At 68.0% G+C, this 52,173-nt stretch carries 50 protein-coding genes and 1 riboswitch (1 of these 51 only partly in view); of the genes, 32 read left to right on the top strand and 18 right to left on the bottom strand.

Annotated elements, in window-relative coordinates; genetic code table 11:
- Positions 1 to 313 precede the first annotated feature (313 nt).
- The gene (locus ACR9ZH_RS05100; protein ID WP_481289670.1) at positions 314 to 1,162 is read right to left on the bottom strand and encodes an alpha/beta hydrolase; all 849 of its coding nucleotides are present in this window, start codon (positions 1,160 to 1,162) and stop codon (positions 314 to 316) included.
- A 38-nt stretch (positions 1,163 to 1,200) separates the two neighbouring features.
- Here ACR9ZH_RS05100 and prmC point away from each other — a divergent pair, with 38 nt between their 5' ends.
- Complete coding sequence (gene prmC, locus ACR9ZH_RS05095; protein WP_481289669.1) at positions 1,201 to 2,019, top strand: peptide chain release factor N(5)-glutamine methyltransferase; 819 nt, start codon at positions 1,201 to 1,203, stop codon at positions 2,017 to 2,019.
- Positions 2,020 to 2,023: 4 nt separating this feature from the next.
- On the opposite strand, the gene dxs is transcribed toward prmC, so the two are convergent.
- Both dxs and ACR9ZH_RS05085 read right to left on the bottom strand, forming a co-directional pair.
- A complete protein-coding gene (gene dxs / locus ACR9ZH_RS05090) occupies positions 2,024 to 3,919 on the bottom strand; it encodes a 1-deoxy-D-xylulose-5-phosphate synthase (protein ID WP_481289668.1) in 1,896 nt (631 codons plus the stop codon).
- A 63-nt stretch (positions 3,920 to 3,982) separates the two neighbouring features.
- On the bottom strand, positions 3,983 to 4,585 hold the full coding sequence (locus ACR9ZH_RS05085) for an HNH endonuclease (RefSeq protein ID WP_481289667.1): 603 nt from the start codon (positions 4,583 to 4,585) through the stop codon (positions 3,983 to 3,985).
- Between the two features lie 273 nt (positions 4,586 to 4,858).
- Here ACR9ZH_RS05085 and ACR9ZH_RS05080 point away from each other — a divergent pair, with 273 nt between their 5' ends.
- Complete coding sequence (locus ACR9ZH_RS05080; protein ID WP_481289666.1) at positions 4,859 to 5,617, top strand: SapC family protein; 759 nt, start codon at positions 4,859 to 4,861, stop codon at positions 5,615 to 5,617.
- Positions 5,618 to 5,755: 138 nt separating this feature from the next.
- Here the strand turns inward: ACR9ZH_RS05080 and ACR9ZH_RS05075 are convergent, their stop codons facing one another.
- The 3 genes from ACR9ZH_RS05075 to ACR9ZH_RS05065 all read right to left on the bottom strand — a co-directional run bounded on the left by ACR9ZH_RS05075 (position 5,756) and on the right by ACR9ZH_RS05065 (position 8,730).
- Positions 5,756 to 6,232, bottom strand: coding sequence for an N-acetyltransferase family protein (locus tag ACR9ZH_RS05075; protein ID WP_481289665.1), 477 nt, complete (start codon positions 6,230 to 6,232; stop codon positions 5,756 to 5,758).
- A 206-nt stretch (positions 6,233 to 6,438) separates the two neighbouring features.
- Entirely contained in the window at positions 6,439 to 8,214 is a 1,776-nt protein-coding gene (locus ACR9ZH_RS05070; protein WP_481289664.1) for an acyl-CoA dehydrogenase C-terminal domain-containing protein, read from the bottom strand.
- A gap of 15 nt (positions 8,215 to 8,229) precedes the next feature.
- Positions 8,230 to 8,730, bottom strand: coding sequence for a hypothetical protein (locus ACR9ZH_RS05065; protein WP_481289663.1), 501 nt, complete (start codon positions 8,728 to 8,730; stop codon positions 8,230 to 8,232).
- A 145-nt stretch (positions 8,731 to 8,875) separates the two neighbouring features.
- Here ACR9ZH_RS05065 and ACR9ZH_RS05060 point away from each other — a divergent pair, with 145 nt between their 5' ends.
- Both ACR9ZH_RS05060 and ACR9ZH_RS05055 read left to right on the top strand, forming a co-directional pair.
- Positions 8,876 to 9,358, top strand: a complete 483-nt coding sequence (locus ACR9ZH_RS05060; RefSeq protein WP_481289662.1) for an SET domain-containing protein — start codon at positions 8,876 to 8,878, stop codon at positions 9,356 to 9,358.
- Between the two features lie 102 nt (positions 9,359 to 9,460).
- Positions 9,461 to 10,006: a type 1 glutamine amidotransferase domain-containing protein gene (locus ACR9ZH_RS05055; protein WP_481289661.1), complete on the top strand. Its 546-nt coding sequence runs from the start codon at positions 9,461 to 9,463 to the stop codon at positions 10,004 to 10,006.
- 169 nt (positions 10,007 to 10,175) lie between these two features.
- Here the strand turns inward: ACR9ZH_RS05055 and fusA are convergent, their stop codons facing one another.
- A complete protein-coding gene (gene fusA / locus ACR9ZH_RS05050) occupies positions 10,176 to 12,215 on the bottom strand; it encodes an elongation factor G (protein WP_481289660.1) in 2,040 nt (679 codons plus the stop codon).
- A 190-nt stretch (positions 12,216 to 12,405) separates the two neighbouring features.
- Between fusA and ACR9ZH_RS05045 the strand changes: the two genes are divergently transcribed.
- Positions 12,406 to 13,413, top strand: coding sequence for a hypothetical protein (locus ACR9ZH_RS05045; RefSeq protein WP_481289659.1), 1,008 nt, complete (start codon positions 12,406 to 12,408; stop codon positions 13,411 to 13,413).
- Between the two features lie 37 nt (positions 13,414 to 13,450).
- Positions 13,451 to 15,454 (top strand): hypothetical protein, encoded by a 2,004-nt coding sequence (locus ACR9ZH_RS05040; protein ID WP_481289658.1) that lies wholly within the window; start codon positions 13,451 to 13,453, stop codon positions 15,452 to 15,454.
- Positions 15,455 to 15,496: 42 nt separating this feature from the next.
- Here the strand turns inward: ACR9ZH_RS05040 and ACR9ZH_RS05035 are convergent, their stop codons facing one another.
- Entirely contained in the window at positions 15,497 to 15,985 is a 489-nt protein-coding gene (locus tag ACR9ZH_RS05035) for an RDD family protein (RefSeq protein WP_481289657.1), read from the bottom strand.
- A 97-nt stretch (positions 15,986 to 16,082) separates the two neighbouring features.
- Here ACR9ZH_RS05035 and ACR9ZH_RS05030 point away from each other — a divergent pair, with 97 nt between their 5' ends.
- From ACR9ZH_RS05030 to ACR9ZH_RS05005, 6 genes are all read left to right on the top strand, one after another.
- Positions 16,083 to 16,400, top strand: a complete 318-nt coding sequence (locus tag ACR9ZH_RS05030) for a hypothetical protein (protein WP_481289656.1) — start codon at positions 16,083 to 16,085, stop codon at positions 16,398 to 16,400.
- A 32-nt stretch (positions 16,401 to 16,432) separates the two neighbouring features.
- Positions 16,433 to 17,341: a site-specific tyrosine recombinase XerD gene (xerD, locus tag ACR9ZH_RS05025; RefSeq protein ID WP_481289655.1), complete on the top strand. Its 909-nt coding sequence runs from the start codon at positions 16,433 to 16,435 to the stop codon at positions 17,339 to 17,341.
- Positions 17,342 to 17,428: 87 nt separating this feature from the next.
- Positions 17,429 to 18,181, top strand: coding sequence for a DsbC family protein (locus ACR9ZH_RS05020; RefSeq protein ID WP_481289654.1), 753 nt, complete (start codon positions 17,429 to 17,431; stop codon positions 18,179 to 18,181).
- Positions 18,182 to 18,443: 262 nt separating this feature from the next.
- Positions 18,444 to 22,307: a phosphoribosylformylglycinamidine synthase gene (gene purL, locus ACR9ZH_RS05015; protein ID WP_481289653.1), complete on the top strand. Its 3,864-nt coding sequence runs from the start codon at positions 18,444 to 18,446 to the stop codon at positions 22,305 to 22,307.
- 26 nt (positions 22,308 to 22,333) lie between these two features.
- On the top strand, positions 22,334 to 23,188 hold the full coding sequence (locus tag ACR9ZH_RS05010; RefSeq protein ID WP_481289652.1) for a glycosyltransferase family 2 protein: 855 nt from the start codon (positions 22,334 to 22,336) through the stop codon (positions 23,186 to 23,188).
- Entirely contained in the window at positions 23,185 to 24,087 is a 903-nt protein-coding gene (locus tag ACR9ZH_RS05005) for a DMT family transporter (RefSeq protein WP_481289651.1), read from the top strand. Before ACR9ZH_RS05010 ends, ACR9ZH_RS05005 begins: the two co-directional genes overlap by 4 nt.
- Positions 24,088 to 24,239: 152 nt before the next feature.
- On the opposite strand, the gene ACR9ZH_RS05000 is transcribed toward ACR9ZH_RS05005, so the two are convergent.
- A complete protein-coding gene (locus ACR9ZH_RS05000) occupies positions 24,240 to 25,367 on the bottom strand; it encodes an aldose epimerase family protein (protein WP_481289650.1) in 1,128 nt (375 codons plus the stop codon).
- 131 nt (positions 25,368 to 25,498) lie between these two features.
- Here ACR9ZH_RS05000 and ACR9ZH_RS04995 point away from each other — a divergent pair, with 131 nt between their 5' ends.
- Positions 25,499 to 26,206 (top strand): FadR/GntR family transcriptional regulator, encoded by a 708-nt coding sequence (locus tag ACR9ZH_RS04995; protein WP_481289649.1) that lies wholly within the window; start codon positions 25,499 to 25,501, stop codon positions 26,204 to 26,206.
- 1,158 nt (positions 26,207 to 27,364) lie between these two features.
- On the opposite strand, the gene ACR9ZH_RS04990 is transcribed toward ACR9ZH_RS04995, so the two are convergent.
- Both ACR9ZH_RS04990 and ACR9ZH_RS04985 read right to left on the bottom strand, forming a co-directional pair.
- Positions 27,365 to 27,571, bottom strand: a complete 207-nt coding sequence (locus tag ACR9ZH_RS04990) for a YbdD/YjiX family protein (protein WP_481289648.1) — start codon at positions 27,569 to 27,571, stop codon at positions 27,365 to 27,367.
- A gap of 9 nt (positions 27,572 to 27,580) precedes the next feature.
- Positions 27,581 to 29,656 carry a carbon starvation CstA family protein gene (locus ACR9ZH_RS04985; RefSeq protein ID WP_481289647.1) on the bottom strand — a complete coding sequence of 692 codons (2,076 nt, stop codon included), beginning with the start codon at positions 29,654 to 29,656 and terminating at the stop codon, positions 27,581 to 27,583.
- A 158-nt stretch (positions 29,657 to 29,814) separates the two neighbouring features.
- Between ACR9ZH_RS04985 and def the strand changes: the two genes are divergently transcribed.
- A complete protein-coding gene (gene def / locus ACR9ZH_RS04980; RefSeq protein WP_481289646.1) occupies positions 29,815 to 30,351 on the top strand; it encodes a peptide deformylase in 537 nt (178 codons plus the stop codon).
- Positions 30,352 to 30,468: 117 nt separating this feature from the next.
- Here the strand turns inward: def and ACR9ZH_RS04975 are convergent, their stop codons facing one another.
- From ACR9ZH_RS04975 to ACR9ZH_RS04960, 4 genes are all read right to left on the bottom strand, one after another.
- Positions 30,469 to 30,852 (bottom strand): helix-turn-helix domain-containing protein, encoded by a 384-nt coding sequence (locus ACR9ZH_RS04975; RefSeq protein ID WP_481289645.1) that lies wholly within the window; start codon positions 30,850 to 30,852, stop codon positions 30,469 to 30,471.
- A 122-nt stretch (positions 30,853 to 30,974) separates the two neighbouring features.
- Positions 30,975 to 31,787, bottom strand: coding sequence for an orotidine-5'-phosphate decarboxylase (gene pyrF, locus ACR9ZH_RS04970; protein ID WP_481289644.1), 813 nt, complete (start codon positions 31,785 to 31,787; stop codon positions 30,975 to 30,977).
- A 140-nt stretch (positions 31,788 to 31,927) separates the two neighbouring features.
- Complete coding sequence (gene ettA, locus ACR9ZH_RS04965) at positions 31,928 to 33,586, bottom strand: energy-dependent translational throttle protein EttA (protein WP_481289643.1); 1,659 nt, start codon at positions 33,584 to 33,586, stop codon at positions 31,928 to 31,930.
- Between the two features lie 62 nt (positions 33,587 to 33,648).
- Positions 33,649 to 34,626, bottom strand: a complete 978-nt coding sequence (locus ACR9ZH_RS04960) for a hypothetical protein (RefSeq protein WP_481289642.1) — start codon at positions 34,624 to 34,626, stop codon at positions 33,649 to 33,651.
- 212 nt (positions 34,627 to 34,838) lie between these two features.
- On the opposite strand from ACR9ZH_RS04960, the gene glyA reads away from it, so the two are divergent.
- The 12 genes from glyA to ACR9ZH_RS04900 all read left to right on the top strand — a co-directional run bounded on the left by glyA (position 34,839) and on the right by ACR9ZH_RS04900 (position 45,259).
- Entirely contained in the window at positions 34,839 to 36,095 is a 1,257-nt protein-coding gene (gene glyA / locus ACR9ZH_RS04955; protein ID WP_481289641.1) for a serine hydroxymethyltransferase, read from the top strand.
- A gap of 3 nt (positions 36,096 to 36,098) precedes the next feature.
- Complete coding sequence (nrdR, locus tag ACR9ZH_RS04950; RefSeq protein ID WP_481289640.1) at positions 36,099 to 36,614, top strand: transcriptional regulator NrdR; 516 nt, start codon at positions 36,099 to 36,101, stop codon at positions 36,612 to 36,614.
- A 38-nt stretch (positions 36,615 to 36,652) separates the two neighbouring features.
- The gene (gene ribD / locus ACR9ZH_RS04945; RefSeq protein WP_481289677.1) at positions 36,653 to 37,717 is read left to right on the top strand and encodes a bifunctional diaminohydroxyphosphoribosylaminopyrimidine deaminase/5-amino-6-(5-phosphoribosylamino)uracil reductase RibD; all 1,065 of its coding nucleotides are present in this window, start codon (positions 36,653 to 36,655) and stop codon (positions 37,715 to 37,717) included.
- A complete protein-coding gene (locus ACR9ZH_RS04940) occupies positions 37,714 to 38,703 on the top strand; it encodes a Gfo/Idh/MocA family protein (RefSeq protein WP_481289639.1) in 990 nt (329 codons plus the stop codon). Before ribD ends, ACR9ZH_RS04940 begins: the two co-directional genes overlap by 4 nt.
- A gap of 164 nt (positions 38,704 to 38,867) precedes the next feature.
- Positions 38,868 to 39,016, top strand: a riboswitch (FMN riboswitch).
- Positions 39,017 to 39,136: 120 nt separating this feature from the next.
- The gene (locus tag ACR9ZH_RS04935) at positions 39,137 to 39,778 is read left to right on the top strand and encodes a riboflavin synthase (protein WP_481289638.1); all 642 of its coding nucleotides are present in this window, start codon (positions 39,137 to 39,139) and stop codon (positions 39,776 to 39,778) included.
- A 14-nt stretch (positions 39,779 to 39,792) separates the two neighbouring features.
- Positions 39,793 to 40,884: a 3,4-dihydroxy-2-butanone-4-phosphate synthase gene (gene ribB / locus ACR9ZH_RS04930; RefSeq protein WP_481289637.1), complete on the top strand. Its 1,092-nt coding sequence runs from the start codon at positions 39,793 to 39,795 to the stop codon at positions 40,882 to 40,884.
- On the top strand, positions 40,881 to 41,831 hold the full coding sequence (ldcA, locus tag ACR9ZH_RS04925; protein WP_481289636.1) for a muramoyltetrapeptide carboxypeptidase: 951 nt from the start codon (positions 40,881 to 40,883) through the stop codon (positions 41,829 to 41,831). Before ribB ends, ldcA begins: the two co-directional genes overlap by 4 nt.
- Positions 41,832 to 41,877: 46 nt before the next feature.
- Positions 41,878 to 42,345: a 6,7-dimethyl-8-ribityllumazine synthase gene (gene ribH, locus ACR9ZH_RS04920; protein WP_481289635.1), complete on the top strand. Its 468-nt coding sequence runs from the start codon at positions 41,878 to 41,880 to the stop codon at positions 42,343 to 42,345.
- The gene (gene nusB, locus ACR9ZH_RS04915) at positions 42,342 to 42,788 is read left to right on the top strand and encodes a transcription antitermination factor NusB (protein ID WP_481289634.1); all 447 of its coding nucleotides are present in this window, start codon (positions 42,342 to 42,344) and stop codon (positions 42,786 to 42,788) included. The genes ribH and nusB overlap by 4 nt, the downstream gene beginning before the upstream one ends.
- Before the next feature lie 44 nt (positions 42,789 to 42,832).
- Positions 42,833 to 43,786 (top strand): thiamine-phosphate kinase, encoded by a 954-nt coding sequence (gene thiL, locus ACR9ZH_RS04910; RefSeq protein WP_481289633.1) that lies wholly within the window; start codon positions 42,833 to 42,835, stop codon positions 43,784 to 43,786.
- Entirely contained in the window at positions 43,783 to 44,286 is a 504-nt protein-coding gene (locus ACR9ZH_RS04905; protein WP_481289632.1) for a phosphatidylglycerophosphatase A family protein, read from the top strand. The genes thiL and ACR9ZH_RS04905 overlap by 4 nt, the downstream gene beginning before the upstream one ends.
- 4 nt (positions 44,287 to 44,290) lie before the next feature.
- Positions 44,291 to 45,259, top strand: a complete 969-nt coding sequence (locus ACR9ZH_RS04900; protein ID WP_481289631.1) for a potassium channel beta subunit family protein — start codon at positions 44,291 to 44,293, stop codon at positions 45,257 to 45,259.
- A 123-nt stretch (positions 45,260 to 45,382) separates the two neighbouring features.
- Here ACR9ZH_RS04900 and ACR9ZH_RS04895 read toward each other — a convergent pair whose 3' ends face one another.
- On the bottom strand, positions 45,383 to 46,117 hold the full coding sequence (locus ACR9ZH_RS04895; protein ID WP_481289630.1) for a 16S rRNA (uracil(1498)-N(3))-methyltransferase: 735 nt from the start codon (positions 46,115 to 46,117) through the stop codon (positions 45,383 to 45,385).
- Between the two features lie 84 nt (positions 46,118 to 46,201).
- On the opposite strand from ACR9ZH_RS04895, the gene ACR9ZH_RS04890 reads away from it, so the two are divergent.
- Positions 46,202 to 46,828 carry a DsbA family protein gene (locus tag ACR9ZH_RS04890; protein WP_481289629.1) on the top strand — a complete coding sequence of 209 codons (627 nt, stop codon included), beginning with the start codon at positions 46,202 to 46,204 and terminating at the stop codon, positions 46,826 to 46,828.
- Here the strand turns inward: ACR9ZH_RS04890 and ACR9ZH_RS04885 are convergent.
- Entirely contained in the window at positions 46,825 to 48,171 is a 1,347-nt protein-coding gene (locus ACR9ZH_RS04885) for an adenosylmethionine--8-amino-7-oxononanoate transaminase (RefSeq protein ID WP_481289628.1), read from the bottom strand. The genes ACR9ZH_RS04890 and ACR9ZH_RS04885 overlap by 4 nt on opposite strands.
- 43 nt (positions 48,172 to 48,214) lie before the next feature.
- Here ACR9ZH_RS04885 and gspN point away from each other — a divergent pair, with 43 nt between their 5' ends.
- From gspN to mazG, 5 genes are read left to right on the top strand one after another with little or no spacing between them, the layout of a single operon-like run.
- Complete coding sequence (gspN, locus tag ACR9ZH_RS04880; protein ID WP_481289627.1) at positions 48,215 to 48,988, top strand: type II secretion system protein N; 774 nt, start codon at positions 48,215 to 48,217, stop codon at positions 48,986 to 48,988.
- Positions 48,985 to 49,773, top strand: a complete 789-nt coding sequence (locus ACR9ZH_RS04875) for an inositol monophosphatase family protein (RefSeq protein WP_481289626.1) — start codon at positions 48,985 to 48,987, stop codon at positions 49,771 to 49,773. The genes gspN and ACR9ZH_RS04875 overlap by 4 nt, the downstream gene beginning before the upstream one ends.
- Positions 49,770 to 50,327, top strand: a complete 558-nt coding sequence (gene nudE / locus ACR9ZH_RS04870; RefSeq protein WP_481289625.1) for an ADP compounds hydrolase NudE — start codon at positions 49,770 to 49,772, stop codon at positions 50,325 to 50,327. Before ACR9ZH_RS04875 ends, nudE begins: the two co-directional genes overlap by 4 nt.
- A gap of 2 nt (positions 50,328 to 50,329) precedes the next feature.
- Positions 50,330 to 51,142, top strand: a complete 813-nt coding sequence (cysQ, locus tag ACR9ZH_RS04865) for a 3'(2'),5'-bisphosphate nucleotidase CysQ (RefSeq protein ID WP_481289624.1) — start codon at positions 50,330 to 50,332, stop codon at positions 51,140 to 51,142.
- Positions 51,103 to 51,927 carry a nucleoside triphosphate pyrophosphohydrolase gene (mazG, locus tag ACR9ZH_RS04860; RefSeq protein ID WP_481289676.1) on the top strand — a complete coding sequence of 275 codons (825 nt, stop codon included), beginning with the start codon at positions 51,103 to 51,105 and terminating at the stop codon, positions 51,925 to 51,927. Before cysQ ends, mazG begins: the two co-directional genes overlap by 40 nt.
- A 129-nt stretch (positions 51,928 to 52,056) precedes the next feature.
- On the opposite strand, the gene ACR9ZH_RS04855 is transcribed toward mazG, so the two are convergent.
- Positions 52,057 to 52,173, bottom strand: partial view of a hypothetical protein gene (locus tag ACR9ZH_RS04855; RefSeq protein ID WP_481289623.1) — the final stretch only. The gene runs 402 nt beyond the window's last position; the window shows 117 of its 519 coding nt (coding positions 403-519); its start codon lies beyond the right edge, outside the window; the stop codon is at positions 52,057 to 52,059.

Genomic DNA, 52,173 nt, shown 5'->3' with positions numbered 1-52,173 from the left:
TCACAAACTCCGTCAACCGCTGCGCATACCGCAACCACTCCGTCGCCTCATTCATCAACTCATGCACCGAAGCAACCAAATGACGGACGCGTGTGTGCTCACACGCTGCGGGAATTGCCCGCGAATCGCGACCTGCAATGCGAAGCGCGACCTACAAGATGTCGCCTCCCTTCCTACCCGTCGCTCCCGCGAAGGCGGGAGCCTGGTGGCTCTTGCTGCAGGGTTGCGAAAACGCTCAGTGCATTCGTGAAGTCATTCGCGAAAGGCTGTCGCGCGCGGTGCGCGCTCCTACAGGGCGTGAACGGGACGGTTTTTATCGGCTTCGCTTGCGAATGAAGTCTGTCACATCGCGCATCACCGGGGCCGCGTGATGCAGCGGCCCCAGCGCGAAGGCGACACCCTCGTGCCCGAGGTTCGGATACAGCTTCAACTCCACCGGCTCGCCCATCTGGCGGAATCGTCCTTCGAGGGATATGGCCTCGGACGGAAACACTTCCTTGTCCTTCTCGCCCTGGAGAAGGAGCGCGGGAGGCTCGTCGCCGTCCACGAAGTTGATCGGTTGCGACCGCGCCTGCTCGGCGGGTGTGTCACCGAACATGGCGATGTACCAGGGCTCGTCCAAGGGAAGGAAATCGTACGCGCCCGCGACGCCGATGAAGCCGGCGAGGTCGCGGGGTTTCATTCCCACCGCGGCCAGCCACTGCTTGTCGGTCGCCAGCATCGCGGCGATGTGTCCGCCTGCGGAATGTCCCATCACGAAAAGATACGAAGGATCGCCGCCGAATGCCGCGGCGTGGTCGCGCGACCAGCGCACGGCTTCCGCACCGTCGTGAAGAAAGCCATCCATGCGTACGGCTGGCCACTGGCGGTAGTCCGGAATCATCGCAACGATGCCTTGCGCGGCCAGCGCTTCGCCCACCCAGCGGTACCATTGCCGTTTGCCGGTCGTCCAGTCGCCACCGTAGAAGTACACGACAACGGGTGCGTGGCTGGCATGGGCGGGCGCATAGACGTCCAGCGACAGCCCGTCCTTTGCGTTGAACACGTTGTCCCGATGCGCGACGACATCCGCCGCGGGCTGCACCGCGTTGACTGCGCCGAAGAAGGTTGCGTGGCAACCGGCGAGCAGCAGGGCGGCAAGGAGGAGGGCGTGAGCGCGCATCGCGCGATTGTAGGCGCGCCGGCGGCTAGAATGGCGGTATGACCGATGTCCGTACGATCTTGCGCGATGCCGCCGCCGCGTTGGGCGATCGCCTCGAAGCCGAGCTGTTGCTGGCGCACGCGCTCGGGGTGGATCGCGCGTGGTTTTTCGCGCATGCTGAGGACCGCCTCGAGCAGCCCGGCATCGAGCGTTTCGAGGCGTTGCTGGGGCGGCGCGCCGGGGGCGAGCCCGTCGCCTATATCCTCGGTCGACGGGACTTCTGGTCGCTGCCGCTCGAAGTGACGCCGGCGACGCTGATACCGCGGCCCGAAACGGAATTGCTGGTCGAGCTTGGCCTCGAGCGCTTGCCCGAAGGTGGAGCGGTGCTAGACCTGGGCACCGGCAGCGGCGCCATCGCGCTTGCCATCGCGAGCGAACGCCCCGATGCGTCCGTCGTCGCGGTGGACGCGAGCGTGGCGGCCCTGGACGTTGCACGGCGCAACGCGGTCCGCCTCGGCCTCGAGCGCGTGCGCATGCAGGAAAGCGACTGGTATGCGGCGCTCGGCGCACAGCGCTTCGACCTGATCGTGAGCAACCCGCCTTACGTGGAAGCAGGCGATCCCCATCTCGGCGAAGGCGACCTGCGTTTCGAGCCGCCTTCGGCGCTCGCCTCCGGTCCCGACGGGCTCGACGACATCCGCCGCATCGCCGGCGGCGCCGCACGGCATCTGGCGTCCGGCGGATGGCTGCTCGTGGAACATGGGTGGAACCAGGGCGCGGCGGTACGCGAGATCCTCATCCGCGCCGGCCTCTGCCAGGCTTTCACCGCGCAGGACCTGGAAGCCCGCGACCGCGTGAGCGGCGCGCGGACCCGGTGAGCAACTAGCCCGCGCTCGCCACCGGCGACGCGCAGAACTGCGCAAAGCGCAGGCGGATCGCGTGACGTATCTGCGGCAGGTCGAGACCGGCCATGCTGAGCACTTCCTCGCGGCTGCCATGCTCCAGGTACACGTCGGGCAGGCCCAGGTGCTGGATCGGCAGCACGATGCCGTGCGCGGCCAGGCACTCGGCCACGCCCGCGCCGGCGCCGCCTGCGATGGCATTGTCCTCGACGGTGACGAAGGCCTTGTGCGTGCGCGCCAGCTCGAGGATCAGCTCCTCGTCCAGCGGCTTCACGAAGCGCATGTTCACCAGGGTAGCGTCCACCTCCGCGGCGATGACCGCGGCGGGCGCGAGCATGGTGCCGAAGGAGAGGATTGCGAGGCCGTGATGGCCGCGGCGGCGCACCTCGGCCTTGCCGATGGGATAGGTATCCAGCGTGGCCGCCAGCGGCGTGCCCGGGCCGGTGCCGCGCGGATAGCGCACCGCGGCGGGGCCGTCGTAGCGGAAGCCCGTGCTGAGCATGGTGCGGCATTCGTTCTCGTCGGCCGGCGCCATGATCACCATGTTCGGCAGGCAGCGCATGAAGGACAGGTCGAAGCTGCCCGAATGCGTGGCGCCATCCGGTCCGACCACGCCGGCGCGGTCGATCGCGAAGGTGACGTCCAGGTTCTGTAGGGCCACGTCGTGGATGGCCTGGTCGTAGGCGCGCTGCAGGAAGGTGGAGTAGATCGCCACCACCGGCTTCGCCCCCTCGACCGCCATGCCGGCGGCAAGCGTCACCGCGTGCTGCTCAGCGATCGCCACGTCGAAGTAGCGCTGCGGATATTCCTTCGAGAAGCGCACCAGGCCCGACCCTTCGCGCATCGCCGGCGTGATGCCGAGCAGGCGCTCGTCCGCGGCGGCCATGTCGCAGAGCCAGTCGCTGAAGACGTCGGTATAGGTCGGCTTGGCCGGCGCGCCCTTCTTGACGACACCCGCCACGGGGTCGAACGGACCCACGGCGTGGTATTCGATCTGCGCCTTTTCGGCCGGTTCGTAACCCTTGCCCTTGGTGGTCATGACGTGGAGCAGCTGGGGCCCGGGCAGGGCCTTCACTGTCTCCAGCGCATTCACCAGCTGGGCCATGTTGTGGCCGTCGATCGGGCCGGTGTAGTGGAAACCGAGTTCCTCGAACAGCGTGGACGGCACGAACATGCCCTTGGCGTGCTCTTCCCAGCGCTTGAAGAAGCGGCCGAAGAAGGATTCGCGCGGCATCGCCCTCTTCGCCCGTTCGCGCCAGGCGTTGAGCGTGCGGCTGGACATCGCGCGGGCCATCATCTTGGTCATCGCGCCGACGTTTTCGCTGATCGACATGCCGTTGTCGTTGAGGATCACCAGCATGTTCGGCTCGATGTCGCCGCCGTGGTTCAGCGCCTCGAACGCCATGCCCGCCGTCATCGCGCCGTCGCCGATCACGGCCACCACCTTGCGCGGGTCGCCGCGGCGCTGCAGCGCCACGGCCATGCCCAGGGCCGCGGAGATCGAGGTGGACGAGTGGCCCACGCCGAAGGTGTCGTATTCACTCTCCTCGCGGCGAGGGAACGGCGCGAGGCCGTCCTTCTTCTTGATCGTCGTGATCCGGTCGCGCCGGCCGGTGAGGATTTTGTGCGGGTAGCACTGGTGGCCGACGTCCCAGACCAGGCGGTCGTGCGGGGTCTCGAACACGTGGTGCAGGGCGACGGTGAGCTCGACCACGCCCAGGCCCGCGCCGAAGTGGCCGCCGGACGAGGCGACGGCCTCGATCAGGTAGCGGCGCAGCTCGTCCGCGATGGCCGGCAGATCGTCCGCCGGGAAGCGCCGGAGGTCCTCCGGCGACTCGATCTGTGCCAGATAAGGGTAACGGGAGAGGTCGGTCATCCCCCTATTGTTCGCCTCCAAAGGGGGCGGGGCAAGGGACAGGAGATGAATTTGCGGAGGCGTTCAGGCCGGCCGCCGGTCCCGTGGCAGGTGACTGACCAGGAATTCCATCTGGTCGGCCAGGATGTTGCGGTTGGACAGGATCAGGTGCTCGACCCAGCTGGGCCGATAGGGCACGGCCAGGAGCGGCATGTTGGCCTGCTGCGGGGTGCGGTTGCTCTTGCGCAGGTTGCAGGCCAGGCAGGCGCTGACCACGTTCTCCCACTCGTCGGCCCCTTTCTTGGACAGGGGCACCACGTGGTCGCGGGTGAGCTCGTGGCGGGTGTACTGGTGTCCGCAGTACAGGCAGATGTGCCGGTCGCGGGCGAACAGGGCCGTATTGGTCAGGGCCGGGGCGGGGTCGATGGCGTGTTCGCGGCAATGGCCGGTGCTGGCCACGATCGGGTGCAGCTCGAGGCTGCTGCGCTGTCCGCTGGCCCTGCTGATGCCACCGCGGACGGTCACGCAGGGGTCGCCGAGGGTCCAGGCCACCACCCCGCGTACATAGAGGCACACCGCGTCCTGCCAACTGATCCAGTCCAGGATACGGCCTGCCGCATCGAGGGACAGCACCCGCGTCGCATGTAACGCGGCCACCCTCGGCAGGTCTTCTTGGAGCACTTCCATCGTCATCGGGTCTCGTCCTTCACATATGCGAAAGAGCGTTCCAGCAAGCCGAACTCCGTGCGGATCGGAATCCGATCCCAGGCCCTCTTTGGGGGCTTCGGCCCGAGCATAGCCGATTATCGCGAAGGAAAAGCATTCGTCAGGTACGGTTCTTGCGGGGCTTTCCCTGTCATCCGGCACTGCTATAGTGGGGATTCGCATTCGAAGCCCGGCGGGTTTGGAAGGGGGGCCGGGGTGGCTTCCCAGGTCCGGCGGGTCCATGAGGGTTACACAGTGGCAGAAGTGCTTTTCTACGAGCGTCCGGTTCCCCTGAACCGCACCGCCCACCGCGACCTGCGTCTGAAGGCCGTGAACAACATCCGTTTCGCCGCCACCGCGCACTCCGTGCCGCTGACCGGCGTCGAGTTCGCGCCGGCCGCGCGCGACTTCCCGATCCTGTTCGCCGGCAACTCGATCGAGGAAGCGGGCCCGATGGCCCTGCTCGGCCTGCGCCAGGGCGAGAACCTCCTGGTCGGCGACAACGGCTTCTGGGAGCAGGGCATCTACATCCCGGCATTCGTCCGCCGCTATCCGTTCGTGCTGGCCGAAAAGCCGGCGGGTGCGGAAGGCGACGATTTCACGGTCTTCCTCGACGAAGCCTATGAAGGCTTCAACAACGACGAAGGCGAGCGCCTGTTCAACGACGACGGCACCGACGCGCCGGCCCTGACCAATGCCGTGAACTTCCTCGGCGAATTCCAGGACCACGTCGCCCGCACGCAGTGGTTCATGGGCAAGCTGCGCGAGCACGACCTGCTCGAGCCGCGCACCATCACCCTGCAGAAGGAAGGCAAGGGCATCAACCTCAACGGCCTCTTCGTGATCAACGAGGAAAAGCTGCGCGCCCTCGACGAGAAGACCGCCCAGGAATTCCTTCGCGAAGGCGCCCTCGGCTGGATCTATGCCCACCTCGTGTCGCTGGCCAACATCGACCGCATGGCGGCCCGCCTGGATAAGCGCGAGCAGCAGGAAGACACCGCGAAGAAGTCCTGAAGTTCGCAGGCTTCGTAACGAAAAACCGCCCCTCTCCGGGCGGTTTTTCTCTGTGTGGGAGCCGCTTCAGCGGCGATGGTGCTCGCGGCAAGCGTGCCCGCTGCCGCGGGATCGCCGGCATAGCCGGCTCCCACAGTCCTATCGTACGGGTTTCGCCAGCCGCATCAGGTCGGTGTCGAAGCCGTGCTTCCCGTACATGTTCAGGGCCTTTTCGTTGCCCGGGAACACCGCCAGCGTGACGAACTGACAGCGATGTTCCTTCGCCCAGGCATAGGCGTGGTCGAGCAGGAACTTGCCCGCACCCGCGCCCTCGTATTCCTCCGCCACCGCGATGTCGGAGATGTGGCAGTTGTCGCGATGGGTGAAGAAATCCTTGGTCTTCTGCAGGTGCACGAAGCCCACCGGATCCCCGTCCTCGTTTTCGGCCACGAAGATGTAGCTGTTCGAAGGTTGTTCGTCGAGGTGTTTCACGAGATCGGCCTCGATGCCCTTCAGGCAGTCGGTGCGCGTGCGCCCGTTGGGGAGCGGGAAGTCGACGAAACGGTGAAGCAGGCCGAGGATGAACTCGTCGTCGTCGCTCTCGGCGAGACGGATCAGGAACGTGGAGTCACTCATCGTATCGGGCACCGTCGCGGTAGAAGGTCCGGGCAGAACCTTTTTTCTACACCTTCACGGGGGCCGGGGAAAGCCCCAGCCCCTTTTGTAGGAGCGCGCCCTGCGCGCGACAGCTTTTGGGGCCGAGACCCGGAGCTGGCGCGCCAGCTTGGGGAATGCCGCGAAAAGCTGTCGCGCGCAGGGCGCGCTCCTACAAGGTCCAGGGCTCAGAGGATTTCCGGCAAGGTGGCGACGCCTGCCTCGATCGCCGCCTTGTGCACGTGGATACGCGGGAGGATGCGGGCGAAGTAGAAGGACGCCGTGTCCCGTTTGGCCTGGCGGCGCTCGGCAGACAGGTGGGAGCCGTCGGCGGCGAGGACGCTCCGGGCCCAGAAGTAGGCGAGGGTCACGTAGCCGGAAAAGTACAGGTAGTCCACGGCCGCGGCACCGAGTTCTTCCGGATCGGCCTGGGCGGATTGCGCGATGGCCTGGGTCAGGTCGCCCCAGGTCTTGGCCGCGGCGGCGAGCGGGCCGACGAAGGCCTTCACGGCGTCGTTGCCCTGGTTGGCCTGGCAGAACGCCGAGATCTCGCCCAGGAAATGTTTCAGTCCCGCGCCCTGCAGCTGCATGATCTTGCGACCGAGCAGGTCGAGGGCCTGGATCTGCGTCGTGCCCTCGTACAGCGTGATGATGCGGGCGTCGCGCACGAACTGTTCCATGCCGTGTTCGACGATGTAGCCGTGTCCGCCGAAGATCTGCAGGGCTTCCTTCGTGCACTCCTGCGCGGTCTCCGTGAGCAGGCCCTTGGCGATGGGGATGAGGAAGGACAGCAGTTCGCCGGCCTTCTTGCGTTCCTGCGCATCGGTGGCGCGGGCTTCGATGTCGCTCTGCAGCGCGGCATAGGTCGCGAGGAGCCGGCCGCCCTCCACGAAAGCTCGCTGGGTAAGCAGCATGCGCCGCACGTCGGGATGCGCGGTCAGCGGATCGGCCGGCTTCTCCGGCAGCTTCGGACCCGACAGGGCACGCATCTGCAGGCGCTCGCGCGCATAGTTCAGGCTGTTCTGCAGGGCCCGCTCGGACACGGCGAGGCCCTGGATGCCCACCGCCAGGCGCGCCGCGTTCATCATGGTGAACATCGCCATCAGGCCCTTGTGCGGTGGACCGATCAGCCAGGCTTCGGCCTCGTCGAAATTCATGACGCAGGTGGCCGAGCCCTTGATGCCCATCTTGTGCTCGATCGCACCCGCGGCCACGTGATTGCGCTCGCCCATCGCGCCGTCCTTGCCCACCTTGTACTTGGGCACCACCAGCATCGAGATGCCGCGGCTGCCGGCGGGCGCATCGGGCAGGCGCGCCAGCACGAGGTGCACGATGTTCTCCGCGAAGTCGTGCTCGCCCGCGCTGATGAAGATCTTGGTGCCGGTGACGCGATAGCTGCCATCGGCGTTCGGTTCGGCGCGCGTCTTCAGCAGGCCGAGGTCCGAACCGGCCTGGGGCTCGGTGAGGCACATGGTGCCGGTCCAGCGGCCCTCCACGAGCGGCTTGAGGAAGACGTCCTTCTGCCAGTCGTCGCCATGATGCTCGAGGGCATCGGTGGCGCCGTGCGACAGCAGCGGATAGATGCCCCAGGCGAGGTTGGCCGAATCGATCATTTCCTTGGTCAGCGCGCCGAGCACCGCGGGCAGGCCCTGGCCGCCGACGGCCTCGCGCGCCGTGAGGCCGGCCCAGCCGCCTTCGGCGTACTGCCGGTACGCTTCCTTGAAGCCCGCGGGCGTGGTGACCGTCGCCGTGGCCTTGTCGTAATGGCAGCCTTCCGCGTCGCCGGAGGCGTTCAGCGGGGCCAGCACCTGCTCGTTGAAGCGGGCCGCCTCGTCGAGCACGGCGTCGATGAGGTCGCGCGTATGCGCCTCGCCGCCTTCGAGCCGGGCGAGCACGGCTTCGGCGCCGAGCACGTCATAGAGCGCGAAGCGCATGTCATCGAGCGGGGCTTTGTAGAGCGTCATGGGAATCCAGTAGGGTCAGGGCGAGCGGTAGGTATCGGGAATGCCGGGCACGGGCGAGAGCCAGCTCTTGCCGCGCACGGGATAGGAATGCGATTCCTTTTCCTTCTCCGGCGTGGCCGTGATCCGCCCGTCGATGCTGTAGGCCAGGGCACCGGAGCTGCCCTTGGCAGCAAGCTCCGCGAGCGCCTTGGACATCTCGGCGGTCGGCAGGAGATCGATGCTGGCGACGTCGGCGGCGAAGGAGGGAATGTCCTGGTCGACCCTGGCGTCGAGCAACACCCCGCCCAGGTCGCCCACCCGCAGCGTGCCCTGCAACGTCTCGAACGACATGCCGCCGTAGCTGTTGTTGCGGATCCGCAGCGTGACGTGCCACGGCCCGCCGGGCTTGGCCGCTACTTCCTGCAGGGTCACCGTGGGCGGGAAGACGCTTTTTTTCGCGGGCCCGCAGGCGGCCAGCGAGGCGAGGACGGCCAGCAGTGCGGCGCGAACGAACGGATGGCGGACGATCGGAGTCATTCCCAAGGCTTCCGGCAGGGTCGAACGGTCGTTCGATGTTAGCGCCCGCGAGGCCGTGCGCGCGAGCGGGGCGTTTCAAACGCGGTTCACAAGCGGCGGGCTAGCAGGCATCATCGCGGATTATTCCCCTGCATCCGACTTCACAATGACCCGACGCATCGCCGCACGACGTTCGCCCATCCATGGAAATGGCGTTTTCGCCACCGCACCGATCAAGGCCGGCGAGGAAGTCGTCGAGTACAAGGGCGACCGCATCACCCATGCGCAAGCCGACAAGCGTTACGGCGATGGGGGCGAGACGGGGCACACCTTCCTGTTCACGCTCAACGAGCGCTACATCGTGGACGGCAACAGCCATGGCAACGTGGCTCGCTGGATCAATCACGGCTGCGATCCGAACTGCCAGGCCCTCATCGAGGAAGCCGTGGAAGGCAAGCCGTCGAAGCACGACCGCGTGCTGATCGAAGCGATCCGCGACATCGCGCCGGGCGAGGAGCTGGTGTACGACTACGGCATCACGCTCGATATGCCGCACACGGCGCGCCTGAAGAAGATCTGGGCCTGCCGCTGCGGTTCGCCGAAGTGCACCGGCACGATGCTGAAGCCGAAGCGCAAGAAAAGCATCTGATCCGGGCTTCACGTTTGCCCACGGCGCGGCAACGGCGGCACGACGTGCCGCTCATGCCGCGCAGCCGATGCTGCAGGGAACATCCCCACAAGGAGGCTCCCCATGGCAAACAAGCGACTCGACGGCCGCCGCGTGGCCGTCCTGGCCACCGACGGCTTCGAACAATCCGAACTCACCGAACCCAAGCGCCTGCTTGAGGAAGCTGGCGCGACCGTGGACGTGATCGCGCCGGGCGATGCGGCGCGGATCAAGGGCTGGGACAAGAAGGACTGGGGCGAGGAAGTCGAGGTCGACGTCCACCTCGACGAAGCGGACGCAAGCCGGTACGACGCCATCGTGCTCCCGGGCGGCGTCATCAATCCCGACAAGCTGCGGATGGACGAGAAGGCGGTAGGACTGGTGAAGGCATTCGCGGAGGCCGGCAAGCCCATCGCCGCGATCTGCCACGGACCGTGGACACTCATCAACGCCGGGCTCGTGGAAGGCCGGAAGCTCACGTCGTGGCCTTCGCTCAAGCAGGACCTCGGCAACGCCGGCGCGCAGTGGGAGGATAGCGAGGTGGTGAAGGACGGCAACCTCATCACGAGCCGCAAGCCGGACGACATTCCCGCGTTCACCCATGCGCTGATCGATACGCTGGCGGCGTGATTCACCTATCGTGTGGGAGCCGGCTGTTCGTGTGGGAGCCGGCTATGCCGGCGATCCCGCGGCAGCGGGCAAGCTTGCCGCGAGCACCCATCGCCTCTGAAGCGGCTCCCACACAAAGCGGTCCCAGGTTGGCTGCTGCCCAGGGCAGGACAGCCTCGCCAGCGGCGCCTCAGTCTTCTTCCGCCTTCGGCTTCCACGCCTCGGCCAGTTTCCGTTGCACCGCCGGCGGCACCGGATCGTAATGGCTGAACTCCATCGCGTAGCGCCCCAGGCCTCCCGTCATCGCCTTCAACTGCGTCGGGTAATCGATCAGCTCCGCCAGCGGCACGCGCGCCTTGATGAGCGTCTCGCCGCCGCGCAGCGAATCGGTGCCCATGATCTGCGCGCGTTTCGAGGCAAGGCCGCCGGTAACGTCGCCGACGTAGTGGTCGGGGATCGAAACTTCCAGGTCGACCACCGGCTCCAGCACCTGCGGCCGCGCTCGTGACACCGCATCGAGGAAGGCCTTGCGCCCCGCGCTGATGAAGGCGACTTCCTTCGAGTCCACGGGGTGGTGCTTGCCGTCGTAGACGATCACGCGCACGTCCTGGATCGGATAACCCGCGATGGCGCCGCTGTCGAGCGCCTGGCGCACACCCTTCTCGATGGCCGGCATGAACTGACCCGGGATCACCCCGCCCTTGGTCTCGTCGTCGAACACGAAGCCCGCACCGCGTTCCAGCGGTTCCACGCGCAGGAACACCTCGCCGAACTGTCCCGCGCCGCCGGTCTGCTTCTTGTGCCGGTGGTGGCCTTCCGCGTCGCTGCCGATCGTCTCGCGATAAGCGATGCGCGGCGGGTGGGTGATCACGTCCACGTCGTAACGTGCCTTCATCCGCTCGAGCATGAGCTTCAGGTGCAGGTCGGACAGCCCACGCACCACGGTCTCATTGAGTTCCTTGTGGTGTTCGACGCGGAAGCAGGGATCTTCCTCGGCGAGCCTGGACAGTGCCTGCGAGAGCTTCTGTTCCTGCCCCTTGTGCGCCGGCTCCACCGCGAGGCCGTACATCGGCGCGGGGTAGGCGGTGGGTTGCAGATGGATCCGCCCCTCGTCCGCGGCATCGTGCAGCACGGCGTCGAAATGGATGTCGTCGATCTTCGCCACGGCGGCGATGTCGCCGGGCAGCGCCTCGTCCACCTCGATATGCTCGCGTCCCTTCAGCCTGAACAGATGCGCGACCTTGAACGGCTTGCGTCCGTCGTCGACGAGCAGTTGCGAGTCCTTGCGCACGGTGCCCTGCCAGACGCGGAACACGCCGAGCTTGCCGACGAAGGGATCGTTGACGATCTTGAAGACGTCCGCGACCACGTGCTTGTCCGCGTCGGCGGTGACCTCGAAAGGCGCGCCGTCGGCATCGCGGAACGGGGGCGGATTGGTCTCGTTCGGGCAAGGCAGGATGCGCTGCACGAGGTCGAGGAGTTCGCTCACGCCGACGCCTTCGCGCGCGCTCGTGAAGACGATCGGCACGAGGTGGCCGTCGCGCAGGCAGTGTTCCAGAGCGTCGCGGATTTCTTTCGCGGTGAGCGACGACTCGCCGGCTTCGAGATAGTGCTCCATCACCTCGTCGTCGATCTCGACGACCTGGTCGATGATCCGCTGGTGCGCTTCCCCCGGTGACGAGAAATCGGTGTCGCCTGCCGTCTGGAAGAAGGCGTCGCGCACCGAATGCCCCTTCGAAGCAGGCAGGTTGAGCGGCAGGCACTCGCTGCCGAATTCCTCGCGCAGCTCGTCGACGAGCGCCGCCAGGTCCACGCCGTCGGCGTCGATGCGGTTGACGACCAGGATGCGGGCAAGGCCGCGCTCCCTCGCGTACGCCATCATGCTGCGCGTGCCGTGCTCGATCCCGTTGGCGGCATTGACCACGATCGCCACGGTATCGGCGGCGGCGAGGGCGGCGAGGGCGGGGCCGCGGAAGTCGGCATAACCGGGTGTGTCTAGCAGATGGATGCGATAGCCGTTGCGCTCGATGGAGGCGATGGAGGCGTCGATGGAATGACCGCGCGCCTTCTCCATGGGGTCGGCGTCCGAAACGGTACTGCCGCGCTCGACGCTGCCCATGCTGGTCAGCGCGCCGCCGGCGTGGAGCATGGCTTCGAACAGGGTGGTCTTGCCGGCCCCGGCGTGGCCGGCGAAGGCGAGGCTGCGGATGCGTTCCGTGGATGGCGACACGATGCGACCCTCCTTCGGTGGGTGGTTCGGGCGAGGCCCGAAGCCCAAGCCTTCTCCTTCCGGGCGCCGGAATCAAGGGCCAGGGAATCTTCCGCGGTCGACACGGTCAGAGGGCGGGGGCTTACGCTGGGCTAAGCGAATCGCCGCTAAGCTGTTCGACTCACTACGCGGCCTATAGGATCCTCGCAGCGTGCAATACCCCGGCAAGGCGCCACCGCCATTCGTCGAACCCCACCGGCTAGAGCCGGAGGATTCGCCGCGTCCGCGTGGGCTCCAGCCGATCGATGCCGCCACGCTGGCGACCCTCCACGCCATCGGCCGCCGCCCGCCGCCGCCGGATCGCACGCTTCGCATCCTCGCCATGGTGGCGGCCATCATCATCCACATCCTCGTCGTGATGCTGGTGCGCTACGAGATGGAACCGCGACCGATCGCCGGGTACGTTCCCCCCGTGGACCGCGACAACGTGCTGGAGGTGCGCTTCATCGAACCGGTGCGCTCCGCGCCACCTGTCGCCGAGGTGCCAGCGCCACCGCCACCGCCCAGGGTCCGCTCGCCCGAGGCCACGCGGCCCGAGCCGCCGCGTCCGAAGGTACCGCCGAAGGAGCCGCCAAAGGCTCCCGCCGAGGCCGCCACGCCGGCACCGGATGCGCAGGCGCCGCATCCGGCGCTGTTCGGCGCCGACGGCAGCATCGTCATGCCGAAGCAGGGTCCCGGCGCGACCACCCAGGCCGACTTCGTCGCGCGCAAGCCGACCGACGACAGCGGGATCATGTCGCACAAGACCACGGTGACCTATACGCAGACCCGTTTCGAGAAGGACTGGGCACCGCGCGACGAAAACATCCTCAACAAGGGCCTGCGCCGCGCGATCGAAAGCACGACCGTGAAGAAGACCATCGACATGGGCCACGGCGTGCGGATCAAGTGCGCCACGGTGTTCTTCGTCCTTCCGGTGGGCTGCGGCGGCGAGGATCCGTCCAGGGCGGCGAAGAAGGACGGGGACGTGCGTCTGAACATGGCCCCGGCGAACCCGGCCGTGGAGGACCTGCCCGGTCAGCCGGCACCACCGAGCGAGGCCGAGTGCATCGCCGCGTTCCGCGCCGAGAAGCCTTTGCCGCAAGGCTGTGCCTCGGATATTCCGTTGAAGGCGATGGACCAGGAAAACGCCGAGCGGGAGCGCCGCACCGGCAAGTAATTGTGTGTTGCTTCCGCAGCGTGGACACTAGCGCTCCATGCCGAAGACGTTCTCACCGGACAGCGATCGCTCGATCGCCGCGATGTCGCTGCCCGTGTCGCCGCGGGAGGCGGCGATGCGCGCGCTGGTCTACCGGCGCCGCCTGCGCGAAAAACCCCGTGATCGCCTCCTCCGCGTGTTTGGCTGGGCTGGCACCATCCTCGTCCACCTGGTGGTCCTGTTCGGGATGATCCTGGGCCCGGCTTACGAGGTATTGCCGCCGCCACCCGATCGGCCGGACGAGAACGCGTTGCTGGTGCGGCTGATCGACAAGCCGCCCCCGCCGGTGCCGCCGGTGCGCGGAACGCCATCCAGGGCCCCGGTCACCAAGACGCGCTGGAATACCGCGCATTCGAAGGCGAGCCGCGCGTCCAGCGGCTCGCGTGGCGCCGCGGTGGCATCCGCCTCGAAGCCGCTTCCGGCGATCGCGGTGCCGGCTGCGCAGCCGCCCCAGGTGAAGCCCGACGTAAAGCTCACTGCGCCCCCGCCCAGCGTTGCCGCGGTGGCCGAGCGTCCGCTGACCCAGCCCAAGGCCCCGCCGGCACAGCCTGAACTGGAAAAGGTGCCGGTGCCTGTCCAGGCGCCGCCCGACCTCGCGGTGGATACGCCGAAGCCGGAGGTCGTCCCGCCGCGCTTCCAGCCCGAGCCGGTGCGCAAGGCACAGGTGGAAGGCACGGCGCCCATGCCGCCTCCGGCATCGCTGGCGCTGCCGGAGATTCCTGCGGCGCAGATGGCCGTCACGCCCACGCCGCCCACGATCACGGCGGAACGCACGGCGCCCGTGCCGACGACCGCGATCACGCTGGCGACGGTCCCGCGTCCGCAGGTGGAAGAGTCGTCGGCACCGCCCACCCCTCAGGATGCGCCCTTGCCCGCGGTGGCGCAGGAGCCCACGGCCCCGAAACCCGATCTCGCCGTCGACGCGCGACCTGTGCCGCCGAAGGTCTCGGTCGAACCGGTTCGCGCCCCTGCCATCGAAGCCACGGCCGAACTCGAGGCGGTACCTGTGCCCGACGCGGCCGCGAAGCCGACGGTCTCCGCGCCGGACACCGCCGACTTGCGCCCCGCGGTCCAGGCACCGGCGGTCACCCCTGGCGAGATGCAGCGTCCGGTCGCCGGCGTGGATACCCAGCCTGCACCGCCCGGCCAGGCCCCGGGCGATATCGCGGCCGGCCAATCCACGGCGCAGAACGCCGCGGAGCAGGGCAGGTCCGAGGCCGGGCGTTCGGCCGGTGACGCCAAGGGGCCGCCTGCGGAGCCCATCGTTCCCGGACAGACCACCGCGGGCGCTTCTGGCTCGAACACGCCGGGGGCCCCTGCGGAAAGCGGAAAACCGGGCGCAGCCAACGGTGTGGACGAGGGCGAGCGTCTCACCGGCGCCAACGGCACCTCGCAGCGCGATGATGGCGTCGCCGGCGGGCAGGGCGACAAGACCGGGCAGGTCGGCGGGGCCTATGTGGAACTGAAGCCGCGTGGCAACCTCGTGCCGCAGTCGGGCTCGCGCGTACACATCGATTACAAGGCCACGCGCTTCGACGATGCCTGGACGCCCAAAGGCGAGTCGTCGGTGGATACGGCGATCCGGCATGGCGTCGAGGCGGCCACGGTACGCCCTACCATTTCCCTGCCGCGCGGCATCCGCCTCAACTGCACTGCCGGGCCGGGCAACGCGGGCGACAAGAGCGGCGCGATGAAGGCCGTTTCCCTCTTCACTTTCGGCTGCTCGGGCGCCGACCAGTCCGCGCCGGCGAGCCAGGAACAACTGGCGAAAGTGCAGACCATGGCGCCGTCGAAGCCGCTGGCGGAAAACCTGCCGCCGGCGAACAGCGCCACCGTGGCCGCCGCGCCGGTCGCCCTGGACAACACGGCGCTGTGCGCCACGGCGCGCGTCGCCGGCGGTCCGCTGCCGGCCGGATGCGAAACCTCGATCAAGATCAACGTCCCGGCGCCGTCCCCGACCTCGGGCTCCTGGGTGCCGGCAAGCGACCAGTTCACCCATTGATTCCGGCCCGTGGGAAGCGGGTCATCCCACGAGGTTTGTTTTCTACGCCAGCGGGCGGACTTCGGTGCCGGCCAGCATGTCGTGCACGGCCCGGCGGCGACGGTCCACGAAGGCCGGCAGCAGCAGCACCGCCCAACCGGCGACCGGCGCCCACAGCGCGGCCTTCAACGAGGTCAATGGATAGATCGTCACGAGCAGGAGCGGCAGCGCGGCCACGACGAGACGCACCAGCCCGCGCCGCCACGTGACCGGCATGCCCGCCGCATCGGTGACGCGGATGCGCCAGGGCCGCATGCCCAGGGTCTGGCCGCCACGCACCCAGGAAACGAGGAAGTAGGCCCCCACGACGAGCCCCTGCAGCGGCTGGTACCACCACGCATGGAGGTGCCCCTTCGCGTCGAACAGGCCACCGCCGGTGGCGAACTGGGCCAGCAGGCCGACGACCATCACAATGGCGACCACGGCGAGCGCGTCGTAGACGATGGCGGCGAAGCGGCGCCATGCGGGCGCGACAGGTGCAAGTGTGCTCATGCGCCGAATTCTGCCGCATCGGCATGTCGATTTCCTTCGACGGCACCTGACGTGCGGCATAGGCTGGACACGACCGGACCTGGAGAGGAACCGTCCCATGAGCCTTAATCTTCGTTCCACGTTCACCGGACTCGACGATCGCCTGCGTTCGCTGGACGGGGACGGCAACGTCAGCCCGGAGGAATTCAAGCGGCTCCGCGATGCCGCCGACGACAACCTCGCCGGCTTGCCGTCGCTCGACGCGGGCGCATTCCAGTCCGCCGCCGATGCCCTGGTGGAAGCGATGCAAAAGCTCGCCATCGCCGCGCGCAAGGCGAAGCTTTCGCCGGTGGAGCGTACGCGGCTCGAGGAAGGGGTCGAGCACCAGCTGGGCTATGTGATCGCCGGCTACCAGTCGAGCATCCAGCGGCTTTGAGCGCGAGGCGCCGGGCATGCGACCATCGCGTCATGCCCATGCCTGTCGAATCTCCCGACGATATCCGCCTGATCGAACGCTTCATCGAGCGCGTCTGGGCGGAGGACGGTCTCGCCGAGCGCACGCTGGAAGCCTACCGGCGCGACCTGCAGCAGCTCGCGCGCTGGCTGGCGACGCGCGGACGGACGCTCGCCACAGCGGGACGCGACGACCTTTCCGCCTACCATGGCAGCCAGCCGGTGTCGGTGCGCAGCATGGCGCGGCGCCAGTCGGCCTTTCGGCGCTTCTACGCGCAGCTGGCGCGCGACGAAGGCAAGCGTGAGGATCCCACGCTCCTCATGCAACGTCCGCGCATGCCCCGCAGCCTGCCGAAGGCGCTGGCCGAGCGCGAGATCGAGGCACTGATCGTCGCCCCCGATACCTCGACACGCCTGGGCATGCGCGATCGCGCGATGCTGGAGCTGATGTACTCCTCCGGGCTGCGGGTCTCGGAACTGGTGGACCTTCCCCTGGCTGGCCTGAACACGCGCCAGGGCGTGCTGCGCGTGACCGGCAAGGGCGGCAAGGACCGCCTGATCCCCGTGGGCGAGGAGGCGCTGGCCCACGTCGAAACCTACCTGCGCGAGGCCCGGCCGCAGCTTGCGGGGGGCCACGGGCAGCCGCTGGCGTTGTTCCTGTCGCGCCGGGGCGACGCCATGACCCGGCAGATGTTCTGGACCCTGGTGAAGCGCTACGCGATGCAGGTGGGGATCCCGGCCAGCCGCGTCTCGCCCCATGTCCTGAGGCATTCCTTCGCCACCCACCTGCTCAACCACGGCGCCGACCTGCGTGCGCTGCAGATGCTCCTGGGCCACAGCGCCCTCAGCACGACGCAGATCTACACCCTGGTGGCGAAGGAAGGCCTGAAACGGCTCCACGCCCAGCACCACCCGCGGGGCTGAGGCGTGCCACAATCGAGGGAACCGAACCGGCGCCCGGTGTTCCAATGAGGCCCGCGTTTCCCCCGGTTGCTGATGGAGTGGTACCGAATGCCGAAGAAAATCCTGTCCGCGCTCCTGGCCGGAGCGTTCGCCATGACGGCCTGCGCGGCCGATAACGAGAAGGCCGTGCGCGATGCCGTCGAGGCCCTGGGCCCCGGCATCAAGGTCGACAGCGTCGCGCCCGCGCCGATGGCGGGCTTCTACCAGGTGGTGGCCTCCGGCCGCATGGTCTATGTGAGCGCCGACGGCCGCTACATGCTCAACGGAAACCTCATCGACCTCCAGTCGAAGACCGACCTCAGCGCGGCCAGCTGGGCCGCCACGCGCAAGGCGGCGCTAGCCAAGGTGCCCGCCTCGCAGCGCCTGGTCTACTCCCCGGCCAAGCCGAAGCACACGGTCACCGTCTTCACCGACGTCGACTGCGGCTTCTGCCGCCAACTGCACGCCCACATCGACGAGTTCAACAAGCAGGGCATCGCGGTCGAATACATCTTCTGGCCGCGCGAAGGCATCAAGACCACGGCAGGCAACGACACGCCCTCGTACACCAAGGCCGTGTCGGTCTGGTGCAGCGCCGACCGCAAGAACGCCTTCAACGAGGCGATGAAAGGCGCCACGCCCAAGGCGGCCAGCTGCACCAACCCGGTGAAGGACGATTTCGAGCTGGGAGAACGCCTGGGCGTGAACGGCACCCCCACCATCGTCACCGAGAACGGGGACGTGGTCGGCGGGTACGTCACCCCCGCCCAGCTGCTCCAGGCCCTGGAGGCTCCGCCCGGCACCGTGGGCCGCGGCGGCTGACCGGCCGGCACCCTCGGCGGCGCGGCCGACCGGCCCGGGCGCTTTCCGCGCGCTGACCGGCGGCCGTCGCTGACCGCCCTTGTAGGAGCGCGTCCCGCGCGCGACATGTTTTGAGGCCGTGCCCCGGGGCTGGCGCGCCACCTGAAAACCGAGTCGAAAAGCCGTCGCGCGCAGGGCGCGCTCCTACCCTCCAACGGCCTCCGATGCTGCCTCGCAACATCATGTAGAATAGGCGTTTTCCTTCTGCGCCTTTTCCCCCCGCATGATCGCACTCGACGGGCAGAGCGCCCTCTCGCCTTTTCGCCTCGAACGACTGAACGCCCACCTGGATGCCCTGCATCACGGGACGCGGGTGCAGGCCGCATGGTTTACCTACTTCGTCGACGCCGACGCCGCGCCCGAGGGCGATGCGCGCGCGCGTCTGCTTTCCGTGCTGGAAGCGAAGAGCGGCACACCCGAAGAGGCGACGTTCTGGGTGGTGCCGCGCCTGGGCACTATCTCGCCCTGGTCGAGCAAGGCCACCGACATCCTCCACGGCGCCGGCTTCGACGTGCGCCGCGTGGAACGCGGCACGGCCTGGCGCGTCACCGGCATGCCGGCGGAGGACCATCCGGCACACGCCGCCGTCATGGCCGCGTTCTGCGATCCGATGGTGCAGTCGCCGCTGTACGCGCTCGAGCAGGCCGGCGGGCTGTTCCTCGCGGGCGAACCGGGTCCGCTGGGCCGCATCGAACTCGGCAGCGATCCACGCGCCGCGCTGTCGGTGGCAAACAAGGAGCTCGGCCTCGCGCTGGCCGACGACGAGATCGACTACCTCGCCACGCGTTACGCCGAAATGGGCCGGGCGCCCACCGACGCCGAACTGATGATGTTCGCGCAGGCAAACTCCGAGCACTGCCGGCACAAGGTCTTCAACGCGACCTGGACGCTGGATGGCGCGACGCAGGAATCGTCGCTGTTCGGCATGATCAAGAACACGCACCAGAAGTCGCCGGCGCATACGTTGTCGGCGTACCACGACAATGCCGCGGTGATCGAAGGCTACGAAGGCAAGCGCCTGTTCGTCAGCCCCGGGGACGGCGTGTTCCGCACCGTGGCCGAAGCCGCGCCGTACGCGATCAAGGTCGAGACGCATAACCATCCCACCGCCATCGCGCCATGGCCGGGCGCGGCCACCGGTGCCGGCGGCGAGATCCGCGACGAGGGCGCGACCGGCCGCGGCGGCAAGCCGAAGGCCGGCCTCACCGGTTTCTCCGTGTCGCACCTGCGCATCCCCGGCCTGCCGCGTCCGTGGGAGAAGGATCGCCCGCTGCCCCCGCGCATGGCCTCGGCCTTCGAGATCATGCGTGACGGCCCGCTGGGTGCCGCTGCGTTCAACAACGAATTCGGCCGCCCGGCCCTTGGCGGCTATTTCCGCACGTTCGAGCAGGAAACCGGCGACAAGGGCCTGCGTCGCGGCTACGACAAGCCGATCATGATCGCCGGCGGTCTCGCCGCGATCCGTCCGGAGCACGTGCAGAAGCGCAAGGTGCGTCCCGGCGACAAGGTGATCGTCCTCGGCGGCCCCGCCATGCTCATCGGCCTCGGCGGCGGCGCGGCCTCGTCGGTCGCCTCGGGCACGTCCAGTGCCGAACTCGACTTCGCTTCGGTGCAGCGCGACAACCCCGAGATGGAACGCCGCTGCCAGCAGGTGATCGACGCGTGCTGGGCGCGCGGCGACGCCAACCCCATCGTCAGCATCCACGACGTGGGCGCGGGCGGCGTATCCAACGCCATTCCCGAGATCCTCAACGACGCAGGCGTCGGCGGCATCATCGACCTGTCCAAGCTTCCTACCGACGATCCGAACCTCTCGCCGATGCAGGTGTGGAGCAACGAGTCGCAGGAACGCTACGTGCTCGCCATCGGCAGCGAGGACCTCGCCCTGTTCGAGGCCTTCTGCGCCCGCGAGCGCTGCCCGTTCGCCATCGTCGGCGAAGCCACCGAGGAGCCGCGCCTGATCGTGCGCGACCCGCGCAGCGACCTCACCGTCATCGACCTGCGCATGGATGTGCTGTTCGGCAAACCGCCGCGCATGCATCGCGACGCGAAGCGCGTGAAACCGCGCGTCGACCTCGTCGCCGACCTCACCGGCATCGGCATGGACGAGGCGCTGATGCGCGTGCTGCGCCTGCCCGCGGTGGGCAGCAAGAACTTCCTCATCACGATCGGTGACCGCACGGTCGGTGGCCTCAACGCGCGCGATCCCATGGTCGGCCCCTGGCAGGTGCCCGTGGCCGACGTGGCGGTGACGATGACGGATTTCGAAGGCTATACCGGCGAAGCCATGGCGATGGCCGAGCGCGCGCCGGTGGCTTTGCTTTCCAGTGCCGACGCGGCGCGCATGGCCGTGGGCGAAGCCATCACCAACCTGGCCGCGGCATCGATGTCGCTCGAAGAGGTGCGCCTCTCCGCGAACTGGATGGCCGCGGTGAACCACCCCGGCGAGGATGCCGCGCTGTTCGACGCCGTGAAGGCCGTGGGCATGGAATTGTGCCCGTCGCTGGATATCTCGATCCCGGTCGGCAAGGACTCGCTGTCCATGCAGACCGTGTGGACCGACGACAACGGCAAGGCGCAGAAGACCGTGTCGCCGGTGTCGCTGGTGATCACCGGTTTCGCGCGCGTGGACGACGTGCGTCGCACCCTCACGCCGCAGCTGAAGCTCGACCGCGGCGATACCGACCTCTGGCTGATCGACCTCGGCGCGGGCCGCGACCGTCTCGGTGGCTCGGCGCTCACCCAGGTGTTCAACCGCGCCGGAGGCGTTCCGCCCGATCTCGACGATCCGAAACGCCTGCGCGCGATGTTCGAGCTGATCCAGGAAGCGAACCGCGCCGGCCTGCTGCTCGCGTACCACGACCGCTCCGATGGCGGTGCCATCGTGACCCTGCTGGAAATGGCCTTCGCCGGCCACTGCGGCCTCGAACTGCGCCTGGACGGCTGGGCCGACGCCACGCTGCGCGCGCTGTTCAACGAGGAACTCGGCGCGGTCGTGCAGGTAGCCTCGGCCAACCGTGAAGCCTTCGAGCAGCTGCTGGTGAAGCACAACCTCGCCGGCATGACGCACAACGTCGGCCGCCCGAAGGAGAAGCTCGGCATCAAGCTTTACCTCGGCGGCGAAACGGCGTTCAAGTGGAACTGGACCGAGCTGTTCCGCGTGTGGAACGAAACCAGCTACGCCATGCAGCGCCTGCGCGACAACCCGCATAGCGCCGACCAGGAGAACGAGTGGCGCCTGGACGATGCCGATCCGGGCATCTCCCCGAAGCTCGTCTTCGACCCGACAGATGACATCGCCGCGCCGTATATCGGCAGCGGTGCGCGTCCGCGCGTGGCGATCCTGCGCGAGCAGGGCGTCAACGGCCAGGTGGAAATGGCGGCGGCCTTCAGCCGCGCCGGCTTCGACGCGGTCGACGTGCACATGACCGACCTCGCCTCCGGCCGTCATCACCTGAAGGATTTCATCGGTCTCGCGGCCTGCGGCGGTTTCTCCTATGGCGACGTGCTCGGCGCGGGGCGCGGCTGGGCCACGTCCATCCTCTACAACGACGCGCTGCGCGAACAGTTCGCGCGCTTCTTCGAGGACGGTACCCGCTTCGCCCTCGGCGTCTGCAACGGCTGCCAGATGATGTCCGGCCTGAAGGACATCATTCCCGACGCGAAGCACTGGCCGCAGTTCCTGCGCAACCAGTCGGAGCAGTACGAGGCCCGCCTCGCCACGCTGGAGATCCTGGACTCGGGAAGCATCTTCTTCCGCGGCATGGCCGGCTCGCGTATCCCGGTGGCGGTCGCGCACGGCGAGGGAAGGGTGCACTTCCCGATGGTGTGCAGCCCGTCGAAGAGCCATGCGGCGGCGCGCTTCGTCGACAATCGCGGCAAGCCGACCGAGAGCTATCCGCTGAACCCGAACGGTTCGCCGGGCGGCCTGGCGGCCTTCACCGCCGCGGACGGCCGCGTCACGATCATGATGCCGCACCCGGAACGCGTGTTCCGCAGCGTGCAGATGAGCTGGCATCCGGAACAGTGGGGCGAGGATTCGCCGTGGATGCGCATGTTCCGCAACGCACGCGTGTGGGTGGGCTGAGCTTCCGCACATAGCCGACCAACCCGATGAGCGACTCCTCCCTCACCAGCATCGTCATCGTCCTCGCGGACAGCGGTCCCTTCACGCGCGACTGCGTGGACCACGCGCTTGCGAGCGACGTTCCGGTGGAAGTGATCGTCGTCGACAATGGCTCCACCGATGGCGTGCCCGAGGCGCTGGATCGCGCCCACGCGGACGACGATCGGCTGCGGGTGGTCTATAACCGGGCCAACCTCGGCTTCGGCCCCGCCGTGAACCGCGGCGCCGCACAGGCGCGCGGCGAGCGCCTGCTCGTGCTCAATCCCGACTGCCTCGTCGAACCGGATACGATCCGGCGCATGGCGGCGCACATCGACGCGCAGACCGGCATCGTCGGCGCGGTGGTCTGCGATGCCGATGGACATCCCGATCCTGCCTCGCGCCGGCGCGATCCACTGCTGCGCCGCTCGCTCGCCACCAAGCTGGGTCACGGCGGCGATGGCGGCATCGACATCCGCGGCCCTATGCCGGAAGGCGCGGAAGAGGTCGAGATCGTATCGGGCGCCATCTTCCTCATGCCGCGCCAGGTGTTCGACCGGCTGAACGGGTTCGACGAGACCTTCTTCCTGCACTGCGAAGACATGGACCTGTGCCGCCGCGCCCGCGATGCCGGCTACAAGGTGCTGCTCGCCGGCGACGTGCTTGTCCTGCACGGCAAGGGCGGCTCCAGCCGGCACCGGCCGGTCTTCGTCAGCCGGCACAAGCATCGCAGCATGTACCTTTGGTTCCGCCGGCACGATCCTGCGGCGCGCAACGCGCTCGTGCGCGCGGCGGTCTGGCTCGGCATCTGGTCGCACTTCCTGCTGAAGATTCCCGGCCAGCTCCTGCGGAAGCGCCGGTGAGCGGCACGACGCGCGAGGGCGGCCTCGCGACGCTGGGCCTGCTCACGGTCACGGCCATCTGGGGTTCCACCTTCGCGCTGATCAAGGACGTGGTGGGGCGAATGCCGGTGGCGGATTTCCTCGCCGTCCGCTTCGTGATCGCCGCGGCCGCGATGCTCGCCCTGTTCGCGCTTCCGCTCCTTCGACTGGGGCGGGTCCAGCTGCTGCGCGGCCTCGCTCTCGGCGTGCTCTATGGCGTGGCGCAGTGGTTGCAGACGGAAGGCCTGGCGCGCACGTCGCCGAGCGTCAGCGGCTTCGTCACCGGCATGTACGTGGTGATCACGCCGATTCTCTCGCTGCTGCTGTTCCGCCAGCGCATGCCGCGGACCACCTGGCTGGCCGTGCTGCTCGCCACGCTCGGGCTTGGCGTGCTGGCGCTCAACGGCTTCGAAGTGGATGCCGGCGTGCTGCTGACGCTGGCATCGGCCGCGCTCTACGCGCTGCACATCGTCGGGCTCGGGCATTGGTCGAAGCCCGGGGACGCCTTCGGCATGTCCGCCATCCAGATGCTCGGCATCGCCGCCGTCTGCGTCGCGATCACCTTGCCGCACGGCGGGCCGGTACTGCCGCCGGACGGGAAAGCCTGGCTCGCCGTGCTCTACATGGCCCTGGCCGCCGGGGCCCTGGCGATGCTGATCCAGACCTGGGCGCAGGCGCACATGCCTGCCACCCGCGCGGCCATCGTGATGACCACCGAGCCGGTGTTCGCCGCGGGCTTCGCCGTGCTCCTGGGCGTGGATGCGCTTACCACCCGCATGCTCGGCGGCGGCGCCCTCGTGCTGGCCGCGATGTACATGGTGGAGCTGGCGCCGCGCTTCCGCCGCCGCAAACCGGCGGAAGCCCTCCATCACGAAGTGTAGGGGGAGCCAGGACACATGTAGGAGCGCGCTCGCGCGCGACAGCCTTTCGCGAAGAGCAACAGGGCCAGTTGCTCATGGCCTTAAAAGCTGTCGCGCGCAGGCGCGCTCCTACTCGCCCAGCCGCGCAGGTGGCCCGTTGCGCGGCGAGAACGTCACTCGACGGTGAACTTGTAGACCATCACGTTCCGGTAGGTCTGCCCCGGCGCCAGCCTCGCGGACCCGAAGGCCGGCTGGTTGGGCGTGTCCGGGAACAGCTGGGGCTCGAGCGCGAACGCATCGCCCTGGCGATAGATGCCCCCGGATTTGCCGGACGTCGTGCCGTCGAGGAAGTTGCCGGAGTAGAACTGCAACCCTGGCTGTGCCGACCACAGCGAGAGCACGCGGCCGCTCTTCGGATCGCTCACCCGGGCCACCTCGCGCGGTTGGGCGGCTGCCTTCCTCGAAATGACCCAGTTGTGGTCGTAGCCGCGTCCGAACACGAGCTGCTGCTCCTTCGCGTCGCGGATGTCGCGGCCGATGGGCTTGGCCTTGCGGAAGTCGAAGTCGGTTCCCGCCACGCTGCGGACTTCACCGGTGGGAATGGCGGTGGCGTCGGTGGGCAGGAAGGCGTCGCCCGCGATCATGAGCCGCTGGTCCATGACGCTGCCCGAGCCCTCGCCGGCGAGGTTCCAGTAGGTATGGTTGGTGATGTTGACGATGGTTGGCGCATCGGTGGTGGCGGCGTATTCGATCGTCAGCTCGTTCTTGTCGTCGATCGAGTAGGTGGCCGTGGCGGTGAGCTTGCCCGGGTAGCCCTGGTCGCCGTCGGGGCTGACATAGGTGAGGGTGACGCTGGGCCGCGCGCCGGACTCCACCTTGTCGACCGTCCACACCACCTTGTCGAAGCCGGTCTTGCCGCCGTGCAGCGAGTTGGGGCCGTCGTTCACCGGGACGGTATACGTCTTGCCGTCGAGGGTGAAGCGGCCCTTGGCGATGCGGTTGGCGTAGCGGCCCACGGTGTCGCCGAAGTACTGCGGCTTGGCGAAGGTTCCCTTCAGGTCGGGATAGCCGAGTACGATATCCCCAGGCTTGCCGTTCCGGTCCGGAACGTCCAGGGCATAGAGCGCCGCGCCGAGCGACAGGATCTTCGCGGTCATGCCATGGCCGTTGCTGAGTGTCACCAGGGTGACCTCCTTGCCGTCGGGCGTCTGGCCGAACGAGGTCTTGGATGCTTCGCCGGCGGTGGCGCCCGCGCTGACGGCCAGCAGGATCGCGGCCGTCAGGCTCGTCCCAATCTTCATTGCGTTATCTCCGGTCGGATGGACCTGGTGACCACATCACATTTGTAGGACAAACGACAAGCTGCGCCGCGTCAACGCGGGTGGCGGCGCTGCGGCTACGATGGGCCGGGAGCCTTTGGGGAGGGGAAGTCATGGCGACGAGAACGGGTGGCGGCAGGAACCTGCACACGCAGGTCGTCGAGGATCTGGGCGAGTCGATCGTCGGGGGGCTGTTCCAGCCAGGCGATCCGCTGCCGGGCGAAGCCCAGCTGGCGACCCAGATGGCGGTGAGCCGGACGGTCCTTCGCGAGGCGTTGAAGGTGCTGGCGGCCAAGGGACTGATCGAGACGCGCCAGAAGACCGGCATGCGGGTACGCGATCCGCGCTTCTGGAACCACCTCGACGCCGACGTGCTGGGCTGGCGCTGTGCTTCCATGCCGACGGACGACTTCGTCGCGAAGCTGGTGGAGATGCGCGAGATCGTGGAGCCCGCCGCGGTGATGGCCGCGGCGCGCCGGCGCGAGCCTGCGCAGCTCGAGGCGATCAGGGAGGCGCTCGAGGCGATGGAGGATGCACAGACCCTGGACGAGTGGGCCGTCGCGGACTTGCGTTTCCACGAGGCGGTCCTGATGGCGACGAACAACGAGCTCCTGAGTTCGCTCTTTTCGGTGATCGAGACCGCGCTGGGCACGTTCTTCGTGATGTCGGCGCGCACGGCGAAGAACTTCAAGTATTCCCTGCCGCACCATCGCGCGGTCTACGAAGCCATCCGCCGCCGCCGCCCGAACGAGGCGGCAACAGCCATGCGCACGATGATCGCAGACTCCCGCGCCAACATGCGCAAGAGCCGCCGCCGATAAGCCCAAGCCGTTGTGGGGCCCGCTTGCGCGCGCTTTTCGCGTCGGTTGGCCCGCTTGCGCGTGCCCATGTCTTAAGCGGCTTCGCCGCATGGGGCGTTTGCCGGCTCGGCTTTCGCCATCGCGTTTTGCCTTGGCGTGGTCGCTGGTCGCCGGCGCCTGCCATTTTTGTCGCTAAGTCCTCGTCCGGCCTACGCCTCCCTGCGGAATCGCTCCAAAAACGGCAGCCACCGGCTCCTCCCAAGACGACGGTCGCGTGCGGCAAAAGCCAAAGCAACAGCTCGGCCGCTTGCGGGTCGCACATTCCCCGCCGCCCCGGAAAATGCGCGCACGTTGTAGGAGCGCGCCTCGCGCGCGACATCTTTTCGCGGCCGCCTCCACGCCCTGAGCGTTTTCGCAGGCATGCAACAAGAGTCACTAGGCTCCCACCTTCGCGGGAGCGACGGGTAGGAAGGGAGGCGACATCTTGTAGGTCGCGCTTCGCATTGCAGGTCGCGCGTCGCGGGCAATTCCCGCAGCGTGTGCGCATATGCGCGTGTCGTTGATGATCGGGGAGGTGGATGAGTTGGGGCAAGGAGATGGCTGACGTCTTAACGGTTATCGATGCGTTGATGACGTGGTCTGGATTACGCCATGCGTGCGCATACGCAATGGGTGCGGGAGCAGTTGCGGTCGGTGACCGGTACGCTCGCGGATGATTAGCGAAATGCGGCTCTGACGCCGTTTGGAATCGCCGACTGGAGCGTCTCATCGAGCGAAGAGCGAGTGATTGGGGTGGTCGCGAAAGGCTGTCGCGCGCGAGGCGCGCTCCTACAGGGCGCGTTCGCTTTTTTAGAGTTGCGAGGAATGTGCGGCCCGCAATCAGGCCGGGTGGTGCTTTGGCTTTTGCCACAAGCGACCGTCGTGTTGGGAGGAGCCGGTGGCTGCCGTTTTTGGAGCGATTCCGCAGGGAGGCGTAGGCCGGACGAGGACTTAGCGATAAAAATGGCAGCCGCCGGCGACCCGCCGCTACGCCAAAGCAAAACGCGATGGCGAATGCCGAGCCGTCACGCTCCTGCGGCGAAGCCGCCTAAGACATGGGCACGCGTGAGCGGGCCAACCGACGCGAAAAGCTCAGCGCGCGCGGTGCGCGCTCCCACAGCGCGATGGCGGTGGCAACTTTCAACAGCAGCGCCCGCCCGTGCCGCGGTAGCGGGCCTCCTGCCGCTCGCGGAAGAACTCGCCATAGCTCGGCACAGGTCTTTCGGGATGGTGCTCGCGCAGGTGCTTCACGTAGACGTCGTAATTGGGTACGCCGCAGCAGAGGCGGGCGGTTTGCACCGCCCATTGCCATAGCGAGCGCGGTGCCGCGGGTGCGTTCGTTTCCATGGGGCCTCCTTACTGCGCCACGCTCGACAGCGCGACGTATGGTTCCTCGTGCGCGGTCGGATGGGTCGCGCGCCAGGCGCGGACGATGGAGCGGAGCGAGAAGAACAGCATGGTCAGCACCAGCAGCATGAACAGGCCGGTGAGGGCCATGTCCACGTAGTTGTTGGTGACGATGCGCTGCATTTCCGCCATGTTCTTGGCGGGCGCCAGGAGCTTGCCCGACGCCATCGCGTCGGCGTACTTCTGCGCCGCGGCCGTGAAGCTGATCTTGTCGTCGAAGATCTTCTGCCAGCCGGCGGTGAGAGTGCAGACCACGAGCCACGCGGCGGGCACGGCAGGCACGAGCACGTAGCGCTCGCGCTTGAGCTTCACCGTGACCACGGTGGCGAGCATCAGGGCGATCGCCGCGAGCATCTGGTTGGCGATGCCGAACAGCGGCCACAAGGTGTTGATGCCGCCCAGCGGATCGACGGCGCCCTGATAGAGGAAGTAGCCCCACAGGCCGACGCAGATCACGGTGGCGACGATGTTGCCCAGCCAGGATTCGGTCTGCTTCAGCGGTGCCCAGGCCATGCCGGCCAGTTCCTGGATCATGAAGCGGCCCACGCGGGTGCCAGCGTCCACGGTGGTAAGGATGAACAGGGCTTCGAACAGGATGGCGTAGTGGTACCAGAGGGCCATCATGCCTTCGCCCGGCATGATCCCGTGGAGCAGTTGCGCCATGCCGACCGCGAGGGTGGGTGCGCCGCCGGCGCGGCCGAGGATGGTGCCTTCGCCGATGTTCCGCGCGGTGTCGGTGAGTTCGGCCGGCGTGACCAGGAAGCCCCAGCTGCTGATCGTCTGCGCGGCCTGCTCGGCCGTGGTGCCGACGAGCGCGCCGGGGGAGTTCATGGCGAAGTACACGCCCGGATGCAGCGAGGCGGCGGCGATCAGCGCCATGATGGCGACGAAGGCCTCCATCAGCATGCCGCCGTAGCCGACCAGGCGCGCCTCGCCTTCGTTGGCGAGGAGCTTGGGCGTGGTGCCGGAGGCGATGATCGAATGCCAGCCGGAGACCGCGCCGCAGGCGATGGTGATGAAAAGGAAGGGGAACAGGTTGCCGGAGAAGACCGGACCGGTGCCGTCGATGAACTTCGTGATCGCCGGCATCTGCAGGGTCGGCGCGGCGAGGAAGATCGCCAGGGCCAGGAGGAAGATGGTGCCGATCTTCAGGAAGGTGGACAGGTAGTCGCGCGGTGCGAGCAGCAGCCACACCGGCAGCACGGAGGCGAAGAAGCCGTAGCCGATCAGCAGCCAGGCCAGCGCCTTGGCGTCGAAATCGAACAGCGTGGCGAGCGCCGGCGTGTCGTTCACCGTCTTGCCGTACCAGATCGAGGCCAGCAGCAGGATGAGGCCGATGATCGACACTTCGAGGATGCGGCCCGGACGGATGAAGCGCAGGTACACGCCCATCAGCAAGGCGATGGGGATCGTCGCGGCGACGGTGAACGTGCCCCAGGGGCTATGCGTGAGTGCCTTCACCACGACCAGCGCCAGCACCGCCAGCACGATCATCATGAGGACCAGGACGCCGACCATCGCGATGACGCCGGGCAGCTCGCCCAGTTCCTCACGCAACATATGGCCGAGGGAGCGGCCGTCGCGGCGGAGCGAGAGGCCCAGGATCATGAAGTCCTGTACCGCACCGGCGAAGACCACGCCGACCAGGATCCAGAGGGTGCCCGGCAGGTAGCCCATCTGCGCGGCGAGCACGGGTCCGACCAGCGGCCCGGCGCCGGCGATCGCGGCGAAGTGGTGGCCGAACACCACCCAGCGGTCGGTGGGCACGTAGTCGAGGCCGTCGTTGCGAAGCACGGACGGGGTGGCGCGCGAGGGATCGAGCTGGAGCACGCGGTTCGCGATCATCCGGCTGTAGAACCGGTAGCCGATCAGAAAAACCGCAATGGAAGCGGTGACCAGCCAGATGGCGTTGATCGGCTCACCGCGCCGTAGCGCGATGACGCCAAGGCACCAGGCCCCGACGATGGCGATGGCGGCCCAGAGGATCTTGCCGGCCGGACTGGGTTTGGGAATGGCGCTGTGCATGGTGGGAACTCCCCTCGCGGATGCCCCAAGGGTCGTCCCCGCCGCCCTGGGGGTCAATGACCGCGGGGGCTTTCGGGCATTAGCCATTGGTCGAATGACTTGAGCCCGGCGCCTTCCGGCGCCATGCTGGGATCATCCCCCACACCCCCGGAAAGCGCATGATCCGCGAGATCCTCAAGATGGGCGACGAGCGCCTGTTGCGCATCGCCCCGCCCGTGCCCGATGCGATGTTCGGCTCGGCCGAGCTGGACGAGCTCATCGCGGACATGTTCGACACGATGTACGATGCCGGCGGCGTAGGTCTTGCCGCGCCGCAGATCGGGGTGGACCTGCAACTGGTGATCTTCGGGTTCGACAGCAGCGAACGGTATCCCGACGCGCCGCCGGTGCCGCGCACGATCCTGCTCAATCCCGAGATCACGCCGCTCTCGCAGGACATGGAAGAGGGCTGGGAAGGCTGCCTGTCGGTGCCCGGCCTGCGTGGCGTGGTGAACCGGTATACGCTTATCCGCTACCGCGGGGTCGATCCGCTCGGGCAGCCGATCGACCGCACCGCCGAGGGCTTCCACGCGCGCGTGGTGCAGCACGAATGCGACCACCTGATCGGCCGGCTGTATCCTTCGCGCATCACCGACTTTACCCGCTTCGGCTTCACCGACGTCCTGTTTCCAGGCATGGACATCGCTGACGACTGACTGTGGGAGCCGGCTATGCCAGTTGTGGGAGCCGGCTATGAACCTTGTGGGAGCCGGCTATGCCGGCGATCCCGCGGCAGCGGGCACACTTGCGGGAGAACAGGGTCTCCCACCGCGTTATTCGGCGTCGGCCAGGGCTTCGATGATGACCAGCAAGGCCTTGCGGCGCTCTTTCGGCATGCGGCTCACGAGGCCGACCAGGCGCAGCTGCTCGCGGGAGTCGGCGCGATAGAGGGCCGGGCTTTCGCGGACGCCCGTGGCGCCGTTGGGCGAGCCGCGTCCGGTGGCGAGCCATTCGAAGTTGACCCCGAAACGGATGGCCATGTCGATCTGCCGCTCCAGCTCGGGCAGGCCGAGATCGCTGAGCCATTTCCGCGCGGTTTCCCGGCTGACGTCGAAAAGGTCGGCCAGCTGGGTGATGCGGCCGCGGCCTTTCTTGACGCCGGCCATGTCCAGCGCGACATGCAGACGTTGGGAAAAACCTCGGTTAGTCGGGGGCATAACAACTCCGGTGGAGCGCTTGGGCGCTACTGGTCGAGTATTGTTCGATAGCGCGGAGCGGGAGCGTGACGCTTTTCCAGTTGCCAACTCGTCCAATTTGCGACTGCCTTCGTTTTTCCTGCTCAATGGCGGAAGGAGTTGATCGATTTTCTCATTTCTTCCGCCGCACGATGTGCTAGGTCGGCAAAATCGGAACCCGAACCCGCGTAAAGAATCGCCCGTGAGGAGGAAATCATGAGCCCGGTACCGTCACTGGTCCGGCCGTTCTTCATCACCGCCGCCACGTCGCCGCCCTGGGCACCGATGCCGGGCACGAGCAGGGGCATGTCGCCGACCACGGCACGCACCCGGCCGAGTTCTTCCGGCCAGGTCGCTCCGGTCACCAGCGCGCAGTTGCCGTTTTCGTTCCAGTCGCGGGCGATGGTTTCCGCCACGCGCAGGTAGAGTGGCTCTCCGCCGCAATCCAGCGCTTGGAAATCCTTGCCGCCGGGATTGGATGTCCGGCAGAGCAGGATCACACCCTTGTCGGCCCGCTCGAGGAAGGGCTCGATGGAGTCGCGGCCGAGGTACGGGTTCAGGGTGACGGCGTCGGCGCCGTAGCGGTCGAACGCTTCCGCCGCGTAATGTTTCGCGGTGGAGCCGATGTCGCCGCGCTTGGCGTCGAGGATCACCGGGATACCGGGGTGCCTGTCATGGATGTGCGCGATCAGGCGCTCGAGGACGTCTTCGGCCCGCTGTGCGGCGAAGTGGGCGATCTGAGGCTTGTATGCGCAGACCTGATCCGCGGTGGCGTCCACGATGTCGCGGCAGAAGCTGAAGATGCCTTCGCTGCCCGAGAGGCCCGCGGGCAACCGGCCGGGTTCCGGATCCAGGCCGACGCAGACGAGGGAATCGTTGCGGCGCCAGGCGTCCCTGAGGGCGGTCATGAAGGTCATGGCTAGCATTCCTCTGCCAGGGGGAAGGTTGTAGGAGCGCGCCTTGCGCGCGACATCTTTTGGGGCCATGAGCTACAGGGCCTGTTGCTCATGGCGAAAAGATGTCGCGCGCAGGGCGCGCTCCTACAAGGCGCGGTCGTTTAGACCAGCTTCTTGTATTTCACGCGCTTCGGGCCGGCGTCGTCGCCCAGGCGGCGCTTCTTGTCGGCTTCGTACTCGTTGTAGTTGCCCGGGAAGAACTCGACGTGCGAATCGCCTTCGAACGCGATGATGTGCGTGGCGATGCGGTCGAGGAACCAGCGGTCATGCGAGATGACCACCGCGCAGCCGGGGAACTCGAGCAGCGCGTCTTCGAGCGCGCGCAGCGTTTCGACGTCCAGGTCGTTCGACGGTTCGTCGAGCAGCAGCACGTTGCCGCCCTGGAGCAGGGTCTTGGCCATGTGCAGGCGGCCGCGCTCGCCGCCGGACAACTGGCCGACGATCTTCTGCTGGTCGGTGCCCTTGAAGTTGAAGCGGCCGATGTAGGCACGCGACTGAATCTCGAAGTTGCCGATCGTAAGGATGTCCGAACCGCCCGAAACTTCCTGCCACACGTTGTTCTTGGGATCGAGCGCGTCGCGCGACTGGTCCACGTAGGCCAGCTTCACCGTATGGCCGAGCTTCACCTCGCCGCTGTCCGGCTGTTCCTTGCCCATGATCATCTTCATGAGCGTGGACTTGCCGGCGCCGTTCGGGCCGATCACGCCGACGATGGCGCCGGGCGGGATCTTGAACGAGAGGTCCTCGATCAGCACGCGGTCGCCGAACGACTTGGTGACGTTCTTGAACTCGATCACTTCCTGGCCCAGGCGCTCGCCCGGCGGGATGAAGATCTCGTTCGTCTCGTTGCGGCGCTGGTACTCGACCGAGTTCAGTTCCTCGAAGCGGTTGAGGCGGGCCTTACCCTTCGACTGGCGGCCCTTTGCCGCGGAACGCACCCACTCGAGCTCCTTCTTGATCGCCTTCTGCCGCGATTTTTCCTGGTTGGCTTCCTGCGCCAGGCGCTGGTCCTTCTGTTCCAGCCATTCGGTGTAGTTGCCCTTCCAGGGGATGCCGCGACCGCGATCGAGCTCGAGGATCCACTCGGCGGCGTTGTCGAGGAAGTAGCGGTCATGGGTGACCGCCACGACCGTGCCCGGATAGTCGTGCAGGAAGGTTTCCAGCCAGTCGACCGATTCGGCGTCAAGGTGGTTGGTAGGCTCGTCGAGCAGCAGCATGTCCGGCTTGGACAGCAGCAGGCGGCACAATGCCACGCGGCGTTTCTCGCCGCCGGAAAGCGGGCCGATCTTCGCGTCCCACGGCGGAAGGCGCAGCGCGTCGGCCGCCACTTCGAGCTGACGCTCGAGGGCATGCGCATCGTTGGCGGCGAGAATGCCCTCGAGGGCCTCCTGTTCCTTCGCGAGCTTGTCGAAATCGGCGCCTTCCTCGGCGTAGGCGGCATAGACCTCTTCCAGGCGCTTCTGGGCGTCGAGGATTTCGGACACGCCTTCCTCGACGGCCTCGCGGACCGTCTTCGCCGGATCCAGGTCGGGCTCCTGCGCGAGGTAGCCGATCTTGGTGCCGGGATTGGCGCGTGCCTCGCCTTGGAAGTCCTTGTCGACCCCCGCCATGATCCGCAGGACCGTCGACTTGCCCGCGCCGTTGATGCCCAGCAGGCCGATCTTGGCGCCTGGGAAGAACGACAGCGAGATGTCCTTGATGATCTGGCGCTTCGGGGGGACGATCTTGCTCACCCCGTTCATGGTGTAGATGTATTGCATGGAGGCTCCGTCAGGCGATGCCGCGCCCCCGGGCGGACGCGCGCCGGGTGGGCAAACCGCAATTATAGCGGGTTCACGTTGCGGGCGCGGGCGCGCACGTAGCGCCGGATGTTCTCGTCGTTGGCCTTCGAGTAGTCCCGGCAGGAGGCGACACCCCAGAGGCTGTCCTTCATGTTGGTGATGCAGAAGAACCGGTGTTCGGCGTCCTCGTGGCGGGCGCCGAGCAGGTGCCCGACCTCATGGGCGAAGATGTGCCGGTGCCCGCGGTTGCTGGCGATGGCGGCCCCGTAGCCCTCGATGGCGCCACCCAGCGTTCCCGATGCCCAGTTGCGCGCCGGCGTGTCCACGAACAGCACGAACTTGGTCAGGGGCGTGATCTTCGCGCCTCTCGACCGCGCGTAATCCGCGCCGCGGATGGCCAGCTCCCGGATCCCGTCCACGTCGCGGCCGGCGTGGTAGTCCATGTCGGTGAGACCGGGGACGCGGGAGTGCACCGACGCGCGGACGGGCACGCCGGGCTTCACGTTCTCCTCCATGTCCTTCAACCACCAGCTGACGTACCAGTTCACGAACCTGGCGTGCTCGCGTTCGCCCGAGGTCTCGTGCAGGAAGATCCAGATGTCGATTTCCTTCACCTCGTCCCCCTCATCCGTCGTGCGACCCCGGCGGGACAGGGCGGGCAGGCTCAGGGACGGACTGAATTCACGGTCGAGCGGGTGGCCGGGCCCTGGGCCCGCGCGCTCCTCGCCGTCCAGCGCGATGTCCAGCGTGTCGCCCAGGCGCACGATCGTGCCGGGCTTGCCGTCGATTTCGGCCAGGAAGACGGAGGCGGGTTCGCCGTCGACCTGGATCTCGCCCGGCAGCTGCTGGAGCAGGGTGACGTCGCGATGCCCGCCAGCCGGTTCCGGCAGGCTGAACTGGCTGGGCCTGGCGGCGGCCGCGTGGGCGTCGAAGATCTCGAGCCGCTGGTCGAGAGCCCGGGCGGGGGTGCAGCCGATGGTCCAGCATGCGGCGAGTATGGCCAGGAGGGTAGTTTTCATGGGGAGTCCTTTCCGTCGTTCGTGGGAGGGCCCGGAGGCCCGTGTCGAACCCTAGCGCGGGGAAGCCCGACGGTCCGTAGGGGAATGCCCCGTCGGGCCATCCTGTGCGCCGCACAGGGGCGCCCGGATGGCCGGGCAGGCCCCATCGGTGGCCGCAAACCCCTTCGAGCGCTACACTTTCCGTCTTTCCCCGCCCATCGCACGAGGTCGAGATGTTCCCGAAGGATGCAACGATCGCCGGCTACGACGACGAACTCGCCAAGGCCATCGCCGACGAGTCCCGCCGCCAGGAAGATCACGTCGAGCTGATCGCCTCGGAGAACTACGCCAGCCCGCGCGTGATGGAAGCCCAGGGCTCCTCACTCACTAACAAGTACGCCGAGGGATATCCCGGCAAGCGCTACTACGGCGGCTGCGAGTTCGTCGACATCGCGGAGAAGCTGGCCATCTCCCGCCTGAAGAAGCTGTTCGGCGCCGACTACGCCAACGTGCAGCCGCATTCCGGCTCGCAGGCGAACCAGGCGGTGTACTTCGCGCTGCTGCAGCCGGGCGATACTATCCTCGGCATGAGCCTGGCCCATGGCGGCCACCTCACGCACGGCGCCAAGGTGAATCTCTCGGGCAAGATCTTCAACGCCGTGCAGTACGGGATCGATCCGGACACCGGCCTCGTCAACTACGACGAGATCGAGAAGCTCGCGCTGGAACACAAGCCGAAGATGATCGTGGCGGGTTTCTCGGCCTACTCGCAGGTGCTCGACTGGGCGCGCTTCCGCGCCATCGCCGACAAGGTGGGGGCGTACCTGTTCGTGGACATGGCCCATGTCGCCGGCCTCGTCGCCGCGGGCGTCTACCCGAACCCGATCGAGCATGCCCACGTCGTCACCTCCACCACGCACAAGACCCTGCGCGGTCCGCGCGGCGGCATCATCGTCGCCAAGGGCCTGGGCGAGGAACTCGAGAAGAAGCTGCAGTCCATCGTGTTCCCGGGCATCCAGGGCGGCCCCTTGATGCACGTCATCGCCGCGAAGGCCGTGGCCTTCAAGGAAGCGCTGGAGCCGTCCTTCACCGACTACCAGAAGCAGGTGGTGAAGAACGCCAAGGCCATGGCGAAGACCTTCATCGAACGCGGCTACAAGATCGTGTCCGGCGGCACCGAGAACCATCTCATGCTGATCGACCTGATCGGCCGCGAAGTCACCGGCAAGGACGCGGAAGCCGCGCTGGGCAAGGCGCACATCACGGTGAACAAGAACGCCGTGCCGAACGATCCGCGCTCGCCCTTCGTCACCTCCGGCCTGCGTGTCGGCACGCCCGCCATCACCACCCGCGGTTACACGGAAGCGGAGACGGTGGAGCTCACCCAATGGATCTGCGACGTGCTCGATGCCCCGGCCGACGAGGCCGTGATCGCCGCGGTGCGCGACAAGGTGACCGCGCAATGCGCCAGGTTCCCGGTATACGGCTGACCGATGCACTGTCCGTTCTGCCAGCACGAAGACACGCGCGTCATCGACTCCCGCCTCACCGAGGACGGGAGCACGGTGCGCCGCCGTCGCGAGTGCCCGCAGTGCGGCGAGCGCTTCAATACCTTTGAAACGGCGGAACTCAAGCTGCCGGCGATCGTGAAGTCCGGCGATCGCCGCGAACCGTTCGACGAACACAAGCTGCGCGTGAGCTTCGAGCGCGCGCTGCAGAAGCGCCCCGTGGCGAGCGACGCGGTGGACACCGCCGTGCGCGCCGTCATCAACGACCTGCGCCGCAGCGGCGAACGCGAAGTGCCTTCGCGCCAGGTCGGCGAACTGGTGATGCGCGAACTCAAGAAACTGGACCAGGTGGCCTACGTGCGCTTCGCATCCGTCTACAGGCGCTTCGAGGACGTGCACGCGTTCCGCGAAGAGATCGAGAAGCTGGAACGCGACCTGCCGTCGCTGGAAGGCCTGCAACTGCCGCTGCTCGATGCGGCCCGGCGCGGTCGCAAGCCCTGATGTCGCGTCCGTTCTTTCCAGCCATGGACCACGTCCATATGGCGCATGCGCTGCGCCTGGCCGAAAAAGGCCTGCGCACCACGCAACCCAACCCGCGCGTCGGCTGCGTCATCGCGCGCGGCGATACCGTGCTTGGCACCGGCTGGCACCAGCGCGCCGGCGAACCGCACGCGGAAGTCTTTGCCTTGCGCGAGGCGGGCGAGGCCGCGCGCGGCGCGACCGCCTACGTCACGCTGGAACCCTGCGCCCACTACGGCCGTACGCCGCCCTGCGCGGATGCGTTGATCGCCGCCGGCGTCGGGCGCGTGGTCGTCGCGCATGAGGATCCCTTCGACAAGGTGGCCGGCGCAGGCATCGAGAAGCTCCGCGCGGCGGGCATCGGCGTGCAGGTGGGGCTGATGCGCGATGCCGCGCACGAGATCAACATCGGATTCTTCAGCCGCATCCAGCGCGGCCGTCCATGGGTGCGCGTGAAGCTGGCGATGAGCCTCGACGGCCGCACCGCGTTGGCCAATGGTTCGTCGAAATGGATCACGGGCGAGGCCGCGCGCGCCGACGTGCAGCGCTGGCGTGCCCGCGCATCCGCGATCCTCTCGTCCAGCGGTACGGTCCTGGCTGACGACCCGCACCTCACCGTGCGCCTCCCGGGCGATGAAGGCTTCGTGCCGCCGCTGCGCGTCGTCGCCGATACGTCGCTGCGCACCCCCGCCGGCGCGCACGTGTTGGATGCCACCGCTCCGACCGTGCTGCTGCATGCGCCGGACGCACAGGTTCCCGGCCATCTTGCGGAGGTTCCGCGCGCCGCCATCCGCCGCGGCGACGGCGGCGGCATCGACCTGCATGCGGCACTGCACTGGATGGCGCAGCGGGACGTCAACGAAGTGCACGTCGAGGCCGGCCCCGTCCTTTGCGGCGCGCTGCTCGCCGCCGGCCTTGCCGACGAACTGCTCGTCTACGTCGCGCCCGTCCTGCTCGGCGACAGCGCGCGCCCCATGCTCCGCCTGCCGCCGCTGGACGACATGGCCTCGCGCTGGAAGCTCCAGACCATCGACCGCCGCCAAGTCGGCGACGACACCCGCCTGCAACTGCGCCCGGTGGCATGAAGCCGCTCGACCATGTTCGCTGGGGCATCGTCGGTTGCGGGGCCGTGACCGAGGTGAAGAGCGGTCCTGCCTTCTCGAAGATTCCCGGTTCTTCCCTCGTGGCAGTGATGCGCCGCGACGGCGACAAGGCGCGCGACTATGCGCGGCGGCATGGCGTGCCGCGCTGGTACGACGATGCCGCCGCGCTGATCGCCGACCCCGGCGTGGACGCCGTCTACGTCGCCACGCCGCCGTCCAGCCATCGCGAATACGCCCTCATGGCGATCGCCGCCGGCAAGCCTGTCTACGTCGAGAAGCCGATGGCCATCGACCACGGCGAATGCCTGGACATCGTCGCGGCCGGCGAAGCTGCCGGGGTGCCGGTCTTCGTCGCGTACTACAGGCGCATGCTGCCGCGCTTCCGCCGCATCGCGGCGCTGCTTGCCGAGGGTGCCATCGGCACGCCGCGCATCGTCTCGGTGCTGCTCCACCATCCGTTCGAGGCGCGCTACGCCGACCCGGACAACCTTCCCTGGACGGTTCGCCCCGAGATCTCCGGCGGCGGCATCTTCGTCGACATCGGTTGCCACACCCTCGACATCCTGGACTTCCTGCTCGGTCCCATCGCCGCCGCGCAGGGCATGACGGCGAACCAGCTGAAGGCTTATCCGGCCGAAGACAGCGTGGCCATGGCCTTCCGTTTCGACAGCGGCGTGCTCGGCACCGGCCTGTGGAACTTCGCTGCGGATCGCCGCGAGGACAGGGTGGAAATCATCGGTGACCTCGGCCGCCTGGTCTTCGCCACCTTCGGCGACGGCCCCATCGTCCTCGAAGCCGGCGAACGCCGCGAGGACATCCGCATCGCCAATCCGGAACACATCCAGCAGCCCCTGATCGAGACCATCGTGGCCGAGCTGACGGGGAAGGGGACCTGTCCCTCCGCCGCCCGCTCCGGTGCCCGCACCAGTTGGGTCATGGACCAGGTCCTGCCGCGCAGCGCCCGGTAGGAGCGCGCCTGCGCGCGACAGCTTTTCGCGCCAGTCCACAAAGCAGACGCGCCAGCTCCAGGGAACGGCCTCAAAAGATGTCGCGCGCAAGGCGCGCTCCTACGGGGCGCGGGGTAGCCATGGTATCCTCGTGCGGCCGGTTTCCTTCGGGAGCCGGCCTTCCAAAGCGTCTTCAGGGCGGGGCGAAACTCCCCACCGGCGGTAGGTCCCGCAAGGGAACGAGCCCGCGAGCGCTCCCGGTCACGCCGGGAGGTCAGCAGATCCGGTCGAATGCCGGAGCCGACGGTCACAGTCCGGATGAAAGAAGACGGCTTTCGTCCGCTCCCCGCGGAGCGAGGCGATGCCATGCCTTGGGGCGTTTTTCGCTCACCATTGCGGGAAACGACCATGAAAAATCAGCAGCAGTCTGCGTTCGGCCAGGGAGGCCACTGACATGTTCACCGGCATCATCCAGTCGGTCGGCCGCATCGCGCGACTCGACCCCCGTGGCGGCGACGTCCGCCTCACGGTCGACACCGCGGGTCTCGACATGGGCGACGTCGTCCTCGGCGACAGCATCGCCGTGTCGGGCGTCTGCCTCACCGTGATCGATTTCGACGGCGCCAGCTTCGCCGCGGACGTCTCCAACGAAACCCTCTCCCACACCACCCTCGGCAAGCACAAGCCGGGCGATCCAGTGAACCTCGAGAAGGCCCTGCGCCTCGCCGACCGCCTGGGCGGCCACCTCGTCTCCGGGCACGTGGACGGCACCGGCAAGGTCGTCGCCGTCGTCCCCGACGGCCGCTCGCTGCGCTGGACCTTCGAAGTGCCCGCCGGGCTCGCGCGCTACATCGCGCACAAGGGTTCGGTCTGCATCGACGGCACCAGCCTCACCGTCAACGAAGTGGAGGGTTACCGCTTCGGGGTGAACCTTATCCCGCATACGGTGGAACACACGGCATTCTCGGCGCGCCGCCCCGGCGACGCCGTGAACATCGAGGTGGACGTCGTGGCCCGCTACGTCGAACGCCTGCTTGCCAGCGGCGACAGTCCGCGCCTCGACGAGGCGTTCCTGAAGCAGCACGGTTTCGCCTGAAAGGAACAGGGAACATGCCGTTCAATACCATTCCCGAAATCCTCGAGGACATGCGCAACGGGCGCATGGTGGTGATCCTCGACGACGAAGACCGCGAGAACGAGGGCGACATCGTCATGGCCGCCGAGAAGGTGCGGCCGGAAGACGTCAACTTCATGGTCCGCGAAGCGCGTGGCCTGCTCTGCCTCACGCTGACCGAGCAGCGTACGCGCCAGCTCGGCCTGAAGCCGATGGTCAGCGACAACAATTCGCCGTTCCATACCAACTTCACCGTCTCCATCGAGGCGGCCGAAGGCGTCACCACCGGCATTTCCGCGCACGACCGCGCGCGCACCGTGCAGGTGGCCGTGGCGAAGAATGCCAGCCCCGGCGACATCACCATGCCCGGCCACGTCTTTCCGCTCACCGCTCAGCCCGGCGGCGTGCTCACGCGCGCCGGCCACACCGAGGCCGGCTGCGATCTCGCCGCCCTGGCCGGGCTCGAGCCCGCGTCGGTGCTGATCGAGATCCTGCACGACGACGGCTCCATGGCGCGCCGCCCCGAACTGGAAGTGTTCGCCGCGAAGCACGGGCTGAAGATCGGCACCATCGCCGATCTCATCCGTTACCGCATGGAAACCGAGAAGACGGTGACGCGCGTCCACGAGGAAGACGTGGACACCGAGTTCGGAAGCTTCCACCTGGTGGCGTTCCGCGACGCGATCCGCAACGGCCTGCACATCGCGCTCGTCCGCGGCGACGTCGGCGACGGGCAGCCGGTGCTGACCCGCGTGCACGTGCGCAACACGCTGTCCGACGTGCTCCACCTGAAGCGCGACGACCTGGGCCAGACGGTGACCGAGGCGCTCCGGCGCATCGATGCCGAGGATCGCGGCGTGCTCCTCGTGCTGTCGGGCGAGGACACTCCCGACGCGCTGCTGGCCCGGCTGAAGCGCGACGCGGCACCGATGCCGGTGCCGAAGGACGACCAGGAATGGCGCCAGCTCGGCCTGGGCGCGCAGATTCTCGCCGACCTCGGCGCCACCCGTCTGCGCGTCATGGGCACGCCGCGCAAGTTCGTCGGCATCGCCGGTTTCGGTCTCGAGGTGGTGGAACAAGCAGGATGATGACGACGCACGGCATGCCTTTCTCCTACGACATCCGCCTGATCGCCCCTTCCGGTTATCCGCACACCCCCGAAGCCATGCAGCGCGGCATCGCGCGCCTGGAGGCGGCGGGCCACCGCGTGAGCGGCAAGGACGTGCTCGACCGCCGCGACCTGCGCTTCGCCGGCACGGACGAGCAGCGTGCGGCCGACATCAACGGCCTGGCCGACCCGTCGCGCCCGCTGCCGGACATCGTCCTCGCGATCCGCGGCGGGTATGGCGCGCATCCGCTGCTGCCAATGCTCGATTACCCGGGCCTTGAGGCACGCCTGCGTGACGCGCCCGTGGCCCTGGTCGGCCACAGCGATTTCACCGCGCTGCAGTGTGCGCTGTATGCGCGGAGTGGCATCGTGACCTACGGCGGGCCCATGCTGGGCGCGGATTTCGGTGCCACCGAGCTGGATGCGCTCACCTGGGAGCACTTCTGGCATGTCCTCGACAGCGAGGAAGGCCGGGCCGAATGGACGGCGCCCGGGGCAGGGGATCTCGGCCTCGAGGGCATCTTGTGGGGCGGCAACCTCGCCATGCTCGGCGGGCTCGTGGGTTCTCCCTACTTCCCCCGGATCACGGGCGGCCTGCTCTTCGTCGAAGACATCGCCGAGCCGCCGTACCGGGTGGAGCGCATGCTCTACCACCTGCTCCATGCCGGTGTGCTTGACGCCCAGAAGGCGCTCCTGGTGGGCGACTTCACGGGCTACCGCATCTCCGCCTACGACAACGGATACGAGGTCGATGTGGCCCTCGACAGGATCGCCGCGGCCGCCGGTATCCCGGTGATCCGCGGTCTGCCGTTCGGCCACGGCCCCGCCAAGTTCACCCTGCCGTTCGGAGTCCCGGCCAGCCTCGCCGTCGCTTCCGGTCGTGCCACGCTTCGCTTCAGCGGCCACCCCCGGCCGAAAACCCCGTAAAATGTCCGGCCGCGCGGCGGCCGACCCGCCACAGGACTTTCCGAGCATGAAGATCATCGAAGGCGATTTCGCCACTCCCAAGGGCCGCTTCGCCATCGTCGCGGGCCGCTTCAACGCGTTCGTCGTCGAGCCGCTGGTGGAAGGCGCGCGCGATACGCTGCGCCGCCATGGCGTCGCCGACGACGCGATCGACCTGATCCGCGTCCCCGGCGCCTGGGAAATCGCTCAGGCCGCCTACAAGGTCGCCGGCTCGGGTGCTTACGCCGCCGTGATCGGTCTGGGCGCGGTCATCCGAGGCTCCACGCCGCACTTCGATTACGTGGCGGGCGAAGCCGCCAAGGGCCTCGGCCAGGCCGCCTACACTTCCGGCGTGCCGGTGTGCTTCGGCGTGCTGACCACCGACAGCATCGAGCAGGCCATCGAGCGCGCGGGCACCAAGGCCGGCAACAAGGGCGCCGACGCAGCCATGGTCGCCATCGAGATGGTCAACCTCTACGCGAAGCTGGACCGATGAACACGCCTCCCCACGGCATCGACCTCGCCGCGCGCTCACGCGCCCGGCGTCGAGCCCTGCAGGCGCTGTACGCCTGGCAGGTGGGGGGCAGCAAGATGACCAGCGTCATCGAGCAGTTCCGCCACGAACAGGACATGGAAGTGGCCGACCTCGAATACTTCGAGGACATCCTGCGCGGTGTCGAACAGCACGTGAAGGAACTGGACGACGGCATCAAGCCCTTCGTCGACCGGGAAGTGGCGCAGATCGATCCGATCGAGCGCGCCGCGCTGCGCATGGGCGCGTACGAACTGAAATACCGTCCCGACGTGCCCTACCGCGTGGTCATCAACGAGGCGGTGGAAGCCACGAAGCGCTTCGGCGCCGACCACGGGCACAGCTATGTGAACGGCGTGCTCGACAAACTCGCGACGCATTGGCGCACGGCCGAAAAGCGATCCTGACCCCGGCGCCGCGATTCCCGCGCGCTTTCTCCTGAAGGAAACGCATGGAATTCGATCTGATCGAACGGATCCGCAGGCATACCGAAGTCCATCGCGACGACGTCGTGGAAGGCATCGGCGACGATGCCGCCGTCGTCGCCGTGCCGGCGGGCCGCGAGCTCGCCGTCGCCGTGGACACGCTCGTCGAGGGCATGCATTTTCCAGCGGGCACCGCGCCTGCGGACATCGGCTGGAAGGCCCTGGCCGTCAATCTTTCCGATCTCGCCGCCATGGGCGCGACGCCCGCGTGGGCGCTGCTGGCGCTGACCACGCCCGACGGCGACGAGGCGTTCTTCGACGGGCTGGCGCGCGGTTTCGCGGAGCTCGCCACGCCATACCGGCTCGCGCTCATCGGTGGCGACACGACCCGTGGCCCGTTGACCGTCACCGTGGCCGTACACGGCTTCGTCGCACCGGGCGACGCCTTGCTGCGCTCGGGCGCACGGGTGGGTGACGTGGTGATGGTCACCGGCACGCTCGGCGACGCGGCGGCCGGCCTGCGTTGCCTCGCCGAGCGGGATGCCTCGCCCTATGCGGCGCTGGTGGAGCGCCTGAACCGCCCGACGCCGCGGGTTTCTGCCGGCCAGGCGCTCCGCGGGATCGCCACGGCGTGCATCGACGTCTCGGACGGGCTGGTCGCCGACCTCGGCCACCTCTGCGCGGCAAGTGGTGTCGGCGCCGACATCGAGGCGGCGATGCTGCCGCGCTCCTCCGCGCTGCTCACGCATTTCGCCGAGGCCGATGCGCTGGACTTCGCGCTGGGCGGTGGCGACGACTACGAACTCTGCTTCACCGTTCCCGCCGACCGTGCGGGCGAGGTCGGCGCGACGCTGGCACGTCTCGGCTGTGGCGCCACGCGGATAGGCCGCATCGTCGAAGGGGCGGGCGTGCGCGTACTTGACGGGAAGGGCGGCATACACGAGCCGGCGCACACCGGCTGGAACCCCTTCGCCGCATGAGCACGAAATACGTCCTCGATCCGGCGGACCGCCGCCGCTTGCTCGCATCGCCGGCGGGCTGGCTGGCCTGCGGCTTCGGGTCCGGGCTGACACCCAAGGCACAAGGCAGCTTCGGTTCGCTTGCGGCGCTGCTGCCGTGGCTGCTGCTGCGCGATCTTTCCACCCTCGCGTGGCTCGCCATCGTCGCCGTCGCCTTCGCGATCGGTGTATGGGCCTGCGACGTGTCCGGCCGGATCCTCGGCGTCGCCGATCACCGCAGCATCGTCTGGGACGAATTCGTCGGCCAATGGATCGCCTTGCTGCCCGCACTGCTGGCGCCGTGGTGGGCCGTGGTCTGCGGTTTCCTGCTGTTCCGCCTGTTCGACGTGTGGAAGCCCTGGCCCATCGGCTGGTTCGACCGGCGGGTGAAGGGCGGCTTCGGCGTGATGCTGGACGACGTCATCGCCGGCCTCTTCGCCGCCGTCGTGCTGTTCGCGATCCTCCACGTAGCCATCGGGTGAAGCCATGGAATACCGCCGTCTCGGCTCGACCGGCCTCAAGGTCTCCGCGCTTTCCTACGGTGCATGGGTCACCTTCGGGCGCCAGGTGGGGCGTTCGGCGGCGCGCGAACTGATCGCGCTCGCCTACGACCAGGGCATCAACTTCTTCGACAACGCCGAAACCTACAACGCCGGCGATGCCGAACGGCTGATGGGCGACGTGATCGCGGACCTGCGCCTTCCCCGCGATGCGTATTGCGTCTCCAGCAAGGTGTACTTCGGTGCTACCGAACATCCGCGCCCGACCCAGCGCGGGCTCTCGCGCAAGCACGTGTTCGACGCATGCCACCAGGCGCTCGAGCGGCTCCGCGTCGATTACCTCGACATGTACTTCTGTCACCGCCCCGATCCCGAGACACCGGTCGAGGAAACGGTGCTGGCGATGGACACGCTGGTGCGCCAGGGCAAGGTGCTTTACTGGGGCACCAGCGAGTGGCCGGCGGAATCGATCGAAGAAGCGCATCGCGTGGCGCGCGAGAGGAACCTCGCCGCGCCCTCGATGGAGCAGCCGCAGTACAACCTGCTGCACCGGGAGCGCGTGGAGCAGGAATACGCGCCGCTCTACGACCGCTACGGCATGGGTACGACGATCTGGTCGCCGCTCGCCTCCGGCCTGCTCACCGGCAAGTACAACGACGGCGTGCCGGAGGATTCGCGCCTTGGCCATCCCGATTACGCGTGGCTGCGCGACGCCCTGCTGGAGAACGACGGCGCGCGCCTGAAGAGCGTGCGTGCGCTGGGGCCGATCGCGGACGACCTCGGCATCCCGATGTCGCGCCTCGCGTTGGCCTGGTGCCTGAAGAATCCGAATGTCTCGACAGTGATCCTCGGCGCGAGCAAGGCCGCGCAGCTCGAGGAGAACCTGAAGGCACTCGATGCCGTGCCGCTGCTCAACGACGAAGCGATGCGCAAAATCGCAGACGCGCTGGTGTAGGAGCGCGCCTTGCGCGCGACAGCTTTTGAGGCCGTGCCTCCAAGCTGGCCCGCCAGGTTTGGGGACTGGTGCGAAAAGCTGTCGCGCGCAAGGCGCGCTCCTACGGCGCGCCTGCGCGCGTTCTTACACGTCGCCGTAGAGTGCCTGTAGCGCCGCGATGGCGGCGAGGCCGGCGGTTTCCGTGCGCAGGATACGCGGCCCGAGCTTCAGCCCGGTGAAGCCCGAGGCCGCGAGAGCCGCGCGGTCGCGTTCGCCGAACCCGCCTTCCGGGCCGATGGCGAGGATGGCGGCGTCGGTGAGCGCGAGTTCGCCGGGACGCTTCGTACCTTCCGGCAGCAGCGCGAGCCGCACCGGCCCGCCGTGGTCAAGCGAAGCCAGCCACGTCGCGAGCGGCACGGCCGGTTCGATCGCCGGCAGGCGCGCGCGCCCCGATTGCTCGCACGCGCTCGCCGCCACCGCGCGCCAGTGCGTCAGCCGCTTCTCCGCTCGTGCCGGATCGAGCTTCACCTCGGAGCGTTCGGTGAGGATCGGCACGATGCGTGCGATGCCCAGTTCGGTCGCCTTCTGCACGATGAGGTCCATCTTCTCGCCACGTGCCACGCCCTGGGCGAGGGTCAGGGCCAGCGGCGACTCGTTTCCAGGCGCGCGGCCCGGGCCGACCGAGGCCACGACCTCGCGCTTGCCGACGCCGACCAGCGTGGCTTCGTATTCCATGCCGTCGCGGCCGGAAAACAGCACCACCGGCGCGCCGGCCTCGAGGCGCAGCACGCGGGCCACGTGTTCCCCGGCCTGGGCGGGCAGGACGACGTCGCTGCCGCTGGCGAGGGGGAAATCGACGTGGATGCGGATGGTGCGCATGGATGAGTCCTGTGTCACGGAAACCGCATTGTAGCGAGGCGCCGGGGCCGCTATCGTCCCGGAACCGCCGCGGGAGCTCCCAGCATGCCGATCGTCTGGTACTTCGACTTCATCTCCATGTTTTCCTGGCTGCAATGGCAGTCGGTCCGCGAGCTGGCGGCGCAGCGCGAAGTGACCCTGCGGCCGATCCTGTTCGGCGCCCTGTTGAAACAGATGGAGCAGCGCGGCCCCGCGGAGATTCCGCGCAAGCGCGAGTTCACCTACCGGTACGCGCAATGGCGGGCCCGCGGGGCGGGCATACCGCTGCGCTTTCCGCCTGCGCATCCGTTCAATCCGCTGCCCGCGCTGCGCCTGTGCATCGCCGCGGGCGGCACCGTGGACGCCGTCGGCGCGATCTTCGAATGGATCTGGGCGCACGGCCGTGCCGCGGACACGGCGGAAGCGCTCGAGCCCCTGGCAGCGTCGCTGGGCATCGCGGACGTGCGCGCGGCGCTGGGCGCGCCGGAAGTGAAGGCGCAGCTGCAGGCGAATTTCGAGGAAGCGATGCGCCAGCAGGTCTTCGGCGTGCCGACGCTGGCCATCGGTGACGAACTGTTCTGGGGCGCCGACGCGCATGCCTTCGCGATGGACTATCTCGCCCATCCCGGCATGTTCGCGGAGGGCGAGATGGCCCGGCTCGGCGACCTGCCGGTGGGTATCTCGCGCTTCTAGGCGACGGCTTTCGCGATGCCGGCGATCGCGGTGTCGACCATGAAGTCGATCTCCGCTTCCGTGACCACGTACGGCGGCATGAAGTACACGATGTTGCCGAGCGGCCGCAGCAGGGCGCCGTGTTCCAGTCCGTGCCGGTAGACGCGCAGTCCCCGCCGGTCGGTGGCGGGGAAGGGCGTGCGCGTGGCTTTGTCGGCGACGAGCTCGATAGCGGCGATCATGCCGGTCTGGCGCACGTCGGCCACGTGCGGATGGTGCGCGAGCGGCGCGATGCGACGTGCCATGTGCGCTGCCAGCACGCGGTTGCGCTCGAGCACGGGATCGTCGCGGAAAATCTTCAGCGTCGCGGTGGCTGCGCGGCAGGCGAGTGGGTTGCCGGTGTAGCTGTGCGAATGCAGGAAGGCCTTGCCCGCCGCGTACTCGGCATAGAACGCCGCGTACACGTCCTGCGTCGTGAGCACCGCGGACAACGGGAGGAACCCACCCGTGAGTCCCTTGGACAGGCACATGAAGTCGGGCGAGATGCCGGCCTGCTCGCAGGCGAACAGCGTGCCCGTGCGACCGAAGCCCACGGCGATCTCGTCCGCGATGAGGTGCACCTGGAACTCGTCGCAGAGCGCACGCAGGCCGGTGAGGTACGAGGGATCGTACATCCGCATGCCGCCGGCGCACTGGACCAGCGGCTCGACGATCACCGCGCAGGTTTCGTGGGCGTGACGCTCGAGGATCGCGCGCATCTCGCCCAGGCGGCGGCTCGCGATCTCCCTCGGCAACTCACCGCGCTCCCCCTCGTACGTATCCGGGGAAGGCGCGAGCTCGGGAGTCAGCAGCAGTGGCGCGTAGGTCTTGCGGTAGAGCGCCACGTCGCTGACCGAGAGCGCGCCCAGGGTCTCGCCGTGATAGCTGCCGGTCAGCGCCACGAAGCGGGTCTTCTCGCCGTGTCCGCGGTTGAGCCAGTAGTGGAAGCTCATCTTCAGCGCCACTTCGATGGCGGCCGAGCCGTTGTCGGCAAGGAACACGCGTTCGAGGCCCGGCGGCGTGATGCGCACCAGTTCCTCGGCCAGTTCCAGTGCCGGCTCGTGGGTGAAGCCGGCGAAGATCACGTGCTCGAGCTTGTCCAGCTGGTCCTTGAGGGCCGCGCCGATGCGCGGCTCCGCGTGGCCGAAGAGGTTCGTCCACCAGGAGCTGACGGCGTCGAGGTAGCGCTTGCCGTCGGCGCCGACCAGCCATGCCCCTTCGCCGCGTACGACGGGTACCATGGGCAGGGTTTCATGGTCGTGCATCTGCGTGCACGGGTGCCACAGGATGGAGAGGTCGCGCGCGACCAGCGTTTCTACGGTCATTCGCCCATGATATCCCGCCCGTATCGAGGAATGAGGTGATGGTTTGAAGTGGTTCCGCTGGATCGTCCTGGCCGTGGCCTTGCTGGTCGCTGCGGCCGGCCTGTTCTACTGGTTCCTGCCGGCCTCGGTGGCCGTGCCCCTGCTTGCGCAGCGCGCGCACGGCCTGGTCCTGGCCGACCTCTCCGGAACCGTGTGGAACGGCCGCGCGGGTCGCGTCGCCATGGTGGACGGGCGTGAGCTCGGCGTCGCCACCTGGCGGCTGGGAAGGGATGCGATCCTCGGCCATACCGATCTCGACCTGCACCTCGACGGCCGTGCCGGACGTTTCGACGGCCACCTCGAGCGCCGCGCGGACGACCGCATGACCTGGTCCGGCGTGGACTTCCGCCTGGATGCCGCGGCCCTGACCGGGTTCGGAGTGCCGGCCGATCTCATGCCCGCGGGCGTGGTGGAAGGGCGGATTCCGCGCGCGGAGCTGCAGGGCAACTGGCCGATCGTCCTCGACGCCGATATCGCCTGGCGCAAGGCCGCATTGCGTACGCCCGAGGGATATATCGGCCTTGGCGGCCTCGGCCTCAAGGCGGCGAGCGTGGGCGGCGTGCTGCGTGCCACCCTGAACGACGACGGTGAAGGCTCGCTGGCGGTGAACGCCGCGCTGGCCGCATCGCCGCTGGGCTGGCGCATCGAGGGCAGACTCGTGCCGCGTCTTTCCGACAGTGCGCTGGCGCACCTCATCGCGCGCTTCGGCGCGCCCGGCCGCGACGGCTCCGTCAACCTGCAACGCAAGGCGGGGCTGGCCCCCCAGATCGCCCCATGACCGACATTCTCGACAGGGCGCTCGGCGCCGCGCGCGACGCCGCCGGTGCGGCCGCGGAGATCATCCTGCATTACTGGCGCGCGGGCGTGGACGTGATCGTGAAAGGCGACGACACGCCGGTCACCGCCGCGGATCGCGAGGCCGAGCTCGCCATCCGCAGCATCCTCGCCCAGGCGCTACCGGGAGCCGGCATCTACGGCGAGGAATATGGCGCGGACGACACCTCGCGCGAGTACCTGTGGCTGGTCGACCCACTCGACGGTACCAAGAGTTTCGTGCGCCGCACGCCGTTCTTCTCCACGCAGATCGCGCTCATGCACCGGGGCGAACTGGTGCTCGGCGTATCCTCGGCGCCGGTGTACGGCGAACGCATGTGGGCCGTGCGTGGGCGGGGTGCCTTCCTCGACGGCGAACCCGTGCGCGTCGCGCCGACGGCGGCGCTGCGCGATGCGTCGATCTCCCTGGGCAACGTGAAGAGCCTCACCATGGATGCACGCTGGCAGGCGCTGGGCGCCATGATCCGTGCCAGCAACCGCATCCGCGGCTACGGCGATTTCTGCCATTACCACCTGCTGGCGCGTGGCGGGCTGGACCTCGTGGTCGAATCCGACGTGAGCATCCTCGACGTCGCCGCGCTCGCGGTGATCGTCCGCGAAGCGGGCGGCGTCTTCACCGATATCGACGGGGGCGCGCCGAACCTCGGCACGCGCAGCGTGCTCGCGGGCACCCCGGCCATCCACGCCGAGGCGCTCGCCCGGCTCGGCGGCGCTACAATCGGCCGATGAACAAACGCCCCATCATCCTCGCCACGCGCGATGCGCCCGACAGCCCTCTCCGCCGCGCGGAAGAGGTGGACCTGGAGTTCTCCAACGGCGAGAAGCGCACCTACCAGCGCCTGAAGGGCAGCGGTTTCGGCGCCGTGCTGATCGTCGCCATGCGCGATCCGGAAACGGTGCTGCTGGTGCGCGAATACGGCGTCGGCGTGGACCGTTACGAACTCGGCGTGCCCAAGGGCCGCCTCGACCGCGACGAAACCACCGAGCAGGGCGCGAACCGCGAACTGAAGGAAGAAGTGGGATACGGCGCGCGCAAGCTGAAGATCCTCGGCACGCTCTCCCTCTCGCCCTCGTACATGACCCACCTCGCGCACGTGGTGCTGGCCGAAGACCTCTACCCGGAACGCCTGCAAGGCGACGAGCCCGAAGAACTCGAAGTGGTGCCGTGGCGGATGGACAGGCTGCACGAGTTGCTCGCCCGCGACGACGTCACCGAAGGCCGCTCCATCGCGGCGCTGTTCATGGCCCGCGAGTACCTCGCCGGCCGCTACCACCCGGCGTGAGCGTGCCCTCCAGCCAGTGGCTCGATCCGGTCTGTGCGATCGCGCGGCGCGCGGCCGAAGAGATCCTCGCGATCTACGCGCAGGATTTCCAGGTGGTGTGCAAGGATGACGATTCGCCGGTTACCGCTGCCGATCTCGCGGCGCAGCGGGTGATCCAGGAAGGCCTGCACGCGCTCGCGCCCGGCATTCCCGTGATCTCCGAGGAAGCCCTTGCGGCACCCTGGTCGGAACGGCGCACGTGGCGTCGCTACTGGCTCGTCGATCCGCTCGACGGCACGCGCGAATTCGTCAAGCGCAACGGCGAATTCACCGTGAACATCGCGCTCGTCGAGGACCACCGCAGCGTGCTCGGCGTGGTGCTCGCGCCCGTCACCGGCGATCTCTACGCTGCCGCCGCGGGCGAGGGTGCATGGCGGCAGCGTACGCCCGATGCCGTGCGGGAGCCGCTTCACACCCGCCGCGCCGACGGCCTGCTCACCGTCACCGGAAGCCGTTCCCACGGCGCCGGGCGCACGATGGCGCTGCTTGACCGGCTCGGGGAGCACGAAACCTTTTCCCTCGGCTCCTCGCTGAAGTTCTGCGTGATCGCTCGCGGCGAAGCCGATCTCTACCTGCGCCTGGGCGCCACCTCTGAGTGGGACACGGCGGCGGCGCAGTGCGTGCTCGAGGAGGCGGGCGGCGCGGTGCTCGACCTGGCCGGCCGCCCGTTCCGCTACAACACGCGCGATTCGCTCATCAATCCCGAATTCATCGCCTGCGGCGACACGAGCATCGACTGGCCCGCGCGGCTCATCGATCCCGAGGAGGACGCGTGACACGGCACGTCGAGGAACTCATCGCGATCATGGCGCGGCTGCGCGATCCCGAGAACGGCTGCCCCTGGGACGCGCGGCAGAGCTTCGCCACCATCGCGCCGTATACGATCGAGGAAGCCTACGAGGTCGCCGACGCAATCGACCGCGGCGACATGCACGACTTGCGCGACGAGCTGGGCGACCTGCTGCTGCAGGTTGTCTTCCATGCGCGCATGGCCGAAGAAGCGGGGCAGTTCGCCTTTGGCGATGTCGTGGCATCGATCTGCGACAAGATGTTGCGGCGGCATCCGCATGTATTCGCCGAGGTGACGCATGCAAGCGATTCGGCCCGTTCGCGCGACTGGGATCGCCTGAAGGCGGAGGAGCGCGCGGCGAAGGGCTCGGAAGACCGGAGCGCGCTGGCCGGAATTTCCCGCGGCCTGCCCGAGTGGCAGCGTGCGGTGAAGCTGCAGAAACGGGCGGCGAACGTGGGCTTCGACTGGCCGGACCACCGGCCCATCCTGGACAAGCTGGCCGAAGAGCTCGAGGAAGTGCGCCACGAATTCGACAACGGCGCGGACGAGGAACGGCTGGCGGACGAGATCGGCGACGTGCTGTTCGTCGCGGCTAACCTGGCGCGCCACGCAAAGGTGGATGTGTCGCGGGCACTGCGCGGTGCGAATGCGAAATTCGAACGGCGCTTCCGGGCCATGGAAGCCCTCGCCGCAGCCGAAGGGCGTGAGCTTTCCTCTTATTCCCTGGAAGATCAGGAAGCGCTCTGGACGCGCGTGAAGCAAGAATCGTAGGAGCGCGCCTGCGCGCGACATCTTTTGAGGCCGTGAGCAACAGGCCCTGTTGCTCTCTCGCGAAAAGCTGTCGCGCGCAAGGCGCGCTCCTACAAAAAAGGCGGGGCCTTGCGGCCCCCGCCGTATTTCTTATTTCTTCGCCGCCGCGCGTTCCTGCATGCGCTGCTTGAAGGCCTGCATTTCCTCGTGGCGCTTCTGGTCCTGCGCCAGGCTCTCGTCGAGGCCCTTGCGCAGCGTGGCGATGGC

The sequence above is a fragment of the Luteibacter sp. SVR4-7G genome (genome assembly GCF_056755555.1).
The sequence above is the reverse complement of the archived record's forward strand: the minus strand, read 5'-3'. Positions and strand labels throughout refer to the sequence as shown.

What these genes read in the sequence shown, in the direction of transcription:
- ACR9ZH_RS05100 (WP_481289670.1), bottom strand. Translation starts at nt 1,162, where the DNA reads ATGCGCGCTCACGCCCTCCTCCTTGCCGCCCTGCTGCTCGCCGGTTGC.
- prmC (WP_481289669.1), top strand. Translation starts at nt 1,201, where the DNA reads ATGACCGATGTCCGTACGATCTTGCGCGATGCCGCCGCCGCGTTGGGC.
- dxs (WP_481289668.1), bottom strand. Translation starts at nt 3,919, where the DNA reads ATGACCGACCTCTCCCGTTACCCTTATCTGGCACAGATCGAGTCGCCG.
- ACR9ZH_RS05085 (WP_481289667.1), bottom strand. Translation starts at nt 4,585, where the DNA reads ATGGAAGTGCTCCAAGAAGACCTGCCGAGGGTGGCCGCGTTACATGCG.
- ACR9ZH_RS05075 (WP_481289665.1), bottom strand. Translation starts at nt 6,232, where the DNA reads ATGAGTGACTCCACGTTCCTGATCCGTCTCGCCGAGAGCGACGACGAC.
- ACR9ZH_RS05070 (WP_481289664.1), bottom strand. Translation starts at nt 8,214, where the DNA reads ATGACGCTCTACAAAGCCCCGCTCGATGACATGCGCTTCGCGCTCTAT.
- ACR9ZH_RS05065 (WP_481289663.1), bottom strand. Translation starts at nt 8,730, where the DNA reads ATGACTCCGATCGTCCGCCATCCGTTCGTTCGCGCCGCACTGCTGGCC.
- ACR9ZH_RS05060 (WP_481289662.1), top strand. Translation starts at nt 8,876, where the DNA reads ATGACCCGACGCATCGCCGCACGACGTTCGCCCATCCATGGAAATGGC.
- ACR9ZH_RS05055 (WP_481289661.1), top strand. Translation starts at nt 9,461, where the DNA reads ATGGCAAACAAGCGACTCGACGGCCGCCGCGTGGCCGTCCTGGCCACC.
- ACR9ZH_RS05040 (WP_481289658.1), top strand. Translation starts at nt 13,451, where the DNA reads ATGCCGAAGACGTTCTCACCGGACAGCGATCGCTCGATCGCCGCGATG.
- ACR9ZH_RS05035 (WP_481289657.1), bottom strand. Translation starts at nt 15,985, where the DNA reads ATGAGCACACTTGCACCTGTCGCGCCCGCATGGCGCCGCTTCGCCGCC.
- ACR9ZH_RS05030 (WP_481289656.1), top strand. Translation starts at nt 16,083, where the DNA reads ATGAGCCTTAATCTTCGTTCCACGTTCACCGGACTCGACGATCGCCTG.
- xerD (WP_481289655.1), top strand. Translation starts at nt 16,433, where the DNA reads ATGCCCATGCCTGTCGAATCTCCCGACGATATCCGCCTGATCGAACGC.
- ACR9ZH_RS05020 (WP_481289654.1), top strand. Translation starts at nt 17,429, where the DNA reads ATGCCGAAGAAAATCCTGTCCGCGCTCCTGGCCGGAGCGTTCGCCATG.
- purL (WP_481289653.1), top strand. Translation starts at nt 18,444, where the DNA reads ATGATCGCACTCGACGGGCAGAGCGCCCTCTCGCCTTTTCGCCTCGAA.
- ACR9ZH_RS05010 (WP_481289652.1), top strand. Translation starts at nt 22,334, where the DNA reads ATGAGCGACTCCTCCCTCACCAGCATCGTCATCGTCCTCGCGGACAGC.
- ACR9ZH_RS05000 (WP_481289650.1), bottom strand. Translation starts at nt 25,367, where the DNA reads ATGAAGATTGGGACGAGCCTGACGGCCGCGATCCTGCTGGCCGTCAGC.
- ACR9ZH_RS04995 (WP_481289649.1), top strand. Translation starts at nt 25,499, where the DNA reads ATGGCGACGAGAACGGGTGGCGGCAGGAACCTGCACACGCAGGTCGTC.
- ACR9ZH_RS04990 (WP_481289648.1), bottom strand. Translation starts at nt 27,571, where the DNA reads ATGGAAACGAACGCACCCGCGGCACCGCGCTCGCTATGGCAATGGGCG.
- ACR9ZH_RS04985 (WP_481289647.1), bottom strand. Translation starts at nt 29,656, where the DNA reads ATGCACAGCGCCATTCCCAAACCCAGTCCGGCCGGCAAGATCCTCTGG.
- def (WP_481289646.1), top strand. Translation starts at nt 29,815, where the DNA reads ATGATCCGCGAGATCCTCAAGATGGGCGACGAGCGCCTGTTGCGCATC.
- ACR9ZH_RS04975 (WP_481289645.1), bottom strand. Translation starts at nt 30,852, where the DNA reads ATGCCCCCGACTAACCGAGGTTTTTCCCAACGTCTGCATGTCGCGCTG.
- pyrF (WP_481289644.1), bottom strand. Translation starts at nt 31,787, where the DNA reads ATGACCTTCATGACCGCCCTCAGGGACGCCTGGCGCCGCAACGATTCC.
- ettA (WP_481289643.1), bottom strand. Translation starts at nt 33,586, where the DNA reads ATGCAATACATCTACACCATGAACGGGGTGAGCAAGATCGTCCCCCCG.
- ACR9ZH_RS04960 (WP_481289642.1), bottom strand. Translation starts at nt 34,626, where the DNA reads ATGAAAACTACCCTCCTGGCCATACTCGCCGCATGCTGGACCATCGGC.
- glyA (WP_481289641.1), top strand. Translation starts at nt 34,839, where the DNA reads ATGTTCCCGAAGGATGCAACGATCGCCGGCTACGACGACGAACTCGCC.
- nrdR (WP_481289640.1), top strand. Translation starts at nt 36,099, where the DNA reads ATGCACTGTCCGTTCTGCCAGCACGAAGACACGCGCGTCATCGACTCC.
- ribD (WP_481289677.1), top strand. Translation starts at nt 36,653, where the DNA reads ATGGCGCATGCGCTGCGCCTGGCCGAAAAAGGCCTGCGCACCACGCAA.
- ACR9ZH_RS04940 (WP_481289639.1), top strand. Translation starts at nt 37,714, where the DNA reads ATGAAGCCGCTCGACCATGTTCGCTGGGGCATCGTCGGTTGCGGGGCC.
- ACR9ZH_RS04935 (WP_481289638.1), top strand. Translation starts at nt 39,137, where the DNA reads ATGTTCACCGGCATCATCCAGTCGGTCGGCCGCATCGCGCGACTCGAC.
- ribB (WP_481289637.1), top strand. Translation starts at nt 39,793, where the DNA reads ATGCCGTTCAATACCATTCCCGAAATCCTCGAGGACATGCGCAACGGG.
- ldcA (WP_481289636.1), top strand. Translation starts at nt 40,881, where the DNA reads ATGATGACGACGCACGGCATGCCTTTCTCCTACGACATCCGCCTGATC.
- ribH (WP_481289635.1), top strand. Translation starts at nt 41,878, where the DNA reads ATGAAGATCATCGAAGGCGATTTCGCCACTCCCAAGGGCCGCTTCGCC.
- nusB (WP_481289634.1), top strand. Translation starts at nt 42,342, where the DNA reads ATGAACACGCCTCCCCACGGCATCGACCTCGCCGCGCGCTCACGCGCC.
- thiL (WP_481289633.1), top strand. Translation starts at nt 42,833, where the DNA reads ATGGAATTCGATCTGATCGAACGGATCCGCAGGCATACCGAAGTCCAT.
- ACR9ZH_RS04905 (WP_481289632.1), top strand. Translation starts at nt 43,783, where the DNA reads ATGAGCACGAAATACGTCCTCGATCCGGCGGACCGCCGCCGCTTGCTC.
- ACR9ZH_RS04900 (WP_481289631.1), top strand. Translation starts at nt 44,291, where the DNA reads ATGGAATACCGCCGTCTCGGCTCGACCGGCCTCAAGGTCTCCGCGCTT.
- ACR9ZH_RS04895 (WP_481289630.1), bottom strand. Translation starts at nt 46,117, where the DNA reads ATGCGCACCATCCGCATCCACGTCGATTTCCCCCTCGCCAGCGGCAGC.
- ACR9ZH_RS04890 (WP_481289629.1), top strand. Translation starts at nt 46,202, where the DNA reads ATGCCGATCGTCTGGTACTTCGACTTCATCTCCATGTTTTCCTGGCTG.
- ACR9ZH_RS04885 (WP_481289628.1), bottom strand. Translation starts at nt 48,171, where the DNA reads ATGACCGTAGAAACGCTGGTCGCGCGCGACCTCTCCATCCTGTGGCAC.
- ACR9ZH_RS04875 (WP_481289626.1), top strand. Translation starts at nt 48,985, where the DNA reads ATGACCGACATTCTCGACAGGGCGCTCGGCGCCGCGCGCGACGCCGCC.
- nudE (WP_481289625.1), top strand. Translation starts at nt 49,770, where the DNA reads ATGAACAAACGCCCCATCATCCTCGCCACGCGCGATGCGCCCGACAGC.